This is a genomic window from Streptomyces sp. NPDC086549 (genome assembly GCF_044746205.1).
Taxonomy (GTDB): Bacteria; Actinomycetota; Actinomycetes; order Streptomycetales; family Streptomycetaceae; genus Streptomyces.
In genome coordinates, this window is the sequence record NZ_JBIVBS010000014.1 from 272,568 (window position 1) to 317,074 (window position 44,507).

Annotated in this window: 43 protein-coding genes and 14 pseudogenes (1 of these 57 only partly in view); 31 read left to right on the forward strand and 26 right to left on the reverse strand. The window is 69.2% G+C overall.

Features of this window, described 5'->3' with window-relative positions; genetic code table 11:
• Both ACIPSA_RS36460 and ACIPSA_RS36465 read right to left on the reverse strand, forming a co-directional pair.
• A protein-coding gene (locus ACIPSA_RS36460) for an IucA/IucC family protein (protein ID WP_402642609.1) crosses the window boundary here: on the reverse strand, positions 1 to 18 show its beginning. 1,656 nt of this gene lie to the left of the window's left edge; the window shows 18 of its 1,674 coding nt (coding positions 1-18); its start codon is at positions 16 to 18; its stop codon lies off the left edge, out of view.
• Between the two features lie 59 nt (positions 19 to 77).
• Positions 78 to 1,664, reverse strand: a complete 1,587-nt coding sequence (locus tag ACIPSA_RS36465) for an IucA/IucC family protein (RefSeq protein WP_402642611.1) — start codon at positions 1,662 to 1,664, stop codon at positions 78 to 80.
• Positions 1,665 to 2,063: 399 nt separating this feature from the next.
• On the opposite strand from ACIPSA_RS36465, the gene ACIPSA_RS36470 reads away from it, so the two are divergent.
• The 3 genes from ACIPSA_RS36470 to ACIPSA_RS36480 all read left to right on the forward strand — a co-directional run bounded on the left by ACIPSA_RS36470 (position 2,064) and on the right by ACIPSA_RS36480 (position 4,633).
• Entirely contained in the window at positions 2,064 to 2,804 is a 741-nt protein-coding gene (locus ACIPSA_RS36470; protein WP_402642732.1) for a response regulator transcription factor, read from the forward strand.
• On the forward strand, positions 2,801 to 4,168 hold the full coding sequence (locus ACIPSA_RS36475; RefSeq protein ID WP_402642614.1) for a sensor histidine kinase: 1,368 nt from the start codon (positions 2,801 to 2,803) through the stop codon (positions 4,166 to 4,168). Before ACIPSA_RS36470 ends, ACIPSA_RS36475 begins: the two co-directional genes overlap by 4 nt.
• 135 nt (positions 4,169 to 4,303) lie before the next feature.
• On the forward strand, positions 4,304 to 4,633 hold the full coding sequence (locus ACIPSA_RS36480) for a transposase (protein ID WP_402642616.1): 330 nt from the start codon (positions 4,304 to 4,306) through the stop codon (positions 4,631 to 4,633).
• Between the two features lie 211 nt (positions 4,634 to 4,844).
• Here ACIPSA_RS36480 and ACIPSA_RS36485 read toward each other — a convergent pair whose 3' ends face one another.
• Together ACIPSA_RS36485 and ACIPSA_RS36490 are read right to left on the reverse strand one after the other, a co-directional pair.
• Positions 4,845 to 5,015, reverse strand: a complete 171-nt coding sequence (locus ACIPSA_RS36485) for a hypothetical protein (protein ID WP_402642617.1) — start codon at positions 5,013 to 5,015, stop codon at positions 4,845 to 4,847.
• A gap of 87 nt (positions 5,016 to 5,102) precedes the next feature.
• Entirely contained in the window at positions 5,103 to 5,663 is a 561-nt protein-coding gene (locus ACIPSA_RS36490) for a glycoside hydrolase family 125 protein (protein ID WP_402642619.1), read from the reverse strand.
• Positions 5,664 to 5,697: 34 nt separating this feature from the next.
• Between ACIPSA_RS36490 and ACIPSA_RS36495 the strand changes: the two genes are divergently transcribed.
• On the forward strand, positions 5,698 to 6,180 hold the full coding sequence (locus ACIPSA_RS36495) for a hypothetical protein (RefSeq protein WP_402642622.1): 483 nt from the start codon (positions 5,698 to 5,700) through the stop codon (positions 6,178 to 6,180).
• Positions 6,181 to 6,350: 170 nt separating this feature from the next.
• Complete coding sequence (locus ACIPSA_RS36500) at positions 6,351 to 7,346, forward strand: LacI family DNA-binding transcriptional regulator (RefSeq protein WP_402642624.1); 996 nt, start codon at positions 6,351 to 6,353, stop codon at positions 7,344 to 7,346.
• Here the strand turns inward: ACIPSA_RS36500 and ACIPSA_RS36505 are convergent.
• Complete coding sequence (locus ACIPSA_RS36505) at positions 7,340 to 7,561, reverse strand: hypothetical protein (protein ID WP_402642627.1); 222 nt, start codon at positions 7,559 to 7,561, stop codon at positions 7,340 to 7,342. The genes ACIPSA_RS36500 and ACIPSA_RS36505 overlap by 7 nt on opposite strands.
• 73 nt (positions 7,562 to 7,634) lie before the next feature.
• Positions 7,635 to 8,804: an RNA-guided endonuclease InsQ/TnpB family protein gene (locus ACIPSA_RS36510; protein WP_402642734.1), complete on the reverse strand. Its 1,170-nt coding sequence runs from the start codon at positions 8,802 to 8,804 to the stop codon at positions 7,635 to 7,637.
• Positions 8,805 to 9,090: 286 nt separating this feature from the next.
• Here ACIPSA_RS36510 and ACIPSA_RS36515 point away from each other — a divergent pair, with 286 nt between their 5' ends.
• Together ACIPSA_RS36515 and ACIPSA_RS36520 are read left to right on the forward strand one after the other, a co-directional pair.
• On the forward strand, positions 9,091 to 10,710 hold the full coding sequence (locus ACIPSA_RS36515) for a glycoside hydrolase family 27 protein (RefSeq protein WP_402642630.1): 1,620 nt from the start codon (positions 9,091 to 9,093) through the stop codon (positions 10,708 to 10,710).
• Positions 10,711 to 10,743: 33 nt separating this feature from the next.
• Positions 10,744 to 12,204, forward strand: coding sequence for a glycoside hydrolase family 76 protein (locus ACIPSA_RS36520; RefSeq protein WP_402642633.1), 1,461 nt, complete (start codon positions 10,744 to 10,746; stop codon positions 12,202 to 12,204).
• 173 nt (positions 12,205 to 12,377) lie between these two features.
• On the opposite strand, the pseudogene ACIPSA_RS36525 reads toward ACIPSA_RS36520, so the two are convergent.
• Positions 12,378 to 12,832 (reverse strand): annotated as a pseudogene (locus ACIPSA_RS36525) (NAD-binding protein); the annotation flags it as partial.
• A 305-nt stretch (positions 12,833 to 13,137) separates the two neighbouring features.
• On the opposite strand from ACIPSA_RS36525, the gene ACIPSA_RS36530 reads away from it, so the two are divergent.
• From ACIPSA_RS36530 to ACIPSA_RS36540, 3 genes are all read left to right on the forward strand, one after another.
• On the forward strand, positions 13,138 to 14,235 hold the full coding sequence (locus ACIPSA_RS36530; RefSeq protein WP_402642636.1) for an NAD(P)/FAD-dependent oxidoreductase: 1,098 nt from the start codon (positions 13,138 to 13,140) through the stop codon (positions 14,233 to 14,235).
• The gene (locus ACIPSA_RS36535; protein ID WP_402642638.1) at positions 14,232 to 15,122 is read left to right on the forward strand and encodes an RNA polymerase sigma-70 factor; all 891 of its coding nucleotides are present in this window, start codon (positions 14,232 to 14,234) and stop codon (positions 15,120 to 15,122) included. Before ACIPSA_RS36530 ends, ACIPSA_RS36535 begins: the two co-directional genes overlap by 4 nt.
• A gap of 156 nt (positions 15,123 to 15,278) precedes the next feature.
• Positions 15,279 to 15,488, forward strand: a complete 210-nt coding sequence (locus ACIPSA_RS36540) for a hypothetical protein (protein WP_402642750.1) — start codon at positions 15,279 to 15,281, stop codon at positions 15,486 to 15,488.
• A 229-nt stretch (positions 15,489 to 15,717) separates the two neighbouring features.
• Here ACIPSA_RS36540 and ACIPSA_RS36545 read toward each other — a convergent pair.
• A pseudogene (locus ACIPSA_RS36545) lies at positions 15,718 to 15,867 on the reverse strand (ADP-ribosylglycohydrolase family protein); the annotation flags it as partial.
• A gap of 42 nt (positions 15,868 to 15,909) precedes the next feature.
• On the opposite strand from ACIPSA_RS36545, the pseudogene ACIPSA_RS36550 reads away from it, so the two are divergent.
• A pseudogene (locus tag ACIPSA_RS36550) lies at positions 15,910 to 16,159 on the forward strand (transposase); the annotation flags it as partial.
• Positions 16,160 to 16,178: 19 nt separating this feature from the next.
• Positions 16,179 to 16,295: pseudogene (locus tag ACIPSA_RS36555) on the forward strand (IS5/IS1182 family transposase); the annotation flags it as partial.
• Between the two features lie 30 nt (positions 16,296 to 16,325).
• On the opposite strand, the gene ACIPSA_RS36560 reads toward ACIPSA_RS36555, so the two are convergent.
• Positions 16,326 to 17,426 (reverse strand): LUD domain-containing protein, encoded by a 1,101-nt coding sequence (locus ACIPSA_RS36560; protein ID WP_402642640.1) that lies wholly within the window; start codon positions 17,424 to 17,426, stop codon positions 16,326 to 16,328.
• A gap of 150 nt (positions 17,427 to 17,576) precedes the next feature.
• Between ACIPSA_RS36560 and sigJ the strand changes: the two genes are divergently transcribed.
• From sigJ to ACIPSA_RS36585, 5 genes are all read left to right on the forward strand, one after another.
• Complete coding sequence (sigJ, locus tag ACIPSA_RS36565; protein WP_402642736.1) at positions 17,577 to 18,515, forward strand: RNA polymerase sigma factor SigJ; 939 nt, start codon at positions 17,577 to 17,579, stop codon at positions 18,513 to 18,515.
• Positions 18,516 to 18,632: 117 nt separating this feature from the next.
• Entirely contained in the window at positions 18,633 to 19,178 is a 546-nt protein-coding gene (locus tag ACIPSA_RS36570; protein WP_402642642.1) for a VOC family protein, read from the forward strand.
• Complete coding sequence (locus ACIPSA_RS36575) at positions 19,171 to 19,974, forward strand: MerR family transcriptional regulator (RefSeq protein ID WP_402642738.1); 804 nt, start codon at positions 19,171 to 19,173, stop codon at positions 19,972 to 19,974. The genes ACIPSA_RS36570 and ACIPSA_RS36575 overlap by 8 nt, the downstream gene beginning before the upstream one ends.
• 113 nt (positions 19,975 to 20,087) lie before the next feature.
• Positions 20,088 to 20,339, forward strand: coding sequence for a leucine zipper domain-containing protein (locus ACIPSA_RS36580; protein WP_402642644.1), 252 nt, complete (start codon positions 20,088 to 20,090; stop codon positions 20,337 to 20,339).
• A 279-nt stretch (positions 20,340 to 20,618) separates the two neighbouring features.
• Complete coding sequence (locus tag ACIPSA_RS36585; RefSeq protein ID WP_402642645.1) at positions 20,619 to 21,797, forward strand: alpha/beta hydrolase family protein; 1,179 nt, start codon at positions 20,619 to 20,621, stop codon at positions 21,795 to 21,797.
• Positions 21,798 to 22,066: 269 nt separating this feature from the next.
• Here the strand turns inward: ACIPSA_RS36585 and ACIPSA_RS36590 are convergent, their stop codons facing one another.
• The 6 genes and pseudogenes from ACIPSA_RS36590 to ACIPSA_RS36615 form a co-directional block, all read right to left on the reverse strand.
• Positions 22,067 to 22,525 carry a GNAT family N-acetyltransferase gene (locus ACIPSA_RS36590; RefSeq protein ID WP_402642648.1) on the reverse strand — a complete coding sequence of 153 codons (459 nt, stop codon included), beginning with the start codon at positions 22,523 to 22,525 and terminating at the stop codon, positions 22,067 to 22,069.
• A 46-nt stretch (positions 22,526 to 22,571) separates the two neighbouring features.
• Positions 22,572 to 22,799: pseudogene (locus ACIPSA_RS36595) on the reverse strand (IS630 family transposase); the annotation flags it as partial.
• 143 nt (positions 22,800 to 22,942) lie between these two features.
• A pseudogene (locus tag ACIPSA_RS36600) lies at positions 22,943 to 23,217 on the reverse strand (transposase); the annotation flags it as partial.
• Between the two features lie 15 nt (positions 23,218 to 23,232).
• Positions 23,233 to 24,255: a TolB family protein gene (locus tag ACIPSA_RS36605; protein WP_402642650.1), complete on the reverse strand. Its 1,023-nt coding sequence runs from the start codon at positions 24,253 to 24,255 to the stop codon at positions 23,233 to 23,235.
• Positions 24,252 to 25,520: an MFS transporter gene (locus ACIPSA_RS36610; RefSeq protein WP_402642651.1), complete on the reverse strand. Its 1,269-nt coding sequence runs from the start codon at positions 25,518 to 25,520 to the stop codon at positions 24,252 to 24,254. The genes ACIPSA_RS36605 and ACIPSA_RS36610 overlap by 4 nt, the downstream gene beginning before the upstream one ends.
• Positions 25,521 to 25,525: 5 nt before the next feature.
• Complete coding sequence (locus ACIPSA_RS36615) at positions 25,526 to 26,416, reverse strand: alkaline phosphatase family protein (protein WP_402642653.1); 891 nt, start codon at positions 26,414 to 26,416, stop codon at positions 25,526 to 25,528.
• 1,081 nt (positions 26,417 to 27,497) lie between these two features.
• Here ACIPSA_RS36615 and ACIPSA_RS36620 point away from each other — a divergent pair.
• On the forward strand, positions 27,498 to 28,682 hold the full coding sequence (locus ACIPSA_RS36620; RefSeq protein WP_402642656.1) for a type III polyketide synthase: 1,185 nt from the start codon (positions 27,498 to 27,500) through the stop codon (positions 28,680 to 28,682).
• Positions 28,683 to 28,874: 192 nt separating this feature from the next.
• On the opposite strand, the gene ACIPSA_RS36625 is transcribed toward ACIPSA_RS36620, so the two are convergent.
• Positions 28,875 to 31,037, reverse strand: a complete 2,163-nt coding sequence (locus ACIPSA_RS36625) for a SpoIIE family protein phosphatase (RefSeq protein ID WP_402642657.1) — start codon at positions 31,035 to 31,037, stop codon at positions 28,875 to 28,877.
• Positions 31,038 to 31,286: 249 nt separating this feature from the next.
• Between ACIPSA_RS36625 and ACIPSA_RS36630 the strand changes: the two are divergent.
• From ACIPSA_RS36630 to ACIPSA_RS36640, 3 genes and pseudogenes are all read left to right on the forward strand, one after another.
• A pseudogene (locus ACIPSA_RS36630) lies at positions 31,287 to 31,597 on the forward strand (IS21 family transposase); the annotation flags it as partial.
• A 244-nt stretch (positions 31,598 to 31,841) separates the two neighbouring features.
• Positions 31,842 to 32,186, forward strand: a complete 345-nt coding sequence (locus ACIPSA_RS36635; protein WP_402642659.1) for a hypothetical protein — start codon at positions 31,842 to 31,844, stop codon at positions 32,184 to 32,186.
• Between the two features lie 3 nt (positions 32,187 to 32,189).
• Positions 32,190 to 32,774: pseudogene (locus ACIPSA_RS36640) on the forward strand (IS630 family transposase); the annotation flags it as partial.
• Here the strand turns inward: ACIPSA_RS36640 and ACIPSA_RS36645 are convergent.
• The gene (locus tag ACIPSA_RS36645; protein ID WP_402642661.1) at positions 32,771 to 33,118 is read right to left on the reverse strand and encodes a hypothetical protein; all 348 of its coding nucleotides are present in this window, start codon (positions 33,116 to 33,118) and stop codon (positions 32,771 to 32,773) included. The pseudogene ACIPSA_RS36640 and the gene ACIPSA_RS36645 sit on opposite strands and share 4 nt — an antisense overlap.
• The gene (locus ACIPSA_RS36650) at positions 33,115 to 33,306 is read right to left on the reverse strand and encodes a CsbD family protein (RefSeq protein ID WP_402642664.1); all 192 of its coding nucleotides are present in this window, start codon (positions 33,304 to 33,306) and stop codon (positions 33,115 to 33,117) included. Before ACIPSA_RS36650 ends, ACIPSA_RS36645 begins: the two co-directional genes overlap by 4 nt.
• Positions 33,307 to 33,621: 315 nt before the next feature.
• On the opposite strand from ACIPSA_RS36650, the gene ACIPSA_RS36655 reads away from it, so the two are divergent.
• Both ACIPSA_RS36655 and ACIPSA_RS36660 read left to right on the forward strand, forming a co-directional pair.
• On the forward strand, positions 33,622 to 34,623 hold the full coding sequence (locus tag ACIPSA_RS36655) for an acyl-CoA desaturase (protein WP_402642666.1): 1,002 nt from the start codon (positions 33,622 to 33,624) through the stop codon (positions 34,621 to 34,623).
• 43 nt (positions 34,624 to 34,666) lie between these two features.
• The gene (locus ACIPSA_RS36660; RefSeq protein WP_402642669.1) at positions 34,667 to 35,065 is read left to right on the forward strand and encodes a DUF5994 family protein; all 399 of its coding nucleotides are present in this window, start codon (positions 34,667 to 34,669) and stop codon (positions 35,063 to 35,065) included.
• A 67-nt stretch (positions 35,066 to 35,132) separates the two neighbouring features.
• Here the strand turns inward: ACIPSA_RS36660 and ACIPSA_RS36665 are convergent, their stop codons facing one another.
• Both ACIPSA_RS36665 and ACIPSA_RS36670 read right to left on the reverse strand, forming a co-directional pair.
• Entirely contained in the window at positions 35,133 to 35,657 is a 525-nt protein-coding gene (locus ACIPSA_RS36665; RefSeq protein ID WP_402642671.1) for a DUF5994 family protein, read from the reverse strand.
• Positions 35,658 to 35,829: 172 nt separating this feature from the next.
• Complete coding sequence (locus ACIPSA_RS36670) at positions 35,830 to 36,066, reverse strand: hypothetical protein (RefSeq protein ID WP_402642672.1); 237 nt, start codon at positions 36,064 to 36,066, stop codon at positions 35,830 to 35,832.
• 176 nt (positions 36,067 to 36,242) lie between these two features.
• On the opposite strand from ACIPSA_RS36670, the pseudogene ACIPSA_RS36675 reads away from it, so the two are divergent.
• Positions 36,243 to 36,746: pseudogene (locus ACIPSA_RS36675) on the forward strand (DUF5994 family protein); the annotation flags it as partial.
• A 27-nt stretch (positions 36,747 to 36,773) separates the two neighbouring features.
• On the opposite strand, the gene ACIPSA_RS36680 reads toward ACIPSA_RS36675, so the two are convergent.
• The 4 genes and pseudogenes from ACIPSA_RS36680 to ACIPSA_RS36695 form a co-directional block, all read right to left on the reverse strand.
• Complete coding sequence (locus ACIPSA_RS36680; protein ID WP_402642675.1) at positions 36,774 to 37,535, reverse strand: GAF domain-containing protein; 762 nt, start codon at positions 37,533 to 37,535, stop codon at positions 36,774 to 36,776.
• Positions 37,532 to 38,272, reverse strand: coding sequence for a GAF and ANTAR domain-containing protein (locus ACIPSA_RS36685; RefSeq protein WP_402642677.1), 741 nt, complete (start codon positions 38,270 to 38,272; stop codon positions 37,532 to 37,534). The genes ACIPSA_RS36680 and ACIPSA_RS36685 overlap by 4 nt, the downstream gene beginning before the upstream one ends.
• A 64-nt stretch (positions 38,273 to 38,336) precedes the next feature.
• A complete protein-coding gene (locus ACIPSA_RS36690; RefSeq protein ID WP_402642681.1) occupies positions 38,337 to 38,705 on the reverse strand; it encodes an STAS domain-containing protein in 369 nt (122 codons plus the stop codon).
• A gap of 283 nt (positions 38,706 to 38,988) precedes the next feature.
• Positions 38,989 to 39,528 (reverse strand): annotated as a pseudogene (locus ACIPSA_RS36695) (transposase family protein); the annotation flags it as partial.
• A 135-nt stretch (positions 39,529 to 39,663) separates the two neighbouring features.
• Here ACIPSA_RS36695 and ACIPSA_RS36700 point away from each other — a divergent pair.
• The 4 genes and pseudogenes from ACIPSA_RS36700 to ACIPSA_RS36715 all read left to right on the forward strand — a co-directional run bounded on the left by ACIPSA_RS36700 (position 39,664) and on the right by ACIPSA_RS36715 (position 41,796).
• Entirely contained in the window at positions 39,664 to 39,891 is a 228-nt protein-coding gene (locus tag ACIPSA_RS36700) for a hypothetical protein (protein ID WP_402642683.1), read from the forward strand.
• Positions 39,892 to 40,044: 153 nt separating this feature from the next.
• Positions 40,045 to 40,302 (forward strand): annotated as a pseudogene (locus tag ACIPSA_RS36705) (IS5/IS1182 family transposase); the annotation flags it as partial.
• Positions 40,190 to 40,606: a transposase family protein gene (locus ACIPSA_RS36710; RefSeq protein ID WP_402642686.1), complete on the forward strand. Its 417-nt coding sequence runs from the start codon at positions 40,190 to 40,192 to the stop codon at positions 40,604 to 40,606. The pseudogene ACIPSA_RS36705 and the gene ACIPSA_RS36710, both read left to right, overlap by 113 nt.
• A gap of 629 nt (positions 40,607 to 41,235) precedes the next feature.
• Positions 41,236 to 41,796, forward strand: coding sequence for a hypothetical protein (locus ACIPSA_RS36715; protein ID WP_402642688.1), 561 nt, complete (start codon positions 41,236 to 41,238; stop codon positions 41,794 to 41,796).
• A 380-nt stretch (positions 41,797 to 42,176) separates the two neighbouring features.
• Here ACIPSA_RS36715 and ACIPSA_RS36720 read toward each other — a convergent pair whose 3' ends face one another.
• Together ACIPSA_RS36720 and ACIPSA_RS36725 are read right to left on the reverse strand one after the other, a co-directional pair.
• On the reverse strand, positions 42,177 to 42,386 hold the full coding sequence (locus ACIPSA_RS36720; protein ID WP_402642690.1) for a hypothetical protein: 210 nt from the start codon (positions 42,384 to 42,386) through the stop codon (positions 42,177 to 42,179).
• A 356-nt stretch (positions 42,387 to 42,742) separates the two neighbouring features.
• Entirely contained in the window at positions 42,743 to 43,192 is a 450-nt protein-coding gene (locus tag ACIPSA_RS36725) for a carboxymuconolactone decarboxylase family protein (protein ID WP_402642691.1), read from the reverse strand.
• Positions 43,193 to 43,274: 82 nt separating this feature from the next.
• Here ACIPSA_RS36725 and ACIPSA_RS36730 point away from each other — a divergent pair.
• The 3 pseudogenes from ACIPSA_RS36730 to ACIPSA_RS36740 all read left to right on the forward strand — a co-directional run.
• Positions 43,275 to 43,451, forward strand: a pseudogene (locus ACIPSA_RS36730) (sigma factor); the annotation flags it as partial.
• Between the two features lie 16 nt (positions 43,452 to 43,467).
• A pseudogene (locus tag ACIPSA_RS36735) lies at positions 43,468 to 43,641 on the forward strand (aldehyde dehydrogenase family protein); the annotation flags it as partial.
• 177 nt (positions 43,642 to 43,818) lie between these two features.
• Positions 43,819 to 44,507, forward strand: a pseudogene (locus ACIPSA_RS36740) (protease); the annotation flags it as partial.

A 44,507-nucleotide genomic window follows, 5' to 3' on the forward strand; every position in this document is an offset into this window, starting at 1 on the left:
CAGTGTGGGGGTGGTCATGGGGGAGCGGCTCCGTTGTATGCATACGAGGGGCAGGTACGCCTGCGGTGACGTGGACGTCAGCGAAACCGGGCCAGCGGATTGGAGACGGGAACCCACTGTGCTGTGCCGGGGGAGTCAGCCAGACGCATGGCGATGGTCGCCTTGAGCGGCAGCGTGGCGTCGAAGAAGACGGCCGCGTCCTCTGTATCAGGGAGTAGTGCGTACACGTGACGGCCGACCATGGCCACGGCCCGCCACAGCGCCTCCGGGGCGGCCCCCCGACCTCGGGACAGGACGTCGACCAACTCGCTGAAGACGCCGCTGAGCAGACCGCCGAACAGCTTGGTGCGAAGGGCCCATTCGTCGTCGCCGGCCCGGTTGCCGGCCAGGGGCGGCAGCGTGAAGCCGTGGGTGTCGAGGCGGCCCGGGTGGATGCGCACCCCGTCCAGGTCTCGGTACAGCACCCGCACGGGCCGTCCCTCGCGCAGCACGACCAGGGTGTTCTGTCCGTGGGCTTCGAGCGCGATACCCATGGACAGCAGGGTCAGGGCGGGTGGCAGGACGAGTTCGGCGAAGTCCGTCAGCCAGCGCTCCGGGTCACCTGCGGCAAGCGTCGCGCCGGTCGCGTGTACGGCGGTGAGCGGCACGGCGATCTCGTCGGCACCGAGGTGCTGTTCCCAGCCTTCCCGGATCATCGCGGCGAGGCTCTCCGAAGGCGCTCCTCGCTTCGCCCGCACCGAGCCGCCGCCCACCTCGCGCAGCACCCTGAGGCTTTCCCCGTACCCGATCTTGTCGATGACCGTGCAGAGCAGATCGGACAGGCGCGGCCCGTCGACGACCTCGGCCGGGGAGATGGTGCGCTTGTAGTTGGTGACCTGGACGTCGAGAGCTGTCTTGATGTGACAGCCGGTCAAGGTGCCGAGTGGTGCGAGGGTACGCAGCGAAAGCAGTGGTCGGGCTGGGATCGTCTGCCCGGTCACCGCGAGGTCCGCGTGCTGCCGCAGGACGTGGTCGCGCTGCCAGGGGTGCATTGGCATCAGGATCGTGTCGCCGTCGCGCAACTCCTGCGGCCAGTCGCCGCTGGGCTGCCAGCGGTCGGCGGGCACGGCGAGCAGCGCGAGGTCGACGACCGGGTGGTGTTCAGGAGCGTAGGCGAGGACTTCAGAGACGGACAGGCCGGTGCGGGTGCGGCAGCACGGGTGCTGAGGGTGACCGTCGACCACCGCCTGCTCCGCGTCGGCCGAGTCGACGACAGGAGGCGGCCCGGCAAAGTGGGCAGCGCGGGCCAGGGCGAGGTTGACCACGCTGTTGTCCAGTTCGGCTCCCAGTCGCCCGGCAGCGAGTGTCCGCAGTCCAAGGGTGGCCAGCAGGTGCTTGGACTGGCTGATCGGGCCGTCGGGCCCGGTCACCGTGAAGTCCTCGGGGATCGGAGCGAACCGCCGCGCGCAGGAGGCGGGGCCGGTCAGCGAGCGGCCGTTCCGGAGGGAGATGGTGAGGGCATCGGTCTCATGGCGGCGGCCGGTGATGCCGGGGAGGGGCTCGCGGGAGAAGGCGCCCCACAGCCGGCCGAGCACCTCCGCCCGTGCTCCGGGCACTGCGGCCGCGAAGGGCCCGGCCAGCTCTGGGCGAACCCGGCGCAATTCGTCGATCGTCTCCTGTGACATGTTCACCGTTCCGCCCGGAAAAGGCCACGCCACTGTTTGTGCCGCAAGTGGTCGCATGGCTGGGCATTGCGAGGGACTTCCGGCACCAGTCAGCCGGCTGCTGGAATCGAATCTACGGGGGCGTGATCAAGCTCACCGGCCGGGAGAATGCAGCGGAGGAATAGGATCGGCCCAGGATTTCTCTCCTGCGGGAGTTCTTTCCTCTGTCCTTACGTTCCCTTGTCGATACGCTGGATGTTCCCTTGACCGTCGCAACTCTTCGAGGGTGACGGTCGCTCCCGGGGGAATCGCAACGTCGTATCGAACACGGCCGAAGTCGGCGGGGTACTTGTCGCTGAGGTGGGCGATCTTCCGGCGATTGTGCCGGGCACGGCCTGCGAGCACTGTGAAGCTGTCGGCATGCGTGTCTTGCTGATCGAGGACGACGACCGGGTCGCCGGCCCACTCGCCGAGGGGCTGAGCCGCTTCGGCTTCGCTGTGGAGCGTGCACGCTCCGGCGCGGAGGGCCTGTCCGCTCTCGAACCCGAGATGGTCCTGCTCGATCTGGGCCTGCCCGACATGGACGGTATCGATGTCTGTCGCGAGTTGCGAGGACGTTCCGACGTACCCATCATCATGATCACTGCCAGGGACAGCGAGGTCGACCGCGTCCTCGGGCTCGAGCTGGGTGCGGACGACTACCTGACCAAACCCTTCGGCGTACGAGAACTGGTCGCGCGCATTCGAGCCGTCACCCGCCGCGCGCGCCGCAGCGTTCTTGCCGCCGATCGACAGCAGGCGCCGTACGCGGGACGCATGGGCGGCCGGGCCCCCGTCGGGCCGCCCGAAGCCCGGCGCATCGGCCCGCTGGCCATCGACCGACGCACCCGAAAAGTGCACCTGCACCACGCCCCCGTGGCGCTCGCGCCCAAGGAGTTCGACCTGTTGGTCTGCCTCGCAGAGGACCCCGGGGCGGTCTTTTCCAGGAAGAAGCTCCTCGACTCGGTGTGGGAGCCGAATTACTTCGGACCCACGAAAACCCTGGACGTCCACGTCGCGGCCCTGCGCCGCAAACTCGGTGATTCCGCCTGGATCGAGAACATCCGGGGCATCGGATTCCGACTGGTACCGCAGGCGCAACCCGACCGGGCGAAGGCGTGACCCGCCGCCTGCTGCTCAGCTATCTGAGCCTGATACTCCTCGTGCTGCTCACGCTGGAGGTGCCATTCGGCTATGTGTACGCCCGCGGAGAGTTGTCCCGTCTCTCGCACACGGTGGGGCAGGGGGCGGCGGTGCTCTCCGAGTTGTGCGAGGACAGAATCGAACATGGCAGGACGGCCGACATCCCTGCGCTTGCCCGCAGTACCGGAAGCCGAGTGGTCGTGACGAACCGCAGCGGCATCGTCCTCACCGACACTCGAACCACCGCCCATACCACCGGACAGGACTGGTCCGCCCAGCGGGACATCGTCAGCGCTCTGCGCAGTCGGCCTGTCACCGGCACGACCCGTGACGGGGAAACCCGCGCCGAAGTCTTTTACGCCACCATGCCCGGAACCTCCGGCGGCACTCTGCGCTGCGCTGTCCGCGTCGTGTCCCCGCTTACCGCGCTCAATGCGAGAGTCCGTGATGCGTGGGTGGCCCTGGCAGTGCTCGGGCTCGGCGTGCTGGCCACCGTCACCGTGATCGGCCTGTCTCTGGCCCGGTGGATCACTCGCCCGGTCCGCGCCCTCGAAAGCGCTACCGCCCAACTGGCCGACGGCTGCCTCACCGATCCACCCGACCCCGATCGAGGGCCGCCTGAACTGCGCCGCCTGGCGACTTCCTTCACGCACACCGCCGCCCGGCTCCAGCACCTGCTGCGTGCCCAGGAGGCGTTCGCCTCCGAGGCGTCTCACCAGCTCAAGACTCCGCTGACCGCGCTGCGCCTTCGACTGGAGAACTTCGAACCTCATCTCGACCCCTGCGCGCGGCCCAGCCTGGACATCGCGGTCGGTGAGGTTGAGCGGCTCGACCGCATGGTCCAGGGACTGCTCGCACTCGCCCGGCTGGAGAACTCCGCCACCACGCCGGAAGCCGCGGATCTCGACGCCGTCGTCGCCGACCGCGCCGAGATGTGGACGGCCTTCGCAGCGGAACACGGTGTCGTCATCAAGGTGACCGGTCCTGATTGTGGACGCGTCTGGGCCGTTCCTGGCGGACTGGAGCAGATCATCGACAACTTGCTCTCCAACGCACTGCGCGCCTCACCTGCGGGGAGCGTCATCATGCTCGACCGCGAACAAGGAGCGAACGGGCCCGGACTCCATGTCATCGACCAGGGCCCCGGCATGAGCGAAGCCGCACGGCGGCGCGCCTTCGACCGGTTCTGGCGCGCCTGCGACACCCACGACGACGGCACCGGCCTCGGGCTGCCCATGGTCGAACAGCTCACCCTGGCCGCCGGCGGAGAGGTCAGCCTGCACCCAGCGCCAGGTGGCGGCCTCGACGCGGTCGTCCACTTCAAGCCGGCGCACATGCTGTGAGCCGGCCGGACAATTTTCGGGCCGCGGGCCCATTGGGCCGACGGCGTCCTCCTGGGTGGGCGTTCTGTGAGTCGTCGGGTTCGGTTGTCCGGGTTGAGGGCTTGCGGATGACCGGGGGTGCGGTCTGCTGGAGTCGTGGCTGAGCGGCAGTCGTACCCGAGTCATCTGTCGGATGAGGCGTGGGAGCTGATCCGGCCGGTCATCACGGCCTCGAAGGGGCAGCACCGGTCGGTCAGCGGGCATGAGGGCCGGTACGAGATGCGGGGGATCGTGAACGCGATCCTGTACCAGGCCCGGGTGGGCTGCCAGTGGCGCTACCTGCCGCGCGACTTCCCGCCGTACACCGCGGTGTGCTACTACTTCGGCAGGTGGCGCGACGACGGCACCGGCCAGGCCATCCACGACCTTTTGCGCTGGCAGGTGGGTGAGAGTCGCGGGCGGCACGAGGACCCGTCCGCGATCTGATGGACACCCAGACCGTGCACGCCTCGCTGAACGCGCCGAAGGAGACAACCGCGCTGGATCCGGGCAAGAAGAGCCGGGACCGCAAGCGGGCCATCGATGTCGAGGTGGTCCAGCGCGATCCGCACACCCGCGGGTTCACGCCGGCCCCCAAGCGGTGGATCGTCGAGCAGACCTTCGGCACCCTGATGCTGCACCGTCGCCTGGCCCGCGACTACGAGTCGCTACCGGCCAGTGCGGCCTCTCGGCGGGCGGCGGGTCGTGCCATGCGGGCGCACGCCCGCAGACCGCTGGCCGTCGGCTCGGCGGTGACCTGGGTGCCGCGCACCGTCCAGACACCTTCGGTGGCCGACACCGCCGTGCGCGGCCGGGTGTCGTCGGTCATGACGTGGACAGTGTCGGGCAGGCACAGCACAGCCGGCTCCTCGGGGTGCGGGACGGCGACGGCGCAGCGTGTGGTTACTGACGCAGGTCAGGCGGGCATGCTGCCCGCGCTCGGCGCAGCGGGCAGGGTCCGCGGGTTCACGGGAAACAGGTGCCGTACGCCGCCCGCGCACAGGTCGAGGGCGAGTTCGGAGAACATGGCATTGGCCCAGCCGAACCAGTCCCGGGTGAATCGGCCGGGGTCGTCGACATGGAAGCTCTCGTGCATCAGGCCGGTGCCGGCAGTCGTGGCCGCCAGTGTTTGCAGGGCCTGTGCTGCGGCGTTCTCGTCACCGGTCAGGCCGGCGGTGGCGATCGCCAGCGGCCAGACGTGACCGTCCGGCGTATGCGTACTGCCGACACCGGACGCGTAACTGCCGTGGAAGAACGAAGGGTTCGCCGCGGAGAGTACGAGACGGCGGGTGGCCTGATAGAGCGGGTCCTCCGGTGCGCACCAGCCGCTCAGGGGGAGGCTGAGCAGACTGGGGAGGTTGGCGTCGTCGCCGAGCAGCACCGCCCCGAGTCCGTTCACCTCGTAGGCCAGTATGGATGTGCCGCCGACCTCGACCACCGCGTTCGCCAGGATTCCGGCGTCGATCTCGTCGGCCAACCAGCAGTCGCTGTTCGCCGCAGGACAGATCCCGATGCTGTGGAGTGGTCAGTGGCTGGCCGCCGGGTTCCTCACCGACAAGCCGAAGATCAGGTACGGCTTCGCGCCCCTGCCCCAGGTCGACAAGGCGGCCACCCTGTACGACGCGGTGGGCATCTGCACCCCGTCGTACACCCAGAACGCGGACGCCACCTTCAAGGTCCTTTCCTACCTCGACTCCACCGTGTGGACCAAGGTGCTCCCGGACTCGCCCGTAGCCGTGCCGGCCTACACCGCTGCCCAGGACGCGTACTTCAACGCCCTGGGCAAGGCCGGGGTGACGACCGTGGCGTCCACCGTCAAGGCGGACCTGAACGCCCCGCTGACCACGGGCGTGCGCTTCACCACACAGTGGGCCGGCCAGTCCAACGACCTGATCACGGCGTACTGGCCGGACATCCTCCAGGGCAAGAAGCCGCTGTCCGACCTGCAGACCATGACCGACAAGATCAACGACGTGATCAAGAGCAACGGTTAGCGCCCGACCCGCAGGGACACAAAGCCCCGATCACGTCTGCTGGCCGGGGCTTTGTGTCCGGACCCGAAAACGTATCCTGAGGGCGGTCCCCCGGCCGCCCCGGCGATGAAAGTTGGTCTCCGCCCCACGTGAGCAGTCGTTCCCCGCAGCGCCAGAACACCAGGCCGACGATGCGCGATGTCGCAGAGCGGGCCGGAGTCGCCGTCGTCACCGTGTCGCGCGTCGTCAACGGCATCGGAACGGTCCGCGAGGAGACCGCCGCCCGGGTCAACGCCGCCATCAACGCCATCGGATACCAGCGCAACGAGATCGCGCGATCGCTCCGCCCCGGACAGAACTCCATGACCGTCGGGCTACTGCTCGGTGACCTCACCAACCCCTTCTACGCGTCCCTTGCCAAGGCGGCCGTCGATGTGGCGAACCGGGCCGGGTACGCGGTGCTCCTCAGCACCGCCGATGAGGACCCGGAAGTCGAGCGCCGTGCGGTGGGCGAGCTCATCGGGCGGCAGGTCGCCGGGCTCATCATCGTGCCCGACCAGGGCGACCACGCCTTTCTCAGTGAGGTCAACGCCCACGACCAGGTGCCCATCGTCTTCGTCGACCGGCCCGCCACCGGCACCGAGGCCGACGTCGTCGTGGTCGACAACGAGGGCGGGGGAGCGGCGGCGACACAGCACCTCATCGACCATGGCCACCGTCGGATCGCGATCCTTGTCGCGCCCTCGTACTACACCACCGGCCGCAGGCTGCGCGGCTACCGCAAAGCCCTGCGGCGCAGCGGCGTCCCCGTCGACGAGGACCTGGTCGTCACCCTGCGGCGCGGGACCACGGACGACGCCTCCGCCGCCACCCACGCCCTGCTGACGTCGGCGCGGCCGCCGACGGCGATCTTCTCGACCACGGGCTTTCTCACCGAGGGAGTCCTGCGGGCGAGCCGGCAACTGCGGGCGCCCGTCGCGGTGGTGGGGTTCGACGACTTCAAGCTGGCCGACATGCTCCCGACCCCGGTCACGGTGGTGACCTCCGACACCGAGGAACTCGGCCGCCACGCCGCCCGTCTGCTCATCGACCGCATCAACGGCGAGGGTGCCCCCTCCCGCAGGACCGTGCTGCCGGTGCGGCTCATCGCCCGGGGCACGGGGGAGCTCGGGCCCCAGTCTCAGTAAAGCGTCGCCCAGAGAGCGCGGGGCCACGCGAGCACGGCGCAGAGCTGTGCGAAGGCCGCCTGCTGGATCGCCTCCGTGCCGCCGGACGAGTTGAAGTGCACCAGCCCGGTCCCGGGATCGCGCATAGTGGACCACACCTGGTCGGCGTAGTCGGCCGTCGCGCGATGGTATCTGCCGTCTCCGGACACCGACTCCAGGAGCAGCAGGTTCGTCAACTACCCGGGACAAGTCCCGGGCTTCCTGCTCGGGTCGTCGATGGCTTCGACGAGGCCTGGCTGCATCCAGCACTCACGCGATGACGATGAGCGCAGGGGCTTGTGACTCAGCCCCGCGAACCCACGTCCACCAGCCGCGGGCGGCGATGTTGTGGGACGAGTTCAGGTCGGCGTGCTCAACGAAGCCGCAGGACCTGCACGCGAATCGGTCCTGTGCGGGCCGGTTACGTCTGTCGATGTGGTGGCACTGGGAGCATTCCTGGCTGGTGTAGGCCGGATTGACGTGCACCAGCGGGACTCCGGCGCGTTTCGCCTTGCAGGCGAGGAAGGAGCCGAGCTGGTGGAAGGACCAGGAGCGCAGGGTGACGCGTTGGGCCTTCCTGAGCCGTGCCCGTTCGCGGATGCCCGTCAGATCTTCCAGGGCGATGCCGCGAGCGGTGCGTTGAGCCTCCGCCACGATGCTTTTGCTGATCTTGTGGTTGATGTCGCGGGCCCGGCAGGCCTCTTTGCCCGCGTGTTTCTTCGCCCGCCGCTCGGCGGGCTTGGTCTTCTTCTTCTGCAGCTTGGCGCGCAGCGTGCGGTCCGCCTCGCGCCGCCGGTTCATCCGACGCCCGCTGTGGCGCGTCCCGGTGGAGGTGGAGGCGATGTTCACGATCCCCAGGTCCACCCCGAGAAACCCCGCCGGGTGCGCGTTCAGTGTGGTTTCGGGGATCTCGCAGGTCGCGATCAGGTACCACTGGCCGTCCTGGCACAGCAGGTCGGATTCGCCCTTGCGGTGGGCATCGAGGAGCGAGAGCTGGTCGGCGGAGCCTGCGAACGCAAGGCTCTTTATCCGGCCCGTGGTGGTCCAGATGGACACCGTCCGCTCCGGCATCTGCCAGGACAGGCAGTGGTCGTCGAAGGGCTGGGCCGCCTGTGGCCGGAAGGCGATCGACTTGCCGGTGGCCTTGGTGTGCCGCTTCGAGCCGGGCCTGCCCTGGTGTCCGGCCTTCAGGTTCGCCTTCAGCGTGGAGTAGGCGTCCGCGACCTTGCGCAGCACATGCCGCGCGGGCTGCGCGGACAGACCGCGCGCCTTCAACTCCCCATAGGACAGAGCCTGCAGGCCGGCCCGGGACGCCACCCGCTTCTCGAAGGCCTGGCTGGAGAGCCAGTTCGCGGCCTCGTTGCAAGCGTGCAGGGTCGCCTCAAGTGCCAGCACCTGCACAGGCGTTGGCAGCAGCTTCACCCGCACCACCAGCTTCACGCCGGTCATGCTGATACTCGGCCTGTTTTACCACGACGGGAACCAAATTCGAACATTCATAAGGGTCGTGGCGTCGTCTACACCCTGCGCGAGGTAATAGAAACGTTGTCATGGCGCTATGGAGTTGTCAACTGCCTGTGTAAGGCGAGTAGTTGGTGCAACTGAAGGCCATGTCCGGACCATTGACGCGTAAGCCGGAGTGGTGGCACCTTCGCGATGGATACGTTTCCAGAGGTCTGGACAGGTTGTCCTGGCCGCCCCCTGACGGCACACAGGAGACGCCGATATGACTATCCCCTCAAGACCGTCAAGATCCTTGAGGTCACTGAGCACCGCGTTCGCGCTACTACTGCTTCTCGTCCTCGCGCCACCCCTGCTCGTCCTCGGTGCCGCGCCCCGCGCCCAGGCGCTCGACAACGGCCTGGCCCGGACGCCCCCGATGGGCTGGAACGACTGGAACGCCTTCGGCTGCAACGTCAGCGAGGCACTGGTCGAGCAGACCGCGGACTACCTCGTCTCGTCCGGACTCAAGGACGCCGGCTACAGCTACGTCAACATCGACGACTGCTGGATGTCCAAGGCCCGCAACTCGGCAGGCCAACTGGTGCCCGACCCGGTCAAGTTCCCCGACGGCATCAGCGGAACCGCCGCCTACGTCCACAGCAAGGGCCTCAAGCTCGGCATCTACGAGAGCGCCGGGACCGCCACCTGTCAGGGTTACCCCGGCAGCCTCGGTCACGAACAGACGGACGCCAGCAGTTTCGCCGCCTGGGGCGTGGACTACCTCAAGTACGACAACTGCAATCACCAGAACGTGCCCGATCAGCAGCGCTACACCGCAATGCGCGACGCCCTGGCCATCACCGGCCGCCCGATCGTCTACAGCCTGTGCAACTGGGGTCTCGCCAACGTGTGGACCTGGGGTGCGGGGGTCGGCAACAGCTGGCGCACCACCGACGACATCAACGTCAACTTCTCCACAGTGGTGTCGATCTACAAGGCCAACGTCCAGCTCGCCCCGTACGCCAAGCCCGGCGCCTGGAACGACCCCGACATGCTCGAAGTCGGCAACGGCATGTCGTTCACAGAGGACCGTTCCCACTTCAGCCTGTGGGCGGAGATGGCCGCGCCGCTGATCGCCGGAACCGACCTGCGCAAGGCCTCCGCCGCCACCCTCTCCCTCTACGGCAACAAGGAAGTCATCGCCGTGGACCAAGACTCCCTGGGCAGGCAGGGCACCGAGATCTCCTCCTCGGGAGGCCTCCATGTGCTGGCCAAGCCGCTGGCGAACGGCGATGTCTCGGTGGTCCTCTTCAACGAGAACTCCTCCGCGGCCACCATCACCACTTCCGCCGCCGCGGTCGGTCTCCCCGCGGCATCCTCCTACCGGCTCAACAACCTCTGGTCCCACCTCGTCAGCAGCACCAGCGGAACCATCTCGGCCGGCGTCCCCGGCCACGGCTCGGTGATGTACCGGGTATCCGTCGGCAGCGGCACCAGCGTCGGCAGCACTCACCCGCTGGTCGGCGCCTCCTCCGACCGCTGCCTCGACGCGTACGACAACCAGACCGCCCCCGGCACCAAGATCGAGATCTGGGACTGCGGCGGCGCCAACCAGGCCGTGACCATCACCGCCGCCGGTGAACTCCGGCTCTACGGCGGTACGCAGTGCCTCGACGCCTACGGCAACGGAACCACCGCCGGCACCAAGGTGCAGCTCTGGACCTGCAATGGGGGCGCCAACCAGAAGTGGCGCCTCAACCCCGACGGCACCATCACCGGCACCCAGTCGGGCCTCTGCCTCGACGTCACCGGCGGCGACAAGGCCTCCGGCAACGTCAACGGCACCGCGCTCGAACTCTGGACCTGCAACGGCGGCGCCAACCAGCAGTGGCGTCTGGGCTGACCTCCCGTATCCCCCCACATCCATGGAGTTGGCATGGCGCCGACAACGCAACGAATCCGGAGGACCGCGGCCGGTCTGATCGCCGCCCTCGCCCTCCTCGTCCCGGCCACCGGCGGCGTAGCGGTCGCAGCCGCCGAGGCGAGCGTGTGCAACAAGTACTGCGACAGCCGTGACCCGGCGCTCTCCCCACAGGACCGGCAGCCGGTGACCGCCGCCATCTACTCCCGCAGCATCGTGCTGCACTTCGACGACACCGACGCGATGGGCTGGGCCTCCCTCACCAACGGGAGCCCCACCGACGAGGTCTGGCTCGACCGCTCCTTCGACGGCGGCCGCACCTGGACCTCTGGCAGCAAGCTTGGCGACACCACCGTCCCGGCCGGACGGACCGGCTGGCGCACTCTGATGTACAACGTCGACGACTGGGGCAACCTCGGCGTCGGCGCCCTGCGCGCCTGCGGCAAGGCCGGGGACCGGGCCGAGATCGCCTGTACCGCCTGGGCCCGCACCACCTGGAACGCCTACGACCGTCCGACCGCCGCCGCCACCGCCCTGATGCAGTCCTACAACAATGCCACCGGCCTGTTCGACACCACCGGCTGGTGGAACTCGGCCAACGCCTTGACCGCCCTCATCGACAACATCCGCGTCACCGGGATGGGCAGCTACAAGTACGCCATCGCCAACACCTACGACCGCAATATCTCCGCCCAGGGTGGCAACTTCACCAACGCCTACATCGACGACACCGGGTGGTGGGGGCTGGCCTGGGTCGCCGCGTACGACCTCACCGGCGACAGCCGCTACCTCAACACCGCCCGCGCCGACGCCGACCACATGGCGCGGTACTGGGACTCCACATGTGGCGGTGGCGTGTGGTGGAGCACCGCCAGGACCTACAAGAACGCCATCGCCAACTCTCTCTACCTGGAGTTGAACGCCGCCCTGCACAACCGCATCGCGGGCGACACGGTCTATCTCGGCCGGGCGGGCGCCGAGTGGTCGTGGTTCAAGGGCACCGGCATGATCAACAGTTCCCATCTGGTCAATGACGGCATCAACCTGTCGACCTGCGGCAACAACGGCGACACCACCTGGTCGTACAACCAGGGAGTGTTGCTCGGCGGCCTGTCGGAGCTGTACCGGGCGACCGGCGACTCCGCTCTGCTCACCACCGGCCGCCAGATCGGGGGCGCCTCGACCTCGTCGGCGGTCCTCAACTCCGGTGGAATCCTGCGGGAGCCGTGCGAGACGAGCGGCTGCGGCGGCGACGGCCCGTCCTTCAAAGGCGCGTACGTCCGGGGGCTGAGCGCCTTCAACGCCCGGCTGTCCGACCGCCCCTACACGTCGTACATCCGGCGGCAGGCCGACGCCGCGTACGCGAGCGACCGCAACGCACTCGACGCGTACGGGCTGCACTGGGCCGGGCCGCTGGACTCCACCGACGCCGCCCGCCAGCAGAGCGCGCTCGACCTGATGAACGCGTCGGACTGACACACGGTCACGAACGCGGCCACCGTCCCGGAGAGGGACGGCGGCCGCGGTCTTGGGCGGCTCACGAGGGTGTCATCCCACGGGAGTTGTCACGCACCGGCGACTCCCCTCCTGCTCGTGGTCGCTGGCCGGAATCTTGGTCCCGCTGCCCACGTGCTGGTGTGTACTCGATCTCAGTCCACGGCTCGGCCCGAGAGCCGTTCGACGCCGCGCAGTAGGGCGGAGTGGTCCAGCGCGCCGTCGTCGTTGGCGCGGGCGGAGGCCATCAACTAGGCGGTCAGGGAGCAGAGGGGGAGGATGGCGCCGACGGCGCGGGCGGCGTCGGTGACGATGCCCATGTCCTTGTGGTGCAGGTCGATGCGGAAGCCAGGCTTGAAGTCCCGATTCAGCATGGCGTCCTTCTTCCGGGCAAGGACGATGGAGCCCGCCAGGCCGCCGCCGAGGCCCTCCAGGGCGGAGGGGAGGTCGGCACCCGCTTCCTCCAGGAAAACGACCGCCTCTGCCAGGGCCTGGATGTTGACCGCGACGATGAGCTGGTTGGCGGCCTTGACGGTCTGGCCCGCTCCGTGGGGCCCACGTGGACGACGGTCGTCCCGAGGGCACGCAGGAGAGGGTCGGCGTCGGCGAATGCACGGCAACACCGCGCTCCGCTGGGTTGCCTACGCCCGGCGCGACTGGGCCGAGTACCTCGCCGCACGAGCTGAGGACGAGGCCAACAAGCGGGAGAAGAAGAGGAATGGTGCGGCTCTTCCGCAGGGAGGATCCGTCAGGCTATGAGGGTGTATCCGGCCTGGTGAGGGCTTTGGCGGACGGTCGGTGTGTTCGTCGGCTGGCGGAAGGTTCGTGAGTGATGCAGGTCACTCGGCTTGCCCGTCACAAACGCGAGGTGGGCTCCATCCCGTGTGTGAACTGATTCCACAACAGGAGGCACACATGAGGGTCATGGTGGTGGGAGCCGGCTACGCGGGGACGATCGCGGCCAACCGGCTGGCCAAGAAGGTGAAGGCAGCGGAGATTACGGTGATCAACCCCCGTCCGGACTTCGTCGAGCGGGTGCGGCTGCACGAGCAGATCGCCGGGACCGGAGCCGCGGCGACCCCGCTGACGTCGATGCTGAGCGAAGGGATCGCAACGCGGGTGGGCACCGTCGACAAGATCGGCGACGGCCAGGTCACTCTCGGCGACGGGGCGAGTCTCGATTTCGACTACCTGTTCCTCGCGGTGGGCAGCACGGTCGCACCGCTGCCGGGCACCGTTCCGGTGGGGACCTGGGAGGGCTCGGAGGAGGCGCGGGCCGCGCTGGCCGAGCTGCCCGGCGGGAGGCTGGTCACCGTCATCGGTGGCGGGCTGACGGGCATCGAGACAGCATCCGAGATCGCCTTCGGCCGACCCGACCTCCGCGTGCGGATCCTGGGAAGGACCATCGCCGCGAGCCTGTCGGCAGGAGCGCAGAAGCGTGTGCGCACCGGCCTGGACCGCTTGAACGTGGAGGTCGTGGAGGACTCCGTCGCGGAGATTGCCCCTGGCGCCGGGGAAGGAGGAGGCGGCATGGTGCGTCTCCACTCGTGCCGGCAGTTCACCTCCGACCTCACGCTGTGGGCGATCATCGGGAGCGTGCCCGACCTGGCTGCCCGCAGCGGACTTGAGGTGGATGCCGACGGGCGTGCGGTGGTCGACGAGTATCTGCGCAGCGTGACCGACCCGCGGATCTTCGTCGTCGGCGACTGCGCGGCGGTTCCCGGCTCCCGCGCCGCCTGCGCGACGGCCATGCCTCAGGGTGCGCACGCAGCGGATACGCTGGCGCGGATGGTCCAAGGCCGTAAGCCCAAGCCCTACTCCATGGGGTACACCGGACAGGCGTTGAGCCTCGGCCGGCGCGACGGGCTGCTACAGGGCAGCCGCAGGAACGACACCGTGCGCCGGCTCTACTTCGCCGGGCGCACCGCGGCCGTGGTCAAGGAACGGATCTGTCGCTACGCGAAGTTCGGCGCCCGCACCGCCACCTACGCCTGGCTGCGGGGCCCGAAGTGACCGAGCAGCCGGATCCCGCGGACGAGTTCGCCGCGCACAGGGCCCTGCTGTTCTCGATCGCCTACGAGATCCTCGGGTCGGTGGCCGACGCCGAAGACGTGCTGCAGGACAGCTACCTGCGGTGGCGGTCGGTGAACCACACCTCGGTGGAGAACGCGCGGGCCTATCTGGCGCAGATCGTCACCCGGCAGGCGCTCGGCGTACTGCGATCGGCCGTGCGCCGCCGGGAGAAGTACGTGGGGCCGTGGCTGCCGGAGCCGCTGGTGACCGATGCTGCCGGCGTCGCGCCCGACGGCATGGACCACGTGCTCACCGGCGAGGCCGTGACCACCGCGATGCTGTTGGTTCTGGAGGCCCTGACCCCTACCCAGCGCGCGGTGTTCGTGTTGCGCGAGGTGTTCGGCTTCGACTACGCGGAGATCGCCGCCGCGGTGGGCAAGTCCGAGGCCGCTGTGCGGCAGTTGAACCAGCGCGCCCGCAACAGCGTGCGCGCGAGGCGACACACCGCGGTCGCCACCCCAGCCGAGGCACAGCCGGTCGCCGAACGGTTCCTGACGGCGGCCGCGACCGGTGACCTCCAAGGCCTCATGGACCTGCTCGCACCCGATGTGGTGTTCCTGGCTGACGGCGGCGGGGTCGTGAACGCGGTGCGGCGCCCCGTGGTCGGGCCCGACAAGGTGGCCAGGCTGCTTCTCGGGCTCCTGGACAAGGGCGCCCGCATGGGCGAACTCGACATCCGCATCGGCACCTACAACGGGATGCACTCCGTCGCGGTGCTCATCGACGGCGAACTCGACCAGGTGACCTCGTTCGAGATCCGCGGCGGTGTCGTGACGGCCATCTACTGCGTCCGCAACCCGGAGAAGCTCAAGGCGATCAAGGTGTGACCCGCGCACCTTCAAGGCTTTTGTCAACAAGCGCACTGAAGTTCAACCGAGCCAGGGCTCTCTTTCACGAGTGCTCTTTGACCTGGGCCGTTGCTGATCGTGTGTCAGTTTCCACCGATCGTCGTGGTGTCGGGTGGCTGAGCGCAGGGGGCGGCGATGGCGTCGTGGCTGGAGGAGATCGAGCGGAGGGAGAGCGCCGCTCGGGAGCGAGTCGAGCAGATCCGGGCGGCGATGTGGAGTTCGGCGGAGGAGCCCGGGGAGGACGTGAGGGGCGGGGCGGCGGCGAAGGAGGAGTACGGGGTCGGCTCGCAGATCGGGGTACAGCTGGTGCTGGCGGCACCGCGGCATCCCCCCGTGACGTCTTGAATGCTCCCCCTGGAAGATTTCGCCTGAGCAACCGAAAAGGCCCGTGAGGAGGATCGAACGGCCAGTAGCGACTGACCATCGGAAGGCTGGACGCAGCATCAGCCGTGGTGCTCTGGCGCCAGGGTCGGCCTGCGAGGAGGGTTAGCCTCCGAGTGACGACCGGAAGACGGCGGAAGAGCACCGCGGAGTGGAGCGGCGCAGGGGGCCGTGCGTTCGTCTGACGGCCGATTCCACCGCCTCCGCACATCTCGCCACCGGCACCAGGCGCGGGAAACCGCGCGGAGAACGCCCCCTGCGGACCGAACTCGAAGGGGCCGCCCAGGGCGTCACCCACCGCTGAGCCGACGACCGCGCCAGCGGCCCGCTGAATCCGCTTCATTCACGCAGGTTATCTGGGCCGCGCCGACGGCCGGGCGGCCCACGACTTGACCGCAGACCCACCTGCCAGCCGGCCACCGTCGAACTGCGGGACGTCTCTAATGCGCTCCTGTACGTCCACCGCACGGGAACCCCCTGGAAATACCTTCCCCACGACTTCCCCGGCACACGGAACCGTCTACGCCTACTATGCGGCCTGGCACGACGAGGGAATCTTCGCACAACTCAGTTACGACCTGACCGGACTGGCCCGTGTCAAGGACGGCCGCAAGGCCGAGCCCACCTCTTCTATGCGTGCATTACGGCTTGCTCCTTGAATGCGGAATCAACCGCCTCAAGCGGCACAGGGCCGTGGCGACCCGGTACGACAAGCTCGCAGTCCGCTACGAAGCCACCGTCCAGAACGCCGCCATCAATGATTGGCTCAGAGCCCGTGAGTCAAACGAACCCTGGGCCGGGTCAGTATCCGATGGCCTCTCGGAGAAGCAGCACGGTGCCGCGCCCCGGGCGCGGTTCCGCGTTGAGGACGAGCAGGCGGTTGACGGCGCTGGGCATCCCGTACAACGCCTGGGCGCGGGCGTTTTCCAGCGGAAGGCAGTGCTCTTCGACGCGGCGCAGCGCTGTGCTCAGGTCAGGCACCACCTTCTGCGCGCCGACGATCCAGACGGCGTGGGCGGCGCCGCCTGCGTTGGCAGGGAGTTGGCTGCCGCTGCCCGAGGCAAGAACGAGCGAGCCGGTCTCGGTGACCGCGGCGACGCTGTTGACGACGAATTCGGGGCTGGCGACCAGCCTTCGGATCTCGTCGGCGCCGGTGGCACGGTCGATGGCCAGGACGCGCGGCCTGATGGCGTCGTACCGGCCGCTGGCGTTGATGTCCTCGTCGATGCCGGACAGCCGGAGGGTCTCGCTGGCTCCGGTGAGCACGCTGGAACCCTCGGGGACCAGGTCCTTGATGCGGGCGCGCGCCTCCTCGGTGTGGTCGAGGATCTCGGCGGCGAAACCGTTGGCACACAACGCGGCGGCTACCCGCTCCAGTCGTTCGGCCGATGCCGGGTCGGCGAAGGAGGCGGCCGGCGCCGGGGTGGCCGTGGTGTCCGCCCGGTTGGTCCCGGAGCCCTGCGTCGCCTGGGGCGCCGTGCCCGCCAGCGGGGAGGTGTCGAGGTACCTGACCTCGTACACCCGCTCGGAGAACTTCCAGCCCTCCGTGGTGCGCTGGTAGCGGTCGTGGTAGACGGCGTAGTTCAGTCCCTGGCGTCCGTCGAGGGTGCGCGCGAGTTCTTGGATGTAGGCGCGGCCGGTCGCGGTGTCGCCGTCGAGCAGGATCGTGCCGGGATGTGTGTTCTGCACGAAGAAGTCCCACAGGCTCTGCAGCCGTTCGCCCCCGGCACGGATCTCCTCGCGGCCGACCTGCTCGACAGGGATGTTGGGCATGCGCAGGGCACCGTCCGGTGTGAACAGCGACGCCAGGCGGCGTCGGTCGCGCATCATCACCGCGTCGGTGAACTCGCCGCGCAGTGCCTCGATCTCGACGCGGTCCGCGATGGCTTGGAAGTCGTTCATCGAAGTCCCCTCTCCCTGGTGTTGTCATCCTCACCGGTACGACAACGCAGCCCTTCGGAATGTGAGGCGGCGCGTCAGCCTCACATTCCGAAGGGCTGTCTTGTCGTAACGGGTAGAGGCACAGAAGCGACCGAGGGAGACTGCCGGACCATGACCACCAGGGCCGAGCCCGGCGACGATCAGAGCGATCCGAGCCTCAGCGCGATCATGAGCGAGCGGCGCCAGCTGATCAACCTCGCCTATCGACTCCTCGGGTCCCTTGCCGACGCCGAGGACGTCGTGCAGGAGACCTACGTCCGCTGGTACGCCATGTCCGCACGGGAGCAACAGGCCATCGAGGCGCCCGGCGCCTGGCTGATGACGGTCGCCAGCCGCATCTGCCTGAACCTGCTCGGCTCGGCGCGGGCCAGACGGGAGACATACGTGGGCGACTGGATCCCGGAACCACTGCCCGCGCCCACGGAGTGGATCACCGGGAGTTCCGGCGGCGACGGGACCGACCCGGCCGATCGGGTCACCCTCGACGAGTCAGTGACCATGGCTTTCCTGGTCGTCCTCGATTCGATGACCCCGGCCGAGCGCGTCGCGTTCGTCCTGCACGACGTCTTCCGCTACCCCTTCGGCGAGGTCGCCGAAATCATCGGACGCACTCCGGCGGCGTGCCGCCAGCTGGCCTCGTCCGCCCGCCGTCGCATCCGCACTGCGCAGACCCCGGCGGGCCCGAGCGCCGGACAGGCCGGCATCGTCAGGCAGTTCAAAACGGCGTGGGAGGCCAAGAACATCGACGCCCTGATCAGCCTGCTCGACCCCGACGCCACCGCGACCGCCGACGGCGGCGGGCTGGCCGTCACCCACCTGCACCCGATCGTGGGCGGCGAGCAGATCGCACGTGCCTACGCCGAGATCGCGCGTGTGTCGGGCGACCGCACGACGTTCCTGGAGTGCACGGTCAACGGCCTGCCCGGCTTGGTAGCGCAGCAGGACGGCAACATCGCGACCGTGTTCGCGTTCGAGATCGCGGGTGACCGGATCAGGCATATCTGGGCGGTGCGAAACCCCGAGAAGCTCCGTCCCTGGCGGATCAGCTGACGATCATGCGGAACGACCGGTCATCCACGGTTCTGACCAGACGTACCCGGCCAAGTAGTTGGTCCGTCTGCTGCTGGGGTTGACCCTCACGTTGCGTGAGAGCGGACGATGCGGTGCATGAGTGACTTCTTCAATGCGTTTGAGATGAGTCCCGTACCCACCCCGGGGCCGGATGCGGTTGCGCCGGAGCCGTTTCCTGGCATCTATGGAATGCCGGCGTTCGTGACGATTCCGACGTCCGATCTGGCCGCGTCCACGGACTTCTGGGTGCGAGGGCTCGGATTCTTCGAGTTGTTCAGCATTCCCGGCCAGGTGGTACACCTGCGCAGGTGGGCGTTCCAGGACGTGTTGCTCGTCCCTGCAGGGGTTGGTTCTGCGCAGACACAGGTGCCGACGATGAGCGTGAGTTTCGCGTGCGTCTTGAGCGAGGTCGATCAGCTCGTCGAGGCGTGTCGTGGGCTCGTTGCCGATAGCGCTACCGACCCGCGTGATACTCCGTGGAACACTCGCGACGTTGAAGTGATCACGCCCGAGCGGGCGCGGGTCGTGTTCACCGCGGCGAAGCGGCTCGATCCCGACAGCCGGGAGGCGCGCGATCTCGAATCGGTCGGGATCGTCGCCCCGAAATCAACGGGTGAAGGCGACCATGGCGTTCATGGTTGATCCCAAGCTCGACGACGGTCTCACGGTGGGCTCGACCGCCGCGCTCCTGGGGGTGACCGTCCGCACGTTGCATCACTGGGACGAGATCGGCCTGGCGTCGCCAACTGTCCGCACCACGGCCGGGTACCGCCGCTACACCGACGCGGACCTGCAGCGACTGCATCGGATCGTCGCCTATCGAGAGATCGGCCTCGGATTGGATGCGATCCGCGGGGTTCTCGACGACGCGACCACCGAGATCGGTGCCACCTTGCGTGAGCAACGCTCCCAGCTCGCCCAGCGGATCCGCGACCTGCAACAGCTCGACGAGCGCCTGGAACGGATGGCTGAGGCACACGAACGCGGAATCCTCCTGAGCGACGAAGAGCAGTCGGCGACGTTCGGCCCGGACTGGGACCCGCGCGGATCGGGGCGGGCCCGCGTTGTCTGGGGAGACTCCCCGCAGTGGGCGCAGTTCGCCGAACGCTCCGCTTCCCGCACGCGCGAACAGTGGCGGTCTCTCTCCGAGGCGATGTCCACGCTCCAGCGTGATCTGGGCGATGCGCTGGACCAAGGCGTCGCTCCGGGCAGTCCGGAGGCGAACACGCTCGTTGAGCGCCATCGCGAGGTCTTCTCGAACTTCTTCCCGCTCACGCGGCAGATGCAGGTGTGTCTGGGGCGAATGTACGAGTCCGACCGGGGCTTCGCGGCCCACTACGACGGCGTTCGCGCCGGGCTGGCCTCCTGGTTCCGGCAGATCATCGACGAGGCCGCTCGCGCTCACGGGATCAACCCCGACACGGCGACCTGGCAGTAGCCCCACACCCACGTCAGCTCTCTCTGCTCGATCGCACTCGTTCGCGGTCGGCGGTTGTCTGTCATGCCCCGAACGGGCACGCCAGACACTTCTTGAAACACGCGGAGGTCCCCTTGCCCCACGGCAATGCTCGCCTGACGATTCACGGCAGGCGGTTGATCATCCAACGCTCCAGCGCAGGTTGGAAACAGCCGCACATCGCCGCAGCGATGGGGGTCTTTCGGCGCTGCGTGAAGCGATGGATCGACCGCCACCGCGTCGAGGGCGACGCTGGCCCGCGCGACCGGTCGTCGAAGCCGCGTTCCATGCCCACCCGCACAAACCTCTCAGGAAGATCTTGGTCGATCCCCTGGCTAGTGCTGTGACCGGGAATGTCCGCCGGCTTGCTGGTCTCGTTGCGGTGCGGGCCGGCTGGATGTCCAAAGACACCTGATGCAATCCGGGGGATGCGGTGGGGGAGCCGGTGCGGGTACGGAGGCCAACCTGTCACCGGACCGGCCTGCAGTGGCAAACCCCTTGGTCAAGGCGCTACCCCTAGGTACCGTGTCGTCCCACGAGAGGATGCCCTGTAGTCCTCCGGGTGCACGTCACGTCCGCCGCTGAGGGGACGTCAGCTGCAGTGCCCGCGTTCTAGCGTCGCTGCCATGACCAGAATCCGTCGCACCGCCGCTGCTGCCGTCCTCACACTCGTCCTGCCGCTGCCCGCGGTCGCAGCGGGTACGGCATTAGCCGCACCCGCATCCGAACACTCCGCCGCCGCGGCCTCGGACCCGTACGGACTCCATCCGGAGCTCCCCCGCCCGACCGGTCCGCACGCGGTCGGCCGCGAAATCCTGCACCTCGTCGACAAGCACCGTCAGGACCCCTGGGTGCCGTCGGCGGGGCCGCGGCAGCTGATGGTGTCGATGTACTACCCGGCCCGGCTCGGGACGGGCGGACCGGCTCCGTACATGACCACCGAGGCGGCCCGGCTCATGCTGCAGTTGAAGCTGCCGGGTACCACCATCCCGGCCGAGGCGGTCAGCGGGACCCACACCTGGGCGCGTTCCGACGCACGACCGGAGCACGGCCGCTTCCCGCTGGTAGTGCTCTCGCCCGGGTTCACCATGCCGCGCACCGAGCTCACCAGCCTCGCCGAGGACCTGGCCAGCCGCGGATACGTCGTCGCTCTCGTCGACCACACCTACGAGAATTCCGGCACCACCTTCCCCGACGGGCAGACGCTCACCTGCGCCATCTGCGACACGCCCTCTACCGGCGGTCCCGGGGCCATAGCGGAGAGCCGGGCGAGAGACATCTCCTTCGTGATCGATGAGCTGACCAGCCGCCGCCACCCTGGCTGGCAGTACGCCCACATGATCGACCCCAGGCGGATCGGGATGGCCGGGCACTCCCTCGGCGGCGATGCCGCCGTCACCACCATGGCAGCGGACAAAAGAGTGCGGGCCGGAGTGAATCTCGACGGCACCATGTTCGCGCCGGTCCCCGCCACCGGCCTCGGCGGTCGTCCCTTCATGCTGGTGGGCCACGACTTGGGCGGCGTGGTGGATGACACCTGGGCGAGCGGCTGGGCGAATCTGGACGGCTGGAAGCGCTGGCTGACGGTGTCGGGTTCCAATCACGCCAGCTTCACCGATGTGCCGGTCCTCGCCGAGAAGCTGGGCATTCCCGAGCCCCCCGGTACGACGGTCTCCGCCCAGCGGGCGGTGCAGATCACCCGCACCTACGTCGGGGCGTTCTTCGACCTGCATCTGCGCGGCATCCCTGAGCCGGTCCTCGACGGGCCCTCCGCGGCAAACCCTGAGGTCGGCTTCCACCCCTGACGGACCCGCACACACCGACGCGGCTGACACTCCGTGTGGGTCAGACCCGGCGAACATCCCCGGTCACAGCACTACTAGGCGCAGCCTGCTCGCCCTCAGCCGTTGAAGGAACGATGGCCGGTTCCGCGAGGCTGTGGGGCTTCGCGGGGGAGAGGTGGCCAGTGCTGTGACCGGGAAGGTGTGTTCGTTTCATCCCGCGGTCGGGGCATTCGAAGGCCAGTTGTCCCGCAGGGGTTTGCATGGATGGTTGCTGCGGGACCACATGATTGTCAGCGGGGCTGATAGTTGAGGGTTCCGAGGGGCCAGTTCGTGGACAGCCAGGTCGTGACCGCCGCTTGCAAGGGCGCGTCCAGCTCGGCTCTGTCGGCACGGACCCAGGAGCGGACGTCGGTGTCATGGTCGTCGCTGCGGGAGGGATAGATGTAGACGCACCCGATCACCTCGCCACTTGCGGTCTCGATGACGGTGTAGGTGAATCCGCGGCGCTGAGCGAAGTCGTCCGCGTGACGCTGCAGGTCGACGAGGTTCGCCTCCAGGGTCATCCCGTCCGCAGGAGGCCATCCTCGGTCCTGGAAGCCCGGGGTCGCACGGATGTGCTCGATGCTGCTGGTCCAGGCGGCGTGGTCAGCGGCGTTGTGCTGGGGTCCCAGAGGTTCCAGACGGAACTGCGGGGTGATCAGGTCCGCGGGGACGACGAAGTCGTCGGGGACGAGGGCATGGTCAGTCATGGGGCCGAGGCTATGAGGCAGGGCTCACGGGTTGCACCTGGATTGATCACGCCGCTCGTGCGGCGGGGCGGCCCCACCGGATGCTCTTCTCGCTGCGGATGCGAGCGCGTTCCCTGCGCTGGGCGGCCAGGACGTCGGGGGTGGCGGGCGTTGGTGTTGCGCCAGCGCAGGTAGCGGTGCAGGGCCCGGTCTGGACGGTGTGGTTGGAGTTCGCCAGGGTGAATTGCCGCAGTGGTCCGAAGTCAGGGCGGTCAGCGTTGGCGGCCGCGAAGGTGCCGAAGGGCTCCCCAGCGAAGCGGGGCCGACCGCCACTCTCAGTGAAGGCCTCGTGGGCCGGGGTCCAGGAAGGCGTGACGATCCCGCTGTCGAACAGCCCGGTCGACTTCGGGAAGCCAACCGGCGCCGCTATCAACGAATTAGGTCGGGTGCGTAGGCCGGCAGGAAGTGAAGGTGATCCAGTCGTGGGTGTCAATGAACTCCCGCATTCGGCGGTCTTTGTGCACGTTGAGGTTGTCCCACACGAGCACGATTGTGCCGAGCTGCTGGTGGGCGGCGACGAGCAGGTCGCGGTAATCGGTCCAGGCGAGACTGCGTCTGCCGCCCCGCTTGTGATCGGCGTGCCGCTTGGGCCGGTAGATCAGGCGTGAGCGTTCGCCCGGCTTGTAACAGGCCGAAGCGGGCAATCGCTGCACCCTTGCCCCGCCCTGTCACCCCAGGTAGGCGGGTGCGACAGCGGAAGTCATCAGTCGGCGGGCCGTGCCGCTGCCGTCTGAGGGGACGGTCCACAGGTCTGAGCCGTAGTCGCCGGGAAGGGCGTAGACGAGGGTGGAGTCGTCGCGCCACAGGGCCTGGTCGTCGATGTTGCGCTGCTCGGCGGTTGCGGTCTCGTTCATGGTGTGCAGATCGAGGACGTACAGCCGCCAAGGGGCGTCGGGTGAGGCCCCCGGGACGCGTTTCTTGTAGGCGATCCGGGAGCCGTCGGGCGAGAGCGAGGGGCATTCGACGTTGCGGTGGACGGTGGTCAGGGTGCGTGCTGCGACGTCGCCCCGCACGAGGTAGGTTCGGCCGCCGGTTGCCAGCGTCGCGTAGAAGTGGGTGTCGTCGGCGAAGGTGACACCCCATATGTTGATGTCCGCGGCGCGGTAGGTCCGGCCGTCCTTGATGATGCGGAACGTCTCCAGGTTGTCGTCGATCGCCCAGGTGCGGGTGTCGACGATGGCGGTGCGGGTGGAGAAGTTGGTGCCGGCATAGGAGTCTCCGCTGACGAAAACCGTCCAGGCCACCAGATGGCCGGAGGGTGCGACCCGGGCCCGGGTGGGGATACCTGCTGCCGGGAAGTGGTGCAGCTCGTGCAGATGCGAGTCGAGTACCACTGCCCGGTAGATGTCCCGCAGCGTGCCGTGCACGGCCTGCAGGCAGATGCCGGTACCGGCCGTTGCGTGGAAACGCAGGCACTTGACGCCCGACGCGGTGCGCCGCCCCTGCGGATCGTCGGCGGGCACGGTGGCGATCTCGTCACGGTGCGGTCCCCAGGCCAAGTTGCGTACCAGCAGCCGACGGCCCCCCGCCGGCCGGAGCGAGACGGTACCGACCAGCACGGTCGGACCGTTCGCCTGCTGCTGGTCACGCATGCCCGACCGGTGGGCGGCGTACAGCACCGCCCCGGTGCCGACGCTCCCGAGCAGAAGGACGGCGACGAGCAGGATCACGAGGCGGGTGGTTCTTCTCATGCAGGCACCTCATCGGCGGTACGGAGAACGAAGGAGGCCACGACGGCACTGACGGCCAATGCGACGGCGGTGACGGCCAGCGCGTTGCGCTCGCCCCACAGCTTCCAGGCCGCGCCGAAGGCGAGCGAGCACGCGAATCGGGCCAGCGCCTGGCCGGTGCCGACCAGCGCCTGCCCGGCACCCTGGTGTCGCGCCGGGACGGCCCCTGCGGTAGCGGCCGCAAGGATTCCGTCGGTGGCCGCATAGAAGGTGCCGTGCAGCACGAGGACGGCAACCACGGCCGGGACACCGCGCCAGGGGCTGAGCACCAGGCCGTAGCCGAGCAGCAGGACGCCGTGGCCGGCCAGGAAGAGCCGTCGGCGGCTGATGCGGTCGCCGAGTGCGCCGAGCGGGACGGCGAGCATCAGGAAGACGGCGGCGGTGCCCAGCGGCAGCAACGGGAACAGGTGGGCAGGCAGGTTTTCTTCGCGCTGGAGCAGCAGATAGAGGAAGGAGTCGCTGACGGTGGTCAGGCCGAGCAGAGCCGCGCACACGGTGAGCCGACGCAGCTGCGGGCGGCGCAGCAGCCCGAGTGCATCACGCAGCGTCGGCCGCTCTGGCTCGGGCGGCTGTGCGGGACCGGCGGGGCAGATGTGGCGGGGCACGAAGAGCACCAGCACCAGGACCCCGAGCACGGCGACACAGCCGCTGACTGCGAAGACCGCGTCGTAGCCGTCGACGGTGGCCCGCAGCACGGCGAAGGCGACGAGCGGGCCGAGCAGCGCGCCGGTGGTGTCCATGGCGCGGTGCACGCCGAACGCCCGACCCCGGTGCTCGGGTTCGGTGGCCAGCGAGATCATCGCGTCCCGGGGGGCCGTGCGCAGCCCTTTGCCGGTGCGGTCGGCCGCGAGCACGGCGCTGATCGCGGGGAGGGTGTGGGCGAGCAGCAGCAGCGGTTTGCACACTGCTGACAGGCCGTAGCCGACGCCTGCCACGATCTTGTGGCGGCGGTCTCCCCGGTCGGCGAGGTGGCCACCGGCCAGCCGGACCAGGGCCCCGACGCCGTTGTTGATGCCGTCAAGGAGCCCGAACCCGAGGGGGGACAGGCCGAGGCCCGCCACCACGTAGAGCGGCAGGACGGCCGTGACCATCTCCGAGGAGACGTCCGTGATCAGGCTGACCGCACCCAGGGCCAGCACGGTACCGGGCACAGCGGCCGGCCGCCGACCCGGACGGGTGTCCGGGGCGACGGCGGGCTTGGTGCTGCGGGAGTCCGCGAGATACACGGGCGTCAGTTCCAGATGCCGGTGATGTCGGATGCCGAGGCGGCGTTGCCCGCGTGCGTGGTCAGACCGGCCAGGTCCTCGACGGTGCGCAGCACGTTGTAGTGGTTGTAGGTGGTGGCGGTGGAGCTGCCGGGCGTGACGTGTTGACCGTAGAAGACGGTGGGGATGCGGTTGCCGGACAGCTTGTTGTCCTCGTCGAAGGTGATGGCGAGGATGCTGTTGTGGGTCTTGGCCCAAGTGGCGTAGGCACCCAGGTTGTTCTGGATCCAGGTGTCGCCCGTGGAGACAGAGCAGTCGTGCATGTCACTGCACAGGTTCGGTACGACGAAGGAGACCTTCGGCAGGGTCGTGTAGTCGGTGGGGAACTGCGTCATGGTCTTCGCGCTGCTCAGCGGCACGTTGGAGAAGCCGAACCACGGGTTGTGCTTCTGCGCGTACTTACCGCTGCTGCAGGTCGTCGAACCCTGGCTGGGCAGCGACTCGTTGTAGCTCGCCCAGGTCTTCCCGGCGGCGATCAGCTCGGAGGCGAGGTTGGGCGCGGAGATGGAACCCACCGTGACACAACTGTCGTCGGTGCGGCCCTGGTTGGAGCCCGAGAAGAGCATGTAGTAGTTCGGCTCGCTGGGGTGGGTGAGGCCGTAGGACTGGGTGAGGTTGGCGCCACCCGCCTTGAGGGTGTTGTTGATGTACGGGGCGCTGGAGCTGCCGATGACCTGCGAGTAGGCGTGGTTCTCCATCACCACAACCACCACGTGGTCGGGGGTCGGGAGAGCGGCGGCCTGAGCGGGGGAGGCCGTGGCGGCCCACAGACCGATCGACGTGGCGGTGAGGGCGACAGCACCGGCGAGTGCGGTGAGCGGGCGGCTGGTGCGCTTGGGAGCCTTGACGGCGGTCATGACTGTCCTCCGGACAGAAGTGACGGTCGTGTGGGGAGCGGCGCGGCAAACCCTAGGAGCCCCAAGCAGGGTCTGCGTGAAGGACAGAAGAACGGTTGACTCCGCGAGGCAAACGCCACACACAGGCCGCGCAAAGCAACGGCTTGCTGAGCAGGCATCACCCCACGGCTGACGCAACGTTCGATGCCCGCTGGTCCTTGTTCGAGCCGGCCTTCAGCGCCCGGCGAGCAGATGGACCGGACCAGGCGCAACACCCCGTGCGGGACGCGAGCGCCACATGATCAGCGACGCCCTCGGCCTGTTCCCGGCCGTCCTGGTGACCACTGCGTCCTTGCGTCGGCGGAGGCAACTGCCGTTCGGGCCGACCGTGGCGCCCCGAGCGTCCGTTCTCCTCATACCGCCGCTGGTACGTCGGACAGCGGCCGTTGGCGCTGCGCCGGCGCGCAGGTGGCGGTGCAGGGCCCGGGCCTGCGCGAGGTGTCAATCCCCTCGCAGCGTGGAGACGAGCTATGCGGCCAGCCCCTCGGCGAGGGTGGCGCGGTAGTCACATGAACCCGCGGCGTTCGAGGACGCCGTCGACGCTGCGTTACTGCCCGTCGTAGGCGCCGGTCAAGGTGATTTCGCACGCGTCAGCGTGCGGCCGGCGACCTGGCGCACGGCAGCGCAGTGCAGCAACCTCGTCCCCCGCTATCGCCCATCGCGTCGGACAGCTTGCAGATCGCGGCGCACCACTTCCCGGCCGCGGAGAGTCCAGGTGGGTGAGCTGCCTGGGCCGCCACGGGTGTGTCCCGGCTACGGCGGCATTGACCAGGCACCCTCCCTGGCTGACGGGAAGTCAGGTAGAACCAGCGGAACGCTCTGAGGGTCCCCTTTCTTTTCAGCGGTGTGTGCCGTGTCACGCACTCAAAGGGCTGCCCAAGTTGTCTGCATCACAGCGTAAATGTCCAGTTGGTGTCCATCCTCGAACGCATACCGACTTCCGAAGTGGAGCCATTGGCGTTCTCTCGGGCGCGAAGTCCGAAGTGGGCCATGGCACAGCACTCGTGACGTTCTTCCTTGTCCCCCCGGAAAGGTGCCCATCGTGACCGCTTACCTCTGCCCTCCTGCCGTGATACACGGCGAGCACGCCGTGGAGACCAGCCAGATCGTTGCGGAGGTGCGCGACCGGCACCCGCACGCGGCGTGGACGCCGCGGATCGACGGCATCGCGGCCAGCACGGGCATCGAGACCCGCGGATGGATGCTTCCGCTGGAGACCGCCGTCGCGCCGGGCAAGGGCGGCGGCCTGCGGGCTGTCGGCATGGGACCGGTCCAAGAGGCGCTGGCGCGCGACGGGTTCACCCAGCAGGACGTGGACCGCGTGATCGCCGCCCTCGAGGCGATACCCGCGCCGCAGACCGTCCAGGAGCGCACCGCGCCGGCCTGGGAGGCCGTGCAGTCCTACGGGGAGCGTGCGGCGCGCGGGGCCCTGCAGATCGCCGGGCTGGACGCCGCAGACGTCGACTGCCTGATCACCAGTCACTCCACCACCCCGGCGCTGCCGGGTCTGGACATCGCCCTGGCCAACAAGCTTCCGCTCCGCAACGACGTGATGCTGCTGCCGGCCACGCAGTGGGCCTGTATCGCGGGGACCCGCTCCCTGGCCCTTGCGGCGGAACTCGTGGCCGCGGACCCCGACCGGGTGGTCCTGGTCGTGATCGCGGAGGCGCTGAGCACGACCTACCAGCCCGCGGACGACACCCTCGAGTCCCTGATCGTCCGGTTGCTGTTTGCGGACACCGCGGTCGCCGCGGTGGTCACGGGTCGCCGGAGGCGCGAGTCGGTGCTGCGGCTGGACGCTGCCTGGCACCACACCCTGCCCGGCACCCAAGACCTGCACCGCCTGGACACGCGGTCGGACGGCAACCACTTCGTGATGGACCGGCGCGGGCCACGTGCCGTACAGGAGACGGTCACCGCGATGTGGGAGTGGCTGCGCGTCCGTTACCAGGACGACCCCGACTCCTGGCACCCCGACGTGCTGCTCGCCCACCCCGGCGGGACACGGGTGCTGGAGTACATGGAGCAGACGATGCCCGACGCGTGGCCGTCGGGGCTGCTGGACTGCAGCCGGGACAGCTACACCAGCGGCAACCGCGGGGGCGCCGCCGTGTTCGACATCATGCGGCGGGCGCACGACGCCGGGCAGAAGTCAGGCAGTCGCGCCGTCCTGTACGCGGCGGCACCGGGCCTCACCGCCACCGCCCTGGAGGGGGCGTGGCTGTAGTGCGAGCCCGCGCCACCTGTAGCGGCAAACCGCGTTACCCGTACCGGCAAACGGACCGCCCGCATCACCGGTCACGACACCGGTAGCGCTGAGGACGCCGTCCGTACCGTCGGTGGCGCGGGCTGACGGGCACGCCGCGCGTACCCTCGCCGCGCGCCCGTACGCCGGCCGCGTCCCTGCCTTGCAGCCGCGTCACCTGGCGACTTCCGCCCAGACCACCTTGCCGGTGTCCGTCCACCGCACCCCCCACCGGGTGGTGAGCTTGTGCACGACGTACAGGCCACGACCGTTGTCGTCGAAGAGGCCGCCCCGGCTCAGACGTGGCCTGCCGTTGCCGGTGTCGCCCACCTCGCACAGCAGGCCGTGACCGGCCCTGATCAGCCGTACCGTGATAGGGCCGGTGGCGAAGCTCACCGCGTTCGTGACCAGCTCGCTGATCAGCAGCAGTACGTTGTCCAGGGTGTCGTCCCTGGTGTGCCACTGCCGCAGCAGCGCGGAGACCTGCGCGCGGGCACGGGCGGGCGCGTCGTCGCGGGCGGGCAGCCGCCAGGTCGCGGTGTCCCCCTTGCGGTAGCCGATCATGCGCGCGAGCAGCAGGGTCACGTCGTCGCGCTGGCGCACGGGCGCCAGCGCGGAGACGACGTGCCGTGCGCCCTGCTGCAGGGCGTCCCAGGGGTGCACCGTGGACACGGCGTCCGCCAGCCTGCCGATGCCCTCGTCGATGGACTCGGCCGGATCCTCCACCAGGCCGTCGGTGTAGAGGGCGAGCAGGGAGCCCGGGGGCGCGCCGAACGTGTGCACGTCGAACGGCTCCCGGAGCGCGAATTCGGCGCCGAGGCCGGGATGAGGGCGGACCGTGAGCGGGCCCGCGTGCCCGTCCGGGGACACCAGGACCGGGGGGAGGTGGCCGGCGCTTGACAGCGCCACGCGGTGGCTGACCGGGTCGTAGAGGGCGATGCAGCAGGTCGACCCCAGGGCGCTGTAGCCGGCCGTCAGCCCGGTCTCCGCGTCGTCCAGCAGTGACACGGTCTCGTCCAGGTGCTCCAGCACCTCGTCGGGCGCCAGCCCCGCGGACAGCAGCGCGCGGGCCTCCATGCTCAGCTGGCCCATGGTTGCCGCGGCTCCCAGGCCGTGCCCGACGACGTCACCGACCACCAGCGCGGTACGGCCGTCAGGGAGCGGAAAGCTGTTCACCCAGTCGCCGCCGACGCCCGCACTGTCGGGGGTGGCGGGCTGGTAGACGGTGGCTATCTCGATGGTGTCGCCGCCGGACCGGGGCAGAAGCCGGCGCTGCAACGCCAGCACCTGCGTGTGCTCGCGCTGGTGCTGACGGGCCAGGTCGACGTGGTGGACGGTCCTCGCCACCAGTTCCTGCAGGTCGAACAGCTCGCTGTCGCGGAAGGGGGAGTCCGCCCGCCGCCAGACCTCCGCCACGCCCAGTACGACAGGCGGCGGGCCGTCCAGGACCAGCGGTATGCAGGCCACACCCGCCGACCGGTCACCGGGCACCAGGGCACGCATCACCCGCGGACTGCCGAGCACCCGCTCGACCGCCTCCCGGTCGGGTATGACGATGGCCTGCGGGGCATCGTCCCGCCGTACCGCCTGCGCCAGCAGGCGACTCGCGTCGCTGGGAAGATCGTCGCCCGGAGTCACGTAGCCCTCGGGCCACGCCCGGTCCGGCACCAGGGCCGCCCGCCGTAGCCGGATGCGCCCCTGCGCCCGCTCGGTGACTCCCTCACCCGTCCACACGGCGAAGTCGAGATCGACGGCGGCCACGTCTCCCCAGGCCAGCAGGGACTCCGCCAGCGACTGCGCGGTCTCGCCGATGTCCAGCGAGGTGCCGATAGCGGTCTCGGCGGCGTACAGGTGCAGCCTCTTGGCCATGGCGATCACGGAGACGGTCAGGCCTTCCTGAGGCACCGCGGCGGGCAGGATGCTCAGCGAGACCACCAGCTCCGACCCGTCGCCGCGCCGCAGGCGCTGGATCCGGGCGACGTGCGCTTCACCGGTTTCCAGGACCTGCCGCAACCGCCGTGTGACCGTCGGCACGTCCCCGGGAGGCAGGAGATCGACGAAAGGGCCCCCGACCACGGCGTCCAGACCCGCGAATACGGGGGCGTCCAGATTGCAGCGGCTGATTCTCAGATCCCTGTCCAGGTTGACCGCGCCGAGAATCTGATCCTGACGGCTGGCTGCCGCGTTGTCGGGTACGCGTCGGCTGGTGGTGCTGTCGCCCTGCGCGTCGGCAGGACCGGCGGCCGCTGCCGCTCCGCCGCTCGGGATGTAGCGCCCGAGGGCGCTGCTGACCAGGTCGAACGGCGAAGAAGGCGAAGGGGAGGGTGTGGAGTCCATACGGCTCTCTCAGCAATCCCCGGCGCAGCGCCGGGGCCGTACTCGGACCCGTCCCACGGGGCCCGGAGATCCTGACGGCACACCTCATTGAATAACACCGGGAGTCGCTTCGCCTACATCAGCGGATCACGCGGTGAACGCGGACAGTGAGGAATGCCGCGGCCGGAGGGGTCGTGCTCACCTTGCCGGGGGCCGCCGCCCACCAGGATGTGACGACCGCCGCAGGACCACTGGGCGCCGCCGGCTCCGGTGAGGTCCAGGCACGCCCTGGCGGAGTCCGGGGCGGTCAGTCTGAGGGAGGTGGCCCGGGAGACGGGCCTGGGCCCCAAGATGGTCCCCAAGTACCTTTCGAGCACAGCGCCGTCCGCACCACCGAGGCGACGTCGAACGGCAGGCCACGAAGGAATCCGGTCGACGAAGTCGCCCCGTTGATCGACGCGATGCTCCGGCCCGAGATCCTCATCAAAGGCGCCGTGGTGCACGAGCGCTTGGTGAAGGAGTACGGCTCGACGATCAACTGCCAGTGCGTCAAGCTGTATCTGCAAGAGGCTGGAGCGAGGCCTTGGCATAGACGTTCCGTGGGGTGAGCGGTGCCGACAAGGATGTCTGAGCGGGCCACGAGCTGCGCGAGGGTGTCGAGTGGCGCAGGTTCCGCGCCGTGGTGTTTGTTGGCTAGCCGGCGCGAACAGTCAACGGATGAGATGAGAGGGAACGTCCTTGCTTGACCACGAGAGCACTGGCGCCACGCCCGGTCCCAAAGCGCACGAGCTGGCCCGGTTGTACCTCGATACACTCGAAGACCTCATGGACCCCAAGGAGTACGCGGACCTGCGCGCCCTTGTTTTCGTCTTGCTGGAGGCCATGGGCGAGCCCATGGGCCTGGACGACCCCCCCGGCGGGCGCCGCCTGGACATCGACCTGACTCCGGCCGTGCACGACGAGTGGCTGACCATCATGGGCATCCTCAGTAGCGGCCGGATGGACCAGCGGATCGTCGAGGTCGGCGACGGCTCCCGTACTGTCACGGACAGCGAGACCGCCGCCGACCCCGAGGCGCTGCGCACCTTCTGTGCGCGAGTCCGGAAACGGAACCGGCTGCGCTGGGAAGAGCGGGACACTCTCAATGGCATAGAGGCCGCCTCCAGCTAGTGTCCTGCGCCAGTAGTGGTGCTCTCGGTGGACGAGAAGTCGCAGATCCAGGCCCTGGACCGGTCCCAGCCGGTGCTGCCGATGATGCCGGGCATGCCCGAGCGGCGCACCCACGACTACGTGCGCAACGGCCTGACGACCTTGTTCGCCGCGTTCGATGTCGCCACGGGTGAAGTCATCACTGCTCTCCACCGCCGGCACCGGGCCGTGGAGTTCAAGAAGTTCCTGATCCGGATCGACAAGGAGGTGCCCGCTCACCTGCAGGTCCACCTGATCGTGGACAATTGCGGCACCCACAGGACTCCCGCGATCAAGGTCTGGCTGGCCAAACACCCGCGGTTCGAGCTGCACTTCGCCCCCACCGGCTCCTCCTGGATCAACCAGGTCGAGCGGTGGTTCGGCTACCTGGCCCACCAGATGATCCGTCGTGGCGCACACCAGAACATCCAGGCCCTGGAAGCCGACATCCGCGCGTGGGTCAAGGACTGGAACGAAGACCCCAAGCCCTTCATCTGGACCAAGACAGCCGAAGAGATCCTCGACTCCCTCGCCCGCTTCTGCCGACGGATCTCCGGCGCAGGACACTAGAGGTGGAGCAGTCGTTGGGTGATCTCCCGGTACTGCCTCAGCGCGTGCCGGAGTTCGTCGGACTGTGTCTCGGGGGCCTGGTCCTGCCAGCTGGCGCGGAGGAGACGCCGCTGTTCCGCGAGGGCGTTCACAAGCTGGGCGGTGGCTTCGTCGTAGGCGCTCTCGGCCTCTTCCAGCGCCTCGAACGGGGTGTCGGCGAAGGTGTTGAGGGCGTGCCTCAGGCGCAGGACGATCTTGTCCCCTTCGGCCGACGGGAGCAGCGGCTCCGGGCCCGGGGTGCGGCGTTCGGCGGGGCCCGGGGGTTGGCCCGCGGGCTGCTGGGCGCGTGTCTGGTCGTACATCATCGGGTGCCGCTTCCGTTCCGCCTGAAGGCGTCCTTGGTCTTCTCGACGGCCTGTTTCAGGCTTCCGGAGATCCGGTCGATCCTGCCCCGGCGCTGCAATCGCCTGTTCCGGGTGACCCGGCCGAGGTCTTCCGTGATCCTGCCCTTCATCGTCTGCGCCTTGTTCCTGATCGTTCGTGCAACGGTCATGGCCGGCCTCGCTGTTGTCCGGTAGGTGGGTTCCCGCGGGGTCTGGGCGAGACGGGAAGGCGGAATGCTTCGCCGTGAGTTCCGAAGTGGCATGGCCCTACGCCGTGCCGCCAGTCAACGTCCACCGACGGTCCGTGTCAACGCGGTGGCCACGAGATCCGGGCCGCCTCGTTTCGGAGCGTGCGGGAGTACGGTGGAGGAAGTGAGGGCACTTCGTATGCCGGTGTCCGGACCGGTCTCGTCCTCGCCATTCCCATCACAGGGGCAGCCCCTGACCCCGGCCGCGCCGCCCGCACCGAGGCCGAGGAGCCCCGCATGTCGCTCATTTCCACCACGTCCACGACGGCGATTCCGTCAAACCCCGCCCTGCCGCCCCAGGTCTACGACGGCACCTTGCCCTTCCCGCCGAACGGCCCGGTGCCCGCACGTGGCGGCGGGGAACGGCTGTACGTCACGGTGACGGCGGTGATTGTCGTCCTGCCGTTCGTGGCGCTCGGCATCGCCGGCTGGCTGCTGTGGGGGCGCCTCATCCATCCCCTCGACATCGTGCTCGCGGCCGTCCTCTACACGGTCACGGGCCTCGGCGTCACGGTCGGCTTCCACCGCGGTCTCACCCACGGGAGCTACCGGGCCGTGCGCCCCGTGCGCATCGCGCTCGCGGTGGCCGGGTCGATGAGTTTCCAGGGCGATGTCATCGGCTGGGTCGCCACACACCGCTGCCATCACGCCTTCACAGACGAGCCCGGCGACCCGCACTCCCCGTACCGCTATGGAACGCATCTGCGCGGCCAGTTGCGCGGGCTGCTGCACGCCCACGTCGGCTGGCTGTTCCGCAACGACCGTACGCCGGTGGAGCATTATGCCCCCGACCTGCTGGCCGACCACGACATCCGTGCGGTCGACCGTGCGTTCCCGACGTTGTGTGTCCTCACGCTCGCGCTGCCGTTCGGGCTGGGCTGGGCAATCGGCGGCACCTGGGTGTACGGCGTAACCGCCTTGCTATGGGCGGGACTTGTGCGTATCGCACTGCTCCACCATGTGACGTGGAGCGTGAACTCGCTGTGCCACGTGATCGGTGAGCGCCCGTTCCGCACCAGGCGCCACGACCGGGCCACCAACTTCTGGCCGCTGGCCCTGCTCTCCTTCGGCGAGAGTTGGCACAACCTCCACCACGCCGACCCCACCAGCGCCCGGCACGGCGTCGACCGAGGCCAGATCGACCCGTCGGCCGCGGTCATCCGCCTCCTCGAACGCCTCGGCTGGGTGTACGACGTGCGCTGGCCGACTCCGGCCCGTGTTGCCGCCCGTCGCGCCTGACGCCAACCATTCGTCCGCGTATGCCAGTTGCCAGGAGCTCCTCATGACCACTGCACTGCAACCCCCGCTTCCCTCCCACCCCGTCCTGCGCCTGCGCCTGGCACCCCACGGGAGCATGCCCCGGCCCATCGACGGAGCGTGGTGGCCAGGCTCGTACGACCTGCTCGCCGAACTTCCCCGGCTGCTCGCCGGGTTGCCCCGCGCGTGGGGCAACATCAGCAGCGTCACGGTCGACGGGCCGATGTGGTCCGCTCCGCCGGGCCGGATGCTCGTCGCCAACCAGGTCGTACGACTGCATCGGAGCCTGACGGCATCCGGCCCGCGCACCATCGTCCTGCTTGCTCCCGGCCGGGGGCGCTGGGACCTGCTGGTCGTGCCTCCGGATACGACCGCGGAGGTCGCCGAACCGCTCATGGCAGCCGCCGCGGGCGGTTGTGCCTGATCCGGTCCACCACGGACTGCCCGGGCGATTCACCAGGGCGCTGACGGCAGGGCGATGAAGGCGGCCGTCACATCCCCGCCATCAGTCGGCCGGGCTGTCCGGTGCCGGCCTCGTACGACGAGGAAGCGTCGTTGGCCTGTTCCGCCGTCATGAGAGCGGTCGCGGTCAGCTGCGGGACGGTGCTCGCGCTCGCGGCGGCCAGCAGCCGGGCGGCCGAGGGGGCGCCGGTCTCCGGGGGTATCACCAGGAGGTCCCAGCGGCCTGCGGTGTAGGACAGCAACAGGATCCGGTGCGGATCCAGTTCGGCGGTGAACCAACCCACCTTCACCACATGGCCGTTGACGATGACTTTGCGCGGGATGACGGGCCAGTGGAGGGGGTTGACTGCGATGCGGGTGATCCGTCCCCACAGCGGATCCAGCACGTCTGCCAGAGCGGAGAGCTCGCTCATCAGGTCACGTGAACGAGGCCACCAGGCGCCGTCCAGCTCGCCGGGCCCGCGGGAAGGGCTCAGGGGTTTCAGCGCGAGGCGCGCGGTCGGAGCCCTGAAGGGCACGGCCCGTAGCGGAGAACGGTCAGTGGTCGCGGACATCGCGCGAGCCTGTCTCCGGACCCCTGCGCGTGGGCAGTTGCCCGGTGTCGTTGCTCACCGGGAACGACACCGGTATCGGGGCCGGCGTGCGAAACACTCCCGATGAGTTCACGCTACTCCCTGGAGAGGCCGAACGGACGGCTCCTGGACGTCGGCTCACTTCCGTGGACGGTCATCCCCCCGAGGAGCGGCTGGTCTCCAGCCAGGACCGGGCGGGTTCTGCCGCCCGGGTGGTGTCCACGGTGACCTGGAGGCGGGTCCCTCCCTCGGCGCCGGCGGGATAGCTGCGCTGCTCGGTGGCGGCGAAGCAACGACGGAGAACCTCCGCGACGCGACGGGCCACCTCGGGGGAGGCAGCGACAATGCGCACCTCGGCGTGCCCGTCCGAGGGTGTTTCCGTGGGCTGCATGGCGACCTCGTTGTGTGGGCACGAATAAATGTCCCCGTCTTTCACTCCACTCCGGCGTGGCCGCCTGGCCTCCTCCTGTGACCGGCGAGCCTCCCGGCGCTGTGAGCCGCGGAGCGCCGTGAAAAACTGAGGGATCCACTCTGTGCTTCTCGCCGGCAGATAGGCTGGCGAGCGCGATAGCCGACTCCGACTCTCCGCGCGTGACCAAGCTGCTGCCGGACACCGTCCACCAGGCGGTGAAACCCGGGACGGCTGTCGTACGGCTGGAGACGACACACGACCGGCAGGGAGTTCTCGACGGGCCATGGTGGCCGCGGGCCCGTGACATCGCCGCCGAGCTTCCCGCCCTGATCGCCGCACTGACCGAGCACCTCGGGCCGGTCACACGCGTCGGCCTGGATGCCGCCGCTTGGGAAGAACTGCCGACGCGACTGATCATCGACGACCGCGTCGTGCACGTCGACTCCTTCCCGGTCGGCGACGACTCCGTCCTCATCACCCGAGGCGAGCAGGACCACTTCTCCCTCCTCGTGATCCGGCCGCACGCGACGCCCGACGCGGCGCGCGCCGCGATGGCCGAAGCCGTCCGCGCCGACAACGTGACGCAGGCCGAACGGATCCTCATCGACACCGGCACCGGCCGGGCATGTCCGACCCCCGCGGAAGACCGCCGTACTGGCCGTGAACAACCTGGGACACGAGGGTGGTCAGCCGTGGTGGTCCCCGGGTCGGCCCGGCGCCGAGATGTGCGCAGTGTCGAAGCCGCCGGAGATGATCCGCGCGGCGAGCTCCGACAGGCGCAGGTGACGGGCGCGCGCATACGACCGGAACGCGGCGAAGGCGTCGTCGACGGAGGTGTTCCAGCGCTCCGCCAGTAAGCCCTTGACCTGTTCGACCAGGATGCGGCTGGTCAGCGCGTTCTCCAGCTGACTGTTCTCGACGTGCGACTGCTCCAGCGTGCGCTGCTGCAGGATTGCGATGGTGGCCACGTCGGCGAGCGCCTGGGCGAGCGCGATGTCGTCGTCGCCGAGGCGCTGGTCAGTGGTCTGGAAGAGGTTGAGTGCGCCGACGACGCGGTTGCGCAGGCGCAGCGGGATGGCGTGTGTGGTCACGTATCCCGTCTCGCGGGCCCGTGCGGCGAAACGTGCCCAGTCGGCGGTCCCCTCCGCCCGTGTCAGGTCGATGTTCGTCCGAGCGGTGCCGGTGCGGTAGCACTCGACGCACGGGCCCTGGTCGTGCTGGAGCGCGAACAGTTCCAGCAGGCGGGTGTGCTCGTCCGAGGCGGCGATGATCTGCAGTTCTCCGTGCGCGTCCGCAAGCAGGATCCCGGCCGTCGACACGTCGAGCAGTTCGACGCAGCGCCTGGACAGCCGGTGCAGCAGGTCGATGACGTCGAAGTCCTCGACGAGAGAGTCCGCGACCTCCACGAAGATCTCGGCCAGACGTAGTTCGCGGGCCATGCCGATCATCCCTTTCCACCAGCGCGCGAATACGGCCCGCTCACATCGTCGTCGAAACGGAGCCGGCGGGCGACCACGTCCTGGACGACCTCGCCGAGGGAGCGCTCACTGCCGTAGGTGTGGGCCCGCAGGCGCAGGAGGGCCTCCTCCATGGACACGCCCAACTGGACGCTGACCATACCCGTGGCCTGGTGCAGGGCCGCGCGGCGCAGCCCCGAAGGCCACTCCAGGAACATGCCGGGCCCGGGATCGTGCCCGCTCCGGCTTGCGCGCCGGTACCCGTTCAGAATGGCGCCGGTCAGCGCGGCCGCCAGGGCGATGGCGTCCGCGTACTGCTGCTCGCTCAACCGCCGGTCTCCGTCGCACAGCACGGTCAGTACGCCGACCCGGATGGCCCCGATGCCCAGTGGCAGGCAGCACACACCGTGTACGCCCATATCCCGCGCGGCCGGCAGCAGCGCGGGCCACCGCTCGGGGCGCACCCGGTCCAGGTCCGGCTCCACCACGGGCGTACCGGTGCGGACCGCGTGCGGCCCCGGACCCTCACCCAGCGTGAACTGGAGTTCCTCGAACCGCGTGCTCAACTCGGGGTGGCACCACAGCGGCTCGGCCGTCCGGCCGGCGCCGACCGGCAGCGACAGCGCGACGCCCTCGGCGCCCAGCGCCCGCGCGCACGCCTGCGCCGGGTCGCCGGCCCAGCCCAGGCGCAGCGACCGCAGGACACCGGCCATGCCGTCGCTGATCACCGTGCTCCGGTCCGCGGCGGCCGGGGCACTTCGGGGTGAGGTGCTGTCCGGCTCGCGCCGCACATCACGTGCCCTGGTCCGACGGCGGGCGGTCAGCGGGTATGCCCTTCCAGGCGTCCTGGGCACTGGCATACCGCGGGAACCGCTCCAGCAGACCACTGGCCTGGAACACGAGGCCGACGCCCGGCCGGGTGTGGACGACCCGCACCCATCCGAGCCGCTCGTGGCAGTCCTCCCACGCCGCGCAGAGCGGGGCCAGGACGCTGCCGTCCATGAACGTCACACCGAGCAGGTCGATGATGAGGAACAGCTGGCCGGTGCCATGGCGGGCGTCCTCCAGGTCACGCGCGAAGGCCGGCGTGGTCGTCAGGTCCAGCTCGCCGCCGGCCTGGACCACACGCAACTCGTCGAACAGGTCGGGATGCGGGCCCATGAGCCCCATCTCCTCTGTCGGTGGGGTGGCTTTCGCCTTGCGCAGGGCCTCTGTTGCGCGGAACGGGACTGCACGGAGAGGGCCGGGGGCACGGGCGGCCGTACGGCCAGCGTACTGCCGTGAAGGGATCGGCCGGTCGCCCTTCTCCAGGTATCCATGGGTGTGACCGAAGGTGTCGTCCCGCGTCGGTTCATGACGGGTTCGAGGGCGAAAAGTGCAAGAGACGGCGTGGGCGGAGGCCGTTGCCCGAACGGACTGTCCAACAAGGACACACTGAGCTCTTTCAGCGTTGCCGCTCCAGGGTGAGGACGGTCGCGGCGATTGACGACATTCGATTCGGGCTGCACCGGGCTCTGTGGAAGATGCGCCAGGACTTCAGACGGGCTACACCCCGCTCCACCGGCGCCCGTGCCCCCGAGAGCGCGCGGTTGACGGTGCGCTGGGTCGGCGACAACCCGCGGCCGGGCGGGCGCCTGACAGGTGTCGTCACCCACGGCCCGGCGCCGAGGTAGGCGCGGTCGGCGAGAACGGGGATGCCCCGGCGCTCGCAGATCCGGATGATCCTGTGGGTGCGGGCCGCGGTCAGGTCGTGCGCACGGCCCGGCAAGACAGGCGAGATCCACAGCAGCTGCCTGGCTGGATCGGTCACCACCTGCACGTTCACCCCGTGCCGGCGGTGCTTGTGGGAGTAGTCGGCCCGGCCGTCGCCGACCCGGTCGCACTCGGCCAGGGTGCCGTCCAGCAGGACGTAGTCGGGGTCGGCCTCGTGCAGCGCACGCAGCAGCCCGGGCGCGCGAACGGCGAGCGGCTCAATGACGGCTGTCGGCGATAGCGAGGTCCAGGGCCGGGCCGAGTCGCGTTGAACGCCTGGACCGGCCTCGGCTACCTCACCGCGACCGCGCCCTGGGGCGCCTTCCCGGGGCACACGATCGACGACGTCCAGAGCGGCATCGGCGTCGTGCACAACGCCGTCCTGCTCGACGGGCCCGAACGCACCGTCGTACGCGGCCCGTTCCGCCCGGCGCCCCGGTCGCTGCTGCACGGCGAGCCGTCCCTCGCCCCGAGGCCTCCGTGGTTCGTGACCAACCGCACCGCCGCCGCCACGGGACGACTGCTCACCGACTTCGCCGCGGCGCCCCGCTGGTCGGCACTGCTGGAGATCTTCGCCTCGGCGCTGCGAGGCTGAACTTCGGTATCGGTCAGGCCGGCGGACCGCACATGTGCAGCCGCTGTGGGCGTTGCGTGCTGAAGGGCCCCGGAGATCTTCCCAGTCGCGCGTCGGCCGAGCACAGTCGAGCGCCGCCCGGAGCGGGCGCAGGGCACCTCATCGGGAAGACAGTTGATGGGAGCGCACAGCCGCCCGCAGCGGCGGGACGCCGCGGCCCCGGCGGCCGGTATCGGCCGCCGAAGACTTCGCGGCCACGACCACGACAAGTACCGCCGTCTGGTCCGGGGTCTCGGTGTGAAGCCGCCGATCGCCCGCCGTGGCACCGAGCACGGCTCGGGACCTGGCGCCCAACGTTGGGTCGTGGAGCGCGCATTCGCCCACCTGCACTGGTTCCGTCGCCTGCCGACTCGCTGGGAGATACACGACGACAACGTCACCGCCGTCTCCGCGCAGCCGGACTCGACGCCATCGCCGACCTCGGCTTCACCGCCCTGGACGACGACCCCGACAACCCAGTGATCATCACCGGCTTCAAGGCCGCCCGCACCAAACCCCTCACCGCGCGAAGAAGCAGATCAACAAGCTGATCGCCGCCGAACGAGCCGCCTGCGAGCACGCCTTCGCGCACCTGAAGAACTGGCGCATCCTGAACAAGCTCCGCCTCCACGCTCGGCACGCCACCACCCTCCTGCGGGCCCTCCTCGTCCTCACGAACCTCGAGATCGCCCGCTGACAGATGATCTACAGCCCGTTCAGCCGCCCACGGCCAGCACGAGCACCAAGGAGAGCCATCACACCAGCCCCACGACCAGCAACTTCAGGGCAAAAAAAGGGCTCATTGGTGCCGAGGATGTAATCAGGCGTGACGGCCCGGTCTATCTGACTGGGCCTTCATCCTCTCCTGGCTGTTCGTCAGGCATGTCCAGGATGGCCTCTCGGGTGTACTGAGGGCTCGCTGGAGGTGGGGCCACCCCAGGGGCCATGAGTTCGGTGAGGAGCCTGCTCAGGTCATCCGTGGATAGCGCCAGGCCCAGGGTCTGCGCGATGCGCAGAGCGCAGTCCCGGATGGACTGAGCGTCCTTCTCGGGCGCTGCCGTGCTCCTAATCTCGTCACACACTCGGCTGAACTGCTCAGCGCTGATCGTTGGCCGACTTACCGGTTGCGCCATGGTGCGCTCCTCCTGGGAGAGTAGGCCGTTCCACCCGCTCTTCCAGAAAGCGCTGAGCACACCCCAACGGCAACTGGAGAGAGCTGGCGCGCAGGCGCTCGACCAGAGCCGCTCGGACTTCGTTGGCACGCGTTCGGGGCGCACCGCCCCAGGATATTCGAATTCTAGTTCGATAATGTGGGAGGTGGGCGTGATGAACGCGGACGTGACGGCACGTGCGGTGTCGACGGTGATGCATGTGCGCTGCCCGGACCGCGTGCCGGAGGAGACGTACCGGCAGGTGCTGGAGCTGCTGGCCGGCCTGTCCTCGGTGCTGCAGGCCCTGCCGCCGTCCGCGGTCCTGGTGGGGCTCCGGGGCGCCCTGAAGTACCACCGTGTCGACGCCCGCCTGCTGGGCGAGATCCTGCGCATCCGGACGATCTCCCGTCTGGGTGTCGATGTGCGCGTCGGGATCGGCCGACCATCACCGTCGCGGCGACCGCGTCTGCTCAGATCGCCGGGCCCGGCGGCGTGCTGGCCATCGACCCGGACCGTGTCGCCGAGTGGCTGGGGCCCCCGCCGGTGCAGGCCCTGCATGGGATCGGCGCCCGCCAGGCGGAGGTGCTGCAGGAATACGGCATCCACTGCGTCGGTCTGCTCGCCGCTGTCCCCCCCGGCCACGGTGCAGCGTCTGCTGGGCGGCCGCGCCGGCCGCACGGTGGCCGCTTACCGATCGACGGGCTTGTCTGGTCGAACAAGGGTCTTGGTCGGGTGATGGTGATGCGGTCGGTGCATGTAGGCAGGGCCTCGCGGTAGCTCGGGGTTGTCGAAGCCAACGAGCACCAGGAGGCCCTGTTGCCGCAGTCTTTCGCGCTCGCGCCCGTGGAGTCCAACGCGTCGTCTCCGTCGTGTGACTGCCTCGCGCACAGGTTCGGCAACGCGGCGGACCGGCCGGAGCGCTCCACCAGGCGTTTCGCCTTCGACCGCAGCCCCTCGACCTTCGCTGGGACCACCTGCAGCCCCAGGGCACGGCCAGCTGTTGGCAGCGCATCCCCTCCCGGCCCGCCGACTCCAGCACCGACACGATCCGCTGGTAGTCCGCCGCGAGCACCGACGTCGACATTGCTTCACTCCGGTGCGCCACCGGCGAGCCCGTCATCGCGCCCCGCACCGGCTCTGCGACTGCCGAAGACACGGCTCCGCCAGCACCTCGGCCACCGTCGCCCGGGCATCCACCAGCCGCTCAAGCGCGCGTTCCGCTGCACCGAGCGCTGCCTGCACCCGCTCGGCCTCCTCCCGCAACCCCGCGATCTCTTCCCGGACCCTCTTCTCCCGGGCCTCCAGCAGACCGAGCACCGACGGCACCAGCCACCTCCACGAGCCGGACAAGCGGACCAACCACGCCCATCTCTCCCGCCACCGACCGCAGTTCATGCCCACCTACCCCGAACCAACCGATCACGTTCGGAAAGTGGATGGCGTCTGAGAACAGGTCCGGCCGCGGTAACCGGTGATCTCACCCAGGGAGCGTCCGATCGCGGGGTGAGCCGGTTCGCCGGCCGGGCCCCTTCTTGCGGGCCCCGGCAGCGTTCTGGTGGGCGCGGACGATGGTGGAGTCCACGGCGACGACCCAGCCCAGGCCGCCCTCGGCATCGGCCTGGGCGAGCAGGGCGGTGAAGACCCGGAAGGCGTGGTCTTCGGGCGGATGACGCCTCGCCAGCTCACCAGGCCTTGCCGGCCTGCTCCCGGATCGTGCGGTTGATCCGATTGAAGAAGTTGGTCAGCGCGATCTCCAGGATGATCGCGTTCAGCTGCTCGCCGGTGAAGTGGTCGGCGGCGGCGTCCCAGATCTCGTCGGTCACGCCGGGAGCGCCGTCCTGGATCCGGGTGGCGGCCTCGGCCGGCGCGAGCGCGGCCCGCTCCTCGTCGGTGTAGAACGGCGTCTCGCGCCACGCGACGCCGTTGTGCAGCCGCTCGTCGGTCTCACCGGCCTTCTTCGCCGACGCGATCGAGGCGAAGACACACGGGCTGCAGCCGTTGATCTGGCTGGCCCGCAGATGGACCAGCGACAGAAGACGCTCATCGACGCCCCCGGCGTGAATCGCCTTGTTGAGCTGCTGGATCGCTCCGAGTACCTCGGGCTTCGCTGAGCCCTTCATGCGTGCTTCCATCGTTCCTGCTCCTTCATCGGTTACCTGTGCCGGTCCGGGCTCGTCATCCCCATGACGGAGCGGATCCGAGGAAGGTGACAACATGTCCGACATCAGTCCGGCGGACCCGATGGGCGAGGCGTTCGAGTCCCAGCGCGACCGGCTGCCCGCGGTCGCCTACCGCATGCTCGGATCACACGCCGACGCCGAGGACGTGGTCCAGGAGGCATGGCTGCGCCTCTCCCGCCAGGAGACGGCGACCATCCACAACCTCCCCGGACAGAACACCTAGCGGTCACCGCGCGCTCGAGGTCGGCGGTGTCGTCATCGGCGACGTTTCGTCCTATCGCGCCGACCAGATGCCGTACGGCGGCGCGAAGCAGTCCGGTGTGGGTCGTGAGGGCGTGAAGTTCGCGATGGACGAGTACACATACGAGCGCGTGCGGGTCCTGACCGGTCTCGCGCTCTGACCTGCCACGGACAGATCGGAAAGAACGGCCGCGGCCCACTGTGCGGGGCTGCGGCCGTTCCTATTGTCGGGTAAAGGATTCGGCATCGTCGATTCAATTGCCTTGTCCTGTGCATGACTCAGCCGATGGGATGCATGATGACCATTTCGTCCGACTCCGGACCACCCAGGGGAATTCATGCACATAGCCCGTGCCGGGCGCGGCGTCGCGGCTTCCGCGACCGCCACCGCTGCCCTCGTCGCCGCCGCACTGGCGGCCACCTCGCAGGCCGGCGCCACCACCGCCGCGCCCGCCGCCGTACCGCACACCAAGGCGGTTCCGGCCATCGCCGGGCACACCCTGGTCCACGGCGTGGCCAGCCCGCTCTCCAGCGAGCAGTGCCAGGCCAAGTGGCACATCGCCTGCTACACCCCGCTCCAGTACCGCACCGCGTACAACCTCAACCCGCTGTACCGGAAGGGCATCACGGGCAAGGGGCGCACGATCGTCATCGTCGACTCGTTCGGCTCCCCGACGGTCCAGCACGACCTCGACATCTACAGCAAGCAGTTCGGCCTGCCCAGCACCAAGGTCAAGGTGGTCAAGTGGGGTCACGTCCCCGCCTTCGACCCCAAGAACGCCGACATGACCGGCTGGGCCGGCGAGACCGCCCTGGACGTCGAGATGGCCCACGCCGTGGCGCCCGACGCCAAGATCGTCCTGGTGGAGACGGCGGTGTCCGAGACCGAGGGCACCACCGGTCTGCCGGAGATGATGTCCGCCGAGAAGCATCTGATCGACCACGGGGTCGGCGACGTCATCACCCAGAGCTTCGGCGCCACCGAGAACACCTTCCCCGGCTTCGGCAGGGGCGACTTCTCCAGCAT

Bases quoted from the DNA above. Each gene is read 5' to 3' on its own strand.
- ACIPSA_RS36465 (WP_402642611.1), bottom strand. From the start codon at position 1,664: ATGTCACAGGAGACGATCGACGAATTGCGCCGGGTTCGCCCAGAGCTG.
- ACIPSA_RS36470 (WP_402642732.1), top strand. From the start codon at position 2,064: ATGCGTGTCTTGCTGATCGAGGACGACGACCGGGTCGCCGGCCCACTC.
- ACIPSA_RS36485 (WP_402642617.1), bottom strand. From the start codon at position 5,015: ATGACCGACGACACCCGGCCGCGCACGGCGGTGTCGGCCACCGAAGGT.
- ACIPSA_RS36495 (WP_402642622.1), top strand. From the start codon at position 5,698: ATGCTGTGGAGTGGTCAGTGGCTGGCCGCCGGGTTCCTCACCGACAAG.
- ACIPSA_RS36500 (WP_402642624.1), top strand. From the start codon at position 6,351: ATGCGCGATGTCGCAGAGCGGGCCGGAGTCGCCGTCGTCACCGTGTCG.
- ACIPSA_RS36515 (WP_402642630.1), top strand. From the start codon at position 9,091: ATGACTATCCCCTCAAGACCGTCAAGATCCTTGAGGTCACTGAGCACC.
- ACIPSA_RS36520 (WP_402642633.1), top strand. From the start codon at position 10,744: ATGGCGCCGACAACGCAACGAATCCGGAGGACCGCGGCCGGTCTGATC.
- ACIPSA_RS36530 (WP_402642636.1), top strand. From the start codon at position 13,138: ATGAGGGTCATGGTGGTGGGAGCCGGCTACGCGGGGACGATCGCGGCC.
- ACIPSA_RS36540 (WP_402642750.1), top strand. From the start codon at position 15,279: ATGGCGTCGTGGCTGGAGGAGATCGAGCGGAGGGAGAGCGCCGCTCGG.
- ACIPSA_RS36560 (WP_402642640.1), bottom strand. From the start codon at position 17,426: ATGAACGACTTCCAAGCCATCGCGGACCGCGTCGAGATCGAGGCACTG.
- sigJ (WP_402642736.1), top strand. From the start codon at position 17,577: ATGACCACCAGGGCCGAGCCCGGCGACGATCAGAGCGATCCGAGCCTC.
- ACIPSA_RS36570 (WP_402642642.1), top strand. From the start codon at position 18,633: ATGAGTGACTTCTTCAATGCGTTTGAGATGAGTCCCGTACCCACCCCG.
- ACIPSA_RS36575 (WP_402642738.1), top strand. From the start codon at position 19,171: ATGGTTGATCCCAAGCTCGACGACGGTCTCACGGTGGGCTCGACCGCC.
- ACIPSA_RS36585 (WP_402642645.1), top strand. From the start codon at position 20,619: ATGACCAGAATCCGTCGCACCGCCGCTGCTGCCGTCCTCACACTCGTC.
- ACIPSA_RS36590 (WP_402642648.1), bottom strand. From the start codon at position 22,525: ATGACTGACCATGCCCTCGTCCCCGACGACTTCGTCGTCCCCGCGGAC.
- ACIPSA_RS36605 (WP_402642650.1), bottom strand. From the start codon at position 24,255: ATGAGAAGAACCACCCGCCTCGTGATCCTGCTCGTCGCCGTCCTTCTG.
- ACIPSA_RS36615 (WP_402642653.1), bottom strand. From the start codon at position 26,416: ATGACCGCCGTCAAGGCTCCCAAGCGCACCAGCCGCCCGCTCACCGCA.
- ACIPSA_RS36625 (WP_402642657.1), bottom strand. From the start codon at position 31,037: ATGGACTCCACACCCTCCCCTTCGCCTTCTTCGCCGTTCGACCTGGTC.
- ACIPSA_RS36635 (WP_402642659.1), top strand. From the start codon at position 31,842: ATGGACCCCAAGGAGTACGCGGACCTGCGCGCCCTTGTTTTCGTCTTG.
- ACIPSA_RS36645 (WP_402642661.1), bottom strand. From the start codon at position 33,118: ATGATGTACGACCAGACACGCGCCCAGCAGCCCGCGGGCCAACCCCCG.
- ACIPSA_RS36650 (WP_402642664.1), bottom strand. From the start codon at position 33,306: ATGACCGTTGCACGAACGATCAGGAACAAGGCGCAGACGATGAAGGGC.
- ACIPSA_RS36655 (WP_402642666.1), top strand. From the start codon at position 33,622: ATGTCGCTCATTTCCACCACGTCCACGACGGCGATTCCGTCAAACCCC.
- ACIPSA_RS36660 (WP_402642669.1), top strand. From the start codon at position 34,667: ATGACCACTGCACTGCAACCCCCGCTTCCCTCCCACCCCGTCCTGCGC.
- ACIPSA_RS36665 (WP_402642671.1), bottom strand. From the start codon at position 35,657: ATGTCCGCGACCACTGACCGTTCTCCGCTACGGGCCGTGCCCTTCAGG.
- ACIPSA_RS36670 (WP_402642672.1), bottom strand. From the start codon at position 36,066: ATGCAGCCCACGGAAACACCCTCGGACGGGCACGCCGAGGTGCGCATT.
- ACIPSA_RS36680 (WP_402642675.1), bottom strand. From the start codon at position 37,535: ATGATCGGCATGGCCCGCGAACTACGTCTGGCCGAGATCTTCGTGGAG.
- ACIPSA_RS36690 (WP_402642681.1), bottom strand. From the start codon at position 38,705: ATGGGCCCGCATCCCGACCTGTTCGACGAGTTGCGTGTGGTCCAGGCC.
- ACIPSA_RS36715 (WP_402642688.1), top strand. From the start codon at position 41,236: ATGAACGCGGACGTGACGGCACGTGCGGTGTCGACGGTGATGCATGTG.
- ACIPSA_RS36725 (WP_402642691.1), bottom strand. From the start codon at position 43,192: ATGGAAGCACGCATGAAGGGCTCAGCGAAGCCCGAGGTACTCGGAGCG.